This is a genomic window from Azospirillum sp. A29, assembly GCF_042604625.1.
Taxonomy (GTDB): domain Bacteria; phylum Pseudomonadota; class Alphaproteobacteria; order Azospirillales; family Azospirillaceae; genus Azospirillum; species Azospirillum palustre.
This window is the reverse complement of record NZ_CP170466.1, coordinates 1,177,549-1,220,000: the sequence shown is the minus strand read 5'-3', so window position 1 is coordinate 1,220,000 and position 42,452 is coordinate 1,177,549. Positions and strand designations below refer to the sequence as shown.

General features: G+C 66.3%; 50 protein-coding genes (2 of these 50 only partly in view). 39 read left to right on the top strand and 11 right to left on the bottom strand.

Annotated features, from left to right (window positions below; genetic code table 11):
- The 28 genes from rpoC to ABNQ38_RS20500 form a co-directional block, all read left to right on the top strand.
- Positions 1-3,043: the 3' portion of a DNA-directed RNA polymerase subunit beta' gene (rpoC, locus tag ABNQ38_RS20635; protein WP_377809973.1), read on the top strand. The gene continues 1,130 nt to the left of window position 1, outside the view; only the last 3,043 of its 4,173 coding nucleotides appear in the window; its start codon lies beyond the left edge, outside the window; its stop codon occupies positions 3,041-3,043.
- A gap of 325 nt (positions 3,044-3,368) precedes the next feature.
- On the top strand, positions 3,369-3,740 hold the full coding sequence (gene rpsL, locus ABNQ38_RS20630) for a 30S ribosomal protein S12 (protein WP_012973201.1): 372 nt from the start codon (positions 3,369-3,371) through the stop codon (positions 3,738-3,740).
- A gap of 12 nt (positions 3,741-3,752) precedes the next feature.
- Positions 3,753-4,223 (top strand): 30S ribosomal protein S7, encoded by a 471-nt coding sequence (gene rpsG / locus ABNQ38_RS20625; protein WP_098740496.1) that lies wholly within the window; start codon positions 3,753-3,755, stop codon positions 4,221-4,223.
- 27 nt (positions 4,224-4,250) lie between these two features.
- Positions 4,251-6,323, top strand: a complete 2,073-nt coding sequence (fusA, locus tag ABNQ38_RS20620) for an elongation factor G (protein ID WP_377809972.1) — start codon at positions 4,251-4,253, stop codon at positions 6,321-6,323.
- Positions 6,324-6,361: 38 nt separating this feature from the next.
- Complete coding sequence (tuf, locus tag ABNQ38_RS20615; RefSeq protein WP_109051341.1) at positions 6,362-7,552, top strand: elongation factor Tu; 1,191 nt, start codon at positions 6,362-6,364, stop codon at positions 7,550-7,552.
- Between the two features lie 542 nt (positions 7,553-8,094).
- Positions 8,095-8,403, top strand: coding sequence for a 30S ribosomal protein S10 (gene rpsJ, locus ABNQ38_RS20610; RefSeq protein ID WP_012973204.1), 309 nt, complete (start codon positions 8,095-8,097; stop codon positions 8,401-8,403).
- Between the two features lie 60 nt (positions 8,404-8,463).
- Positions 8,464-9,174: a 50S ribosomal protein L3 gene (gene rplC, locus ABNQ38_RS20605; protein ID WP_098740494.1), complete on the top strand. Its 711-nt coding sequence runs from the start codon at positions 8,464-8,466 to the stop codon at positions 9,172-9,174.
- A 5-nt stretch (positions 9,175-9,179) separates the two neighbouring features.
- The gene (gene rplD / locus ABNQ38_RS20600; protein ID WP_109051340.1) at positions 9,180-9,800 is read left to right on the top strand and encodes a 50S ribosomal protein L4; all 621 of its coding nucleotides are present in this window, start codon (positions 9,180-9,182) and stop codon (positions 9,798-9,800) included.
- On the top strand, positions 9,797-10,114 hold the full coding sequence (locus ABNQ38_RS20595) for a 50S ribosomal protein L23 (RefSeq protein ID WP_012973207.1): 318 nt from the start codon (positions 9,797-9,799) through the stop codon (positions 10,112-10,114). The genes rplD and ABNQ38_RS20595 overlap by 4 nt, the downstream gene beginning before the upstream one ends.
- 16 nt (positions 10,115-10,130) lie before the next feature.
- The gene (gene rplB / locus ABNQ38_RS20590; RefSeq protein ID WP_098740492.1) at positions 10,131-10,958 is read left to right on the top strand and encodes a 50S ribosomal protein L2; all 828 of its coding nucleotides are present in this window, start codon (positions 10,131-10,133) and stop codon (positions 10,956-10,958) included.
- Between the two features lie 12 nt (positions 10,959-10,970).
- On the top strand, positions 10,971-11,249 hold the full coding sequence (gene rpsS / locus ABNQ38_RS20585; RefSeq protein ID WP_012973209.1) for a 30S ribosomal protein S19: 279 nt from the start codon (positions 10,971-10,973) through the stop codon (positions 11,247-11,249).
- A gap of 3 nt (positions 11,250-11,252) precedes the next feature.
- The gene (gene rplV, locus ABNQ38_RS20580; protein WP_014246892.1) at positions 11,253-11,648 is read left to right on the top strand and encodes a 50S ribosomal protein L22; all 396 of its coding nucleotides are present in this window, start codon (positions 11,253-11,255) and stop codon (positions 11,646-11,648) included.
- Complete coding sequence (gene rpsC / locus ABNQ38_RS20575) at positions 11,648-12,397, top strand: 30S ribosomal protein S3 (RefSeq protein ID WP_098740491.1); 750 nt, start codon at positions 11,648-11,650, stop codon at positions 12,395-12,397. The genes rplV and rpsC overlap by 1 nt, the downstream gene beginning before the upstream one ends.
- Before the next feature lie 12 nt (positions 12,398-12,409).
- Entirely contained in the window at positions 12,410-12,841 is a 432-nt protein-coding gene (rplP, locus tag ABNQ38_RS20570) for a 50S ribosomal protein L16 (RefSeq protein WP_014246894.1), read from the top strand.
- Positions 12,838-13,044: a 50S ribosomal protein L29 gene (gene rpmC / locus ABNQ38_RS20565; protein ID WP_098740490.1), complete on the top strand. Its 207-nt coding sequence runs from the start codon at positions 12,838-12,840 to the stop codon at positions 13,042-13,044. Before rplP ends, rpmC begins: the two co-directional genes overlap by 4 nt.
- 12 nt (positions 13,045-13,056) lie before the next feature.
- On the top strand, positions 13,057-13,311 hold the full coding sequence (gene rpsQ, locus ABNQ38_RS20560; protein WP_042694099.1) for a 30S ribosomal protein S17: 255 nt from the start codon (positions 13,057-13,059) through the stop codon (positions 13,309-13,311).
- 19 nt (positions 13,312-13,330) lie between these two features.
- Complete coding sequence (gene rplN / locus ABNQ38_RS20555; protein ID WP_012973215.1) at positions 13,331-13,699, top strand: 50S ribosomal protein L14; 369 nt, start codon at positions 13,331-13,333, stop codon at positions 13,697-13,699.
- Positions 13,699-14,016, top strand: a complete 318-nt coding sequence (gene rplX / locus ABNQ38_RS20550; protein WP_014246896.1) for a 50S ribosomal protein L24 — start codon at positions 13,699-13,701, stop codon at positions 14,014-14,016. Before rplN ends, rplX begins: the two co-directional genes overlap by 1 nt.
- A 10-nt stretch (positions 14,017-14,026) precedes the next feature.
- On the top strand, positions 14,027-14,569 hold the full coding sequence (rplE, locus tag ABNQ38_RS20545; RefSeq protein WP_377809971.1) for a 50S ribosomal protein L5: 543 nt from the start codon (positions 14,027-14,029) through the stop codon (positions 14,567-14,569).
- A 15-nt stretch (positions 14,570-14,584) separates the two neighbouring features.
- Positions 14,585-14,890, top strand: coding sequence for a 30S ribosomal protein S14 (gene rpsN, locus ABNQ38_RS20540; protein WP_200197752.1), 306 nt, complete (start codon positions 14,585-14,587; stop codon positions 14,888-14,890).
- A gap of 13 nt (positions 14,891-14,903) precedes the next feature.
- Positions 14,904-15,302 (top strand): 30S ribosomal protein S8, encoded by a 399-nt coding sequence (gene rpsH, locus ABNQ38_RS20535; protein WP_045581817.1) that lies wholly within the window; start codon positions 14,904-14,906, stop codon positions 15,300-15,302.
- A 13-nt stretch (positions 15,303-15,315) separates the two neighbouring features.
- Positions 15,316-15,849, top strand: a complete 534-nt coding sequence (gene rplF, locus ABNQ38_RS20530; RefSeq protein ID WP_377809970.1) for a 50S ribosomal protein L6 — start codon at positions 15,316-15,318, stop codon at positions 15,847-15,849.
- A gap of 5 nt (positions 15,850-15,854) precedes the next feature.
- The gene (gene rplR / locus ABNQ38_RS20525; RefSeq protein WP_377809969.1) at positions 15,855-16,217 is read left to right on the top strand and encodes a 50S ribosomal protein L18; all 363 of its coding nucleotides are present in this window, start codon (positions 15,855-15,857) and stop codon (positions 16,215-16,217) included.
- A 12-nt stretch (positions 16,218-16,229) separates the two neighbouring features.
- Complete coding sequence (rpsE, locus tag ABNQ38_RS20520) at positions 16,230-16,799, top strand: 30S ribosomal protein S5 (RefSeq protein ID WP_014246902.1); 570 nt, start codon at positions 16,230-16,232, stop codon at positions 16,797-16,799.
- 2 nt (positions 16,800-16,801) lie between these two features.
- Positions 16,802-16,993 (top strand): 50S ribosomal protein L30, encoded by a 192-nt coding sequence (gene rpmD, locus ABNQ38_RS20515; protein WP_042694084.1) that lies wholly within the window; start codon positions 16,802-16,804, stop codon positions 16,991-16,993.
- A gap of 4 nt (positions 16,994-16,997) precedes the next feature.
- Entirely contained in the window at positions 16,998-17,483 is a 486-nt protein-coding gene (gene rplO, locus ABNQ38_RS20510) for a 50S ribosomal protein L15 (RefSeq protein ID WP_109051337.1), read from the top strand.
- A 123-nt stretch (positions 17,484-17,606) separates the two neighbouring features.
- Positions 17,607-18,947: a preprotein translocase subunit SecY gene (secY, locus tag ABNQ38_RS20505; protein WP_098740484.1), complete on the top strand. Its 1,341-nt coding sequence runs from the start codon at positions 17,607-17,609 to the stop codon at positions 18,945-18,947.
- Positions 18,947-19,594 (top strand): adenylate kinase, encoded by a 648-nt coding sequence (locus ABNQ38_RS20500; protein ID WP_098740483.1) that lies wholly within the window; start codon positions 18,947-18,949, stop codon positions 19,592-19,594. Before secY ends, ABNQ38_RS20500 begins: the two co-directional genes overlap by 1 nt.
- Before the next feature lie 91 nt (positions 19,595-19,685).
- Here ABNQ38_RS20500 and ABNQ38_RS20495 read toward each other — a convergent pair whose 3' ends face one another.
- The 3 genes from ABNQ38_RS20495 to ABNQ38_RS20485 form a co-directional block, all read right to left on the bottom strand.
- The gene (locus ABNQ38_RS20495; RefSeq protein WP_377809968.1) at positions 19,686-20,459 is read right to left on the bottom strand and encodes a FadR/GntR family transcriptional regulator; all 774 of its coding nucleotides are present in this window, start codon (positions 20,457-20,459) and stop codon (positions 19,686-19,688) included.
- 163 nt (positions 20,460-20,622) lie between these two features.
- On the bottom strand, positions 20,623-21,540 hold the full coding sequence (locus ABNQ38_RS20490; protein WP_377809967.1) for a DMT family transporter: 918 nt from the start codon (positions 21,538-21,540) through the stop codon (positions 20,623-20,625).
- A 113-nt stretch (positions 21,541-21,653) separates the two neighbouring features.
- Positions 21,654-22,358: a hypothetical protein gene (locus ABNQ38_RS20485; RefSeq protein ID WP_377809966.1), complete on the bottom strand. Its 705-nt coding sequence runs from the start codon at positions 22,356-22,358 to the stop codon at positions 21,654-21,656.
- A gap of 119 nt (positions 22,359-22,477) precedes the next feature.
- On the opposite strand from ABNQ38_RS20485, the gene ABNQ38_RS20480 reads away from it, so the two are divergent.
- Entirely contained in the window at positions 22,478-23,335 is an 858-nt protein-coding gene (locus tag ABNQ38_RS20480) for an N-formylglutamate amidohydrolase (protein ID WP_377809965.1), read from the top strand.
- A gap of 18 nt (positions 23,336-23,353) precedes the next feature.
- Positions 23,354-24,517: a carboxylate-amine ligase gene (locus tag ABNQ38_RS20475; RefSeq protein ID WP_377809964.1), complete on the top strand. Its 1,164-nt coding sequence runs from the start codon at positions 23,354-23,356 to the stop codon at positions 24,515-24,517.
- A 28-nt stretch (positions 24,518-24,545) separates the two neighbouring features.
- Here the strand turns inward: ABNQ38_RS20475 and ABNQ38_RS20470 are convergent, their stop codons facing one another.
- The 3 genes from ABNQ38_RS20470 to ABNQ38_RS20460 all read right to left on the bottom strand — a co-directional run bounded on the left by ABNQ38_RS20470 (position 24,546) and on the right by ABNQ38_RS20460 (position 28,377).
- Entirely contained in the window at positions 24,546-25,628 is a 1,083-nt protein-coding gene (locus ABNQ38_RS20470) for an ABC transporter ATP-binding protein (protein WP_377809963.1), read from the bottom strand.
- Positions 25,625-27,085: an ABC transporter permease gene (locus ABNQ38_RS20465; protein WP_377809962.1), complete on the bottom strand. Its 1,461-nt coding sequence runs from the start codon at positions 27,083-27,085 to the stop codon at positions 25,625-25,627. The genes ABNQ38_RS20470 and ABNQ38_RS20465 overlap by 4 nt, the downstream gene beginning before the upstream one ends.
- 248 nt (positions 27,086-27,333) lie before the next feature.
- Positions 27,334-28,377, bottom strand: coding sequence for an iron ABC transporter substrate-binding protein (locus ABNQ38_RS20460; RefSeq protein WP_377809961.1), 1,044 nt, complete (start codon positions 28,375-28,377; stop codon positions 27,334-27,336).
- Positions 28,378-28,692: 315 nt separating this feature from the next.
- Here ABNQ38_RS20460 and ABNQ38_RS20455 point away from each other — a divergent pair, with 315 nt between their 5' ends.
- The 4 genes from ABNQ38_RS20455 to queC all read left to right on the top strand — a co-directional run bounded on the left by ABNQ38_RS20455 (position 28,693) and on the right by queC (position 33,709).
- A complete protein-coding gene (locus ABNQ38_RS20455) occupies positions 28,693-30,018 on the top strand; it encodes an O-acetylhomoserine aminocarboxypropyltransferase (protein ID WP_377809960.1) in 1,326 nt (441 codons plus the stop codon).
- A 10-nt stretch (positions 30,019-30,028) separates the two neighbouring features.
- A complete protein-coding gene (locus tag ABNQ38_RS20450; protein ID WP_377809959.1) occupies positions 30,029-30,844 on the top strand; it encodes an alpha/beta fold hydrolase in 816 nt (271 codons plus the stop codon).
- A gap of 133 nt (positions 30,845-30,977) precedes the next feature.
- Positions 30,978-32,894 (top strand): PAS domain S-box protein, encoded by a 1,917-nt coding sequence (locus ABNQ38_RS20445; RefSeq protein WP_377809958.1) that lies wholly within the window; start codon positions 30,978-30,980, stop codon positions 32,892-32,894.
- A gap of 86 nt (positions 32,895-32,980) precedes the next feature.
- Positions 32,981-33,709, top strand: coding sequence for a 7-cyano-7-deazaguanine synthase QueC (gene queC / locus ABNQ38_RS20440; RefSeq protein ID WP_377809957.1), 729 nt, complete (start codon positions 32,981-32,983; stop codon positions 33,707-33,709).
- Between the two features lie 41 nt (positions 33,710-33,750).
- Here queC and ABNQ38_RS20435 read toward each other — a convergent pair whose 3' ends face one another.
- Positions 33,751-34,755, bottom strand: a complete 1,005-nt coding sequence (locus ABNQ38_RS20435; protein WP_377809956.1) for a tripartite tricarboxylate transporter substrate binding protein — start codon at positions 34,753-34,755, stop codon at positions 33,751-33,753.
- A 404-nt stretch (positions 34,756-35,159) separates the two neighbouring features.
- Here ABNQ38_RS20435 and ABNQ38_RS20430 point away from each other — a divergent pair, with 404 nt between their 5' ends.
- The 3 genes from ABNQ38_RS20430 (at position 35,160) to ABNQ38_RS20420 (ending at position 37,487) form a co-directional block, all read left to right on the top strand.
- Entirely contained in the window at positions 35,160-35,636 is a 477-nt protein-coding gene (locus ABNQ38_RS20430) for a tripartite tricarboxylate transporter TctB family protein (RefSeq protein WP_098740472.1), read from the top strand.
- Positions 35,633-37,135, top strand: a complete 1,503-nt coding sequence (locus tag ABNQ38_RS20425) for a tripartite tricarboxylate transporter permease (protein ID WP_377809955.1) — start codon at positions 35,633-35,635, stop codon at positions 37,133-37,135. Before ABNQ38_RS20430 ends, ABNQ38_RS20425 begins: the two co-directional genes overlap by 4 nt.
- Positions 37,136-37,235: 100 nt before the next feature.
- On the top strand, positions 37,236-37,487 hold the full coding sequence (locus ABNQ38_RS20420) for a hypothetical protein (RefSeq protein ID WP_377809954.1): 252 nt from the start codon (positions 37,236-37,238) through the stop codon (positions 37,485-37,487).
- Positions 37,488-37,601: 114 nt separating this feature from the next.
- On the opposite strand, the gene ABNQ38_RS20415 is transcribed toward ABNQ38_RS20420, so the two are convergent.
- Together ABNQ38_RS20415 and ABNQ38_RS20410 are read right to left on the bottom strand one after the other, a co-directional pair.
- The gene (locus ABNQ38_RS20415; protein ID WP_377809953.1) at positions 37,602-37,964 is read right to left on the bottom strand and encodes a cupin domain-containing protein; all 363 of its coding nucleotides are present in this window, start codon (positions 37,962-37,964) and stop codon (positions 37,602-37,604) included.
- 12 nt (positions 37,965-37,976) lie between these two features.
- On the bottom strand, positions 37,977-38,702 hold the full coding sequence (locus tag ABNQ38_RS20410) for an HAD family hydrolase (protein WP_377809952.1): 726 nt from the start codon (positions 38,700-38,702) through the stop codon (positions 37,977-37,979).
- A 313-nt stretch (positions 38,703-39,015) separates the two neighbouring features.
- On the opposite strand from ABNQ38_RS20410, the gene ABNQ38_RS20405 reads away from it, so the two are divergent.
- The gene (locus ABNQ38_RS20405; protein ID WP_098740467.1) at positions 39,016-39,228 is read left to right on the top strand and encodes a DUF1127 domain-containing protein; all 213 of its coding nucleotides are present in this window, start codon (positions 39,016-39,018) and stop codon (positions 39,226-39,228) included.
- A 215-nt stretch (positions 39,229-39,443) separates the two neighbouring features.
- On the opposite strand, the gene ABNQ38_RS20400 is transcribed toward ABNQ38_RS20405, so the two are convergent.
- Positions 39,444-40,580, bottom strand: a complete 1,137-nt coding sequence (locus tag ABNQ38_RS20400) for a type III PLP-dependent enzyme (protein ID WP_377809951.1) — start codon at positions 40,578-40,580, stop codon at positions 39,444-39,446.
- 439 nt (positions 40,581-41,019) lie between these two features.
- Here ABNQ38_RS20400 and ABNQ38_RS20395 point away from each other — a divergent pair, with 439 nt between their 5' ends.
- The gene (locus ABNQ38_RS20395) at positions 41,020-41,586 is read left to right on the top strand and encodes an MgtC/SapB family protein (RefSeq protein ID WP_377809950.1); all 567 of its coding nucleotides are present in this window, start codon (positions 41,020-41,022) and stop codon (positions 41,584-41,586) included.
- Here the strand turns inward: ABNQ38_RS20395 and ABNQ38_RS20390 are convergent.
- Positions 41,552-42,452 carry the 3' portion of a multidrug effflux MFS transporter gene (locus ABNQ38_RS20390; RefSeq protein ID WP_377809949.1) on the bottom strand. It continues 302 nt past the right edge of the window, so the window shows 901 of its 1,203 coding nt (coding positions 303-1,203); its start codon lies off the right edge, out of view — the gene reads right to left on this strand; the stop codon is at positions 41,552-41,554. The two genes, ABNQ38_RS20395 and ABNQ38_RS20390, sit on opposite strands and share 35 nt — an antisense overlap.

Below are 42,452 nucleotides of genomic sequence, written 5' to 3'. Positions count from 1 at the left end.
ATTCAAGCCCTTCATCTACGCCAAGCTGGAGCTGTACGGCCTCGCCTCCACCATCAAGGCCGCGAAGCGGATGGTCGAGAAGGAGCGTCCCGAGGTGTGGGACATCCTGGAAGAGGTCATCCGCGAGCATCCGGTGATGCTGAACCGTGCGCCGACGCTGCACCGTCTCGGCATCCAGGCGTTCGAGCCGACGCTGATCGAAGGCAAGGCGATCCAGCTGCACCCGCTGGTCTGCACCGCCTTCAACGCCGACTTCGACGGCGACCAGATGGCCGTGCACGTCCCGCTGAGCCTTGAGGCCCAGTTGGAAGCGCGCGTCCTGATGATGTCGACCAACAACATCCTGTCGCCCGCCAACGGCAAGCCGATCATCGTGCCGTCTCAGGACATCGTGCTCGGCATCTATTACATCTCGATGGATCGCCCGAGCGAGAAGGGCGAGAACATGGTGTTCGCTAACGTCTCGGAAATCGAGCAGGCGCTGAACGCCAAGGTTCTGTCGATCCATGCGAAGATCAAGGCGCGCTATGTCGGTGTGGACGACGAGGGCAACGAGCTGATCAGCATCGTCGAGACGACGCCGGGCCGCATGCTCCTGTCGGAGCTGCTGCCGCGCCACCCGAAGGTGCCGTTCTCGCTGATCAACCGCGTCCTGACCAAGAAGGACGTCGGCAACGTCATCGATGCCGTCTATCGCCACTGCGGTCAGAAGGAGACGGTGATCTTCGCCGATCGCCTGATGAAGCTCGGCTTCGGCCACGCCTGCCGCGCCGGCATCTCCTTCGGCAAGGACGACATGGTCATCCCCGTCGCCAAGGAAAAGCTGGTCAACGAGTCGAAGGAGCGGGTGAAGGAGTTCGAGCAGCAGTATCTCGACGGCCTGATCACCCAGGGCGAGAAGTACAACAAGGTCGTCGACGTCTGGTCGGAATGCACCGAGAAGGTCGCCTCCGAGATGATGAAGGCGATCTCGACCACCGAAGCCGGCAAGCCGGTCAACTCGGTGTACATGATGGCCCACTCCGGTGCGCGTGGTTCCGCCGCGCAGATCCGTCAGCTGGCCGGCATGCGCGGCCTGATGGCCAAGCCGTCGGGCGAGATCATCGAGACGCCGATCATCTCGAACTTCAAGGAAGGCCTGACCGTGCTGGAGTACTTCAACTCCACCCACGGTGCCCGCAAGGGTCTGGCCGATACCGCCTTGAAGACGGCGAACTCCGGTTACCTCACCCGCCGTCTGGTCGACGTCGCGCAGGACGCGATCATCGTCGAGCATGATTGCGGCACCGAGCGCGGCATCACCGTCAAGGCGGTGATCGACGGCGGCGAGGTCATCAGCCCGCTGGGCGACCGCATCCTCGGCCGCACCGTGGTCGGGGCGGTGATCGACCCGCTGAACGGCGAGCTGATCGTCGAGGACGCCGGCCTGATCGACGAGCCGACGGTCGACCGCATCGAGCGGTCGGGCATCGACTCGGTCAAGATCCGCTCGGTCCTGACCTGCGAGACCCGCGACGGCGTCTGCGCCAAGTGCTACGGCCGTGACCTGGCCCGCGGCACGCTGGTCAACACCGGTGAAGCGGTCGGCGTCATCGCGGCGCAGTCGATCGGCGAGCCGGGCACCCAGCTGACGATGCGTACCTTCCACATCGGTGGTGCGGCGCAGCGCGGTGCCGAGCAGAGCCAGATCGAGGCGGCGTTCGAAGCGACGGTGCGGATCAACAACCGCAACGTCGTCATGAACTCCTCGGGCATTCCGGTCGTCATGGGCCGCAGCACCGAAGTGATCCTGCTCGATGAGCAGGGCCGCGAGCGGGCGCGTCACCGCGTGCCGTACGGTGCCAAGCTGCTGGCCGACGAGGGCGTGAAGGTCGAGCGGGGCGCCAAGCTGGCCGAGTGGGACCCCTACACCCTGCCGATCATCACCGAGCGCGCCGGTACCGCCCGCTACATCGACCTCGTGGAAGGTATCTCCATGCGCGAGGTGATGGACGAGGCCACCGGCATCAGCTCCAAGGTGGTGGTCGACTGGCGTCAGCAGCCGCGCGGTGCCGATCTGAAGCCGCGCATCGCGCTGGTGGACGACCGCGGCGAGCTGATCACCCTGCCGAACGGACTGGAAGCCCGCTACTTCATGTCGGTGGACGCCATCCTGTCGGTGGAGAACGGTGCCGAGGTCCGGGCCGGCGACGTGCTGGCGCGTATCCCCCGCGAGTCGTCCAAGACCCGCGACATCACCGGCGGTCTGCCGCGCGTGGCCGAGCTGTTCGAGGCGCGTCGTCCGAAGGACTTCGCCATCATCTCGGAGATGAGCGGCCGCGTTGAATTCGGTAAGGATTACAAGACCAAGCGCCGCATCGTCGTCCGCAACGACGAGAGCGGTGACGAGAAGGAGTATCTGATCCCGAAGGGCAAGCACATCTCCGTGCAGGAGGGTGACTATGTCGAACGCGGCGATCTGCTGATGGACGGCAACCCGGTGCCGCACGACATCTTGGCGGTGATGGGTGTGGAGGCCTTGGCCGACTACCTGATCAACGAAATCCAGGACGTCTATCGACTGCAGGGCGTGAAGATCAACGACAAGCACATCGAGGTGATCGTTCGCCAGATGCTGCAGAAGGTCGAGATCACCGACGCCGGCGAGACCACCTTCCTGGTGGGCGAGCAGGTCGATCGCCAGGAGTTCGACGAGGAGAACGAGAAGACCGTCGCCGAAGGCTTGCAGCCGGCGCACGGCCACCCGGTTCTTCAGGGCATCACCAAGGCCAGCCTGCAGACGCGCTCCTTCATCTCGGCCGCGTCGTTCCAGGAAACCACCCGCGTCCTCACGGAAGCGGCCGTCGGCGGCAAGGTCGACAATCTGGAAGGCCTCAAGGAGAACGTCATCGTCGGCCGCCTGATCCCGGCCGGCACGGGCTCGGTGGTGAACCGTCTGAAGCTGATCGCCGCCGAGCGTGACCGTGAGGCGGCCCTGGAGGCCGGCGCGCCGGAGGAAACTCCGGCCCTGCCGACCCCGGGCGAGGAAAGCTCCGCGGCCTGATCGGTCGGAGCGATCGAGTAGGGAAGGGGGCGCGTTCCGCAGGGGACGTGCCCCTTTTTCTTTGGGCCTTGCGGATTGCGAGTCGGGGCGCCTGCAAGCTTTAATACCGTCCTTGACTCTCTTCCGGCCTTTCCCTAAAGTCCGCGAACTTCAAAGGCCGCCGGGGCTCTCCGTGCGTCCGCTTGAATCCACCGATCCCGCCGATCGGAGTCCTCCGGTCGGCTTTCGCTCATTCAGCCCGCTCGGAACGGCAACGTTTCGCAGGCGGGCTTTTGCTTCGTCCGGCTCGTCCGGCCGAGTGATCTTGAAGGGATGAAGGGCAGATATGCCGACGATCAACCAGTTGATCCGTAAGCCGCGTGAGCCGTTGGCCGCGCGCAACAAGGTTCCCGCGATGGAGGCCTGCCCGCAGAAGCGTGGCGTCTGCACTCGCGTTTACACCACCACCCCGAAGAAGCCGAACTCGGCGCTCCGTAAGGTCGCCCGCGTTCGTCTGACGAACGGCTTCGAGGTGACGAGCTACATCCCTGGTGAGGGCCACAACCTCCAGGAACACTCGGTGGTCATGATCCGCGGCGGTCGTGTGAAGGATCTTCCCGGCGTTCGCTACCACATCATTCGCGGCACGCTGGATACCCAGGGCGTCAAGGATCGTAAGCAGCGTCGTTCGAAGTACGGCGCGAAGCGTCCGAAGTAAGGAGAACTCACGATGTCCCGTCGTCATCGCGCCGAGAAGCGTGAAGTCCTGCCGGACGCCAAGTATGGCGACCGCGTCCTGACGAAGTTCATGAACTGCCTGATGTTTGACGGCAAGAAGTCGTCGGCTGAAAGCATCGTCTATGGTGCGCTCGGCCGTATCGAGGTCAAGACCAAGAACGATCCCGTTCAGGTCTTCCACGATGCCCTCGCCAACGTGAAGCCGCACCTCGAAGTGCGTTCGCGTCGCGTCGGTGGTGCGACTTATCAGGTTCCGGTCGAGGTCCGTTCGGACCGCGCCCAGGCCCTGGCCATCCGTTGGCTGATCAGCGCCGCCCGCGCCCGCTCGGAAAACACCATGACCGAGCGTCTGTCGGGTGAGCTGCTCGACGCCGCCAGCCAGCGCGGCACTGCCGTGAAGAAGCGCGAAGATACGCACCGTATGGCGGAAGCCAACAAGGCGTTCTCGCACTACCGCTGGTAAGGTTAACGCCTGTCCTGGTGATTTTGCATGCCCCGCTCGCACGCCCTCGACCGTTATCGCAACATCGGCATCATGGCTCACATCGATGCCGGCAAGACGACGACGACCGAGCGCATCCTGTTCTATACCGGCAAGTCCTATCGCATGGGCGAGGTCAATGACGGCACAGCCGTCATGGACTGGATGGAGCAGGAGCAGGAGCGGGGCATCACCATCACCTCGGCGGCAACGACCTGTTTCTGGCGCGACCACCGCATTAACATCATCGATACGCCCGGCCACGTGGATTTCACCATCGAGGTCGAGCGGTCGTTGCGCGTTCTGGATGGCGCCGTTGCCATCTTCGACGCGGTTGCGGGGGTCGAACCCCAGACCGAGACCGTGTGGCGGCAGGCCGACAAGTACGGCGTGCCGCGCATGGCCTTCGTCAACAAGATGGACCGCGTCGGCGCGGACTTCGACGGCTGTGTCGCCATGATGGCCGACCGCCTGGGCGTCAAGCCGCTGATCGTTCAACTCCCTATCGGCAGCGAGGCTGGCTTCTCCGGCATCGTCGATCTGGTTGCGATGCGCGCCACGATCTGGAAGGCCGAAACGCTCGGCGCCGAATTCCAACACACCGAAATTCCCGAGGATCTGGCCGGACCGGCTGCAAACGCCCACCAGGCGCTGCTGGACGCCGTGCTCGACCTCGACGAGGCGGCGATGGCCGCCTATCTCGAGCGCGGCGAGGAGCCGACGCCCGACGCGCTGCGCGCGTTGGTCCGCAAGGGCACGATTGCCGGTGTCATGGTTCCTGTGCTGTGCGGGTCCGCCTTCCGCAACAAGGGCATCCAGCCGATGCTGGACGCCGTGGTCGACTATCTGCCGGCACCCAACGACATCGGTGCGGTGACGGGCCATGCGGTGGGTGGCGACCGGGCGGAAGAGCGGGCTGCCAACGACAGCGCGCCCTTCTCGGGTCTCGCCTTCAAGGTGATGAACGACCCCTATGTCGGGACCCTCACCTTCTGCCGCATCTATTCCGGTACCGTCAGCGTCGGCGATTCGCTGCTGAACCCGGTCAAGGGTGAGCGCGAAAAGATCGGCCGCATGCTGTTGATGCACGCCAACAGCCGTGAAGAGATCGAGCGCGCCCACACCGGCGACATTGTGGCCTTCGCCGGTCTGGAGCACACGGCGACCGGCGATACGCTGTGCGATCCTACCAAGCCCATCGTGCTGGAGCGTCTGGACGTTCCCGAGCCCGTAATCGAGATCGTGGTCGAACCGCGCACTGAGGCCGATCACGACAAGATGGCGGCGGCATTGAACCGCCTCGGCCACGAGGATCCCTCGTTGCAGGTCACCGTCGACCGCGAAAGCGGCCAGACCGTGATCCGCGGCATGGGCGAACTGCATCTCGACATCATTGTCGACCGCATGAGGCGTGAGTTCCGCGTCGATGCGGCCGTCGGCGCGCCCAAGGTCGCCTATCGGGAGACCGTGCTGCGCTCGGCCGAGGTCGACCATATCCACGCCCGGCAGACCGGCGACCGCGCCCAGTTCGCGCGCGTGACGCTGAAGCTGGAGGCGCTTGACCGCGGTGCCGGCTTCGTCTTCGAGAACCGGGCGGCTGGCCTGCCGCGCGAGTTCGTCGCCGGCGTGCAGAAGGGCCTGGAGGCCGCGAAGGACAGCGGCGTCGTCGCCGGCTACCCGGTGGTGGACGTCAAGGCGACCTTGACCGGCGGCGAGGCGCACGATGTCGACTCCTCGCCGCTCGCCTTTGAACTCGCGGCACGGACCGCCTTCCGCGAGGCTATGACAAAAGCCGCTCCGGCGCTGTTGGAACCGCTGATGCGGGTCGAAATCATCACGCCGGACGACTATATGGGCGACGTCATCGGTGACCTGAACGGTCGCCGGGGACAGATCACCGGCATGGACCAGCGCGGCAACGCACGAATCGTCACGGGACTGGTTCCCTTGGCGGCCATGTTCGGCTATGTGAACTCCCTGCGCTCCATGAGTCAGGGCCGCGCGCAGTACAGCATGCAGTTCGACCATTATGAGCCGGTGCCACAGGCCATCGCGGACGGCGTCCGCGCCAAGGTGGCCTGAAGACCGCTGGAACGATTGAGAAACGGAGAGACCACCCCATGGCGAAGGCAAAGTTCGAGCGGAACAAGCCGCACTGCAACGTTGGCACGATCGGCCACGTCGACCACGGCAAGACGTCGCTGACGGCGGCGATCACGAAGGTGCTGGCGGAGTCCGGCGGCGCGACCTTCACCGCTTACGACCAGATCGACAAGGCGCCGGAAGAGAAGGCGCGCGGCATCACGATCTCGACGGCGCACGTCGAGTACGAGACGTCGAACCGCCACTACGCGCACGTCGACTGCCCGGGCCACGCCGACTACGTGAAGAACATGATCACGGGCGCCGCCCAGATGGACGGCGCGATCCTGGTCGTGTCGGCCGCCGACGGCCCGATGCCGCAGACCCGCGAGCACATCCTGCTGGCGCGCCAGGTCGGCGTTCCGGCGCTGGTGGTGTTCATGAACAAGGTCGACATGGTCGACGATCCGGAGCTGCTTGAGCTGGTCGAGCTGGAAGTTCGCGAGCTTCTGTCGTCCTACCAGTTCCCGGGCGACGACATTCCGATCACCAAGGGTTCGGCGCTGTGCGCTCTGGAAGACCGTCAGCCGGAGATCGGCCGTGACGCCGTCCTGGCGCTGATGAAGACGGTCGACGAGTACATCCCGCAACCGGAGCGTCCGGTCGACCGTCCGTTCCTGATGCCGATCGAAGACGTGTTCTCGATCTCGGGCCGCGGCACGGTTGTGACCGGCCGTGTCGAGCGTGGCATCGTGAAGGTCGGCGAGGAAGTCGAGATCGTCGGTCTGAAGGCAACGGTCAAGACGACGGTGACCGGCGTTGAAATGTTCCGCAAGCTGCTCGACTCCGGGCAAGCCGGCGACAACATCGGCGCTCTGCTGCGCGGCACGAAGCGCGAGGACGTCGAGCGCGGCCAGGTTCTGGCCAAGCCGGGTTCGATCACCCCGCACACCAAGTTCAAGGCCGAAGCCTACATCCTGACGAAGGAAGAGGGCGGCCGCCACACCCCGTTCTTCACGAACTACCGTCCGCAGTTCTACTTCCGGACGACGGATGTGACGGGCATGGTTGCGCTGCCGGAAGGCGTCGAGATGGTGATGCCGGGCGACAATGTCGCCATGGAAGTGACGCTGATCGCCCCGATCGCCATGGACGAAGGCCTGCGTTTCGCCATCCGCGAGGGTGGCCGCACCGTCGGCGCCGGCGTCGTTGCCAAGATCGTCGAGTGATGACCCATCCGGCGGCCGCCGCCAAGCGGTCGCCGGAGGTGGACGGGTAGGGCGTCGGGAGCGATCCCGCCGTCGGATGTAAGAGACGGACCGTCTTCCCCGCGCGAGCAGGAAGGGCGGCCCGCCCGGTTCTAGCCATCGGGCGTCGGTGTTCGGAGCCGTCCGCCTGTCAACCCAGCTTCCTCCGATCCGGGGGGAGATTCAGGATTGACACGCGGGCGCTGAACGCCTAGAGATTACGCCCTCTGGATTTTGGGTTGGTGGTAGGCAGCTTCGGCCTAGACGCAGCCCGAGACGAACGGCACGGCGCGCCTCCACGGGAGGCGCGCCGTCTGCTGATCGGAACATCCCCTCAGCGCTTCTCGCGCAGGGGATGTTCTTTTTCGTATCGGCCCGTCACATCGGTCACAGCGTCGCCCGTCGGCCCCCGTTTCGGTGGTTCGGCGCGCGGCCTTGCGCTGTCGGCGATGCCCCGAAGCTAGCTCGTGGAGTTCCGGTGACGCGTCCGCGTCATCGCTAGAAGGTGCAAGGGACGTTTGGACATGGACAGCCAGAACATCCGCATCCGTCTGAAGGCGTTCGATCATCGCGTGCTCGACCAGTCGACCAGCGAGATCGTCAACACCGCCAAGCGGACCGGCGCGCGCGTGCGGGGCCCGATCCCCCTGCCGACGCACATCGAAAAGTTCACCGTGAACCGTTCGCCGCACATCGACAAGAAGTCGCGCGAGCAGTTCGAGATCCGCACCCACAAGCGCCTGCTCGACATCGTCGATCCGACGCCGCAGACCGTGGATGCGCTCATGAAGCTCGACCTCGCCGCCGGCGTCGACGTCGAGATCAAGCTCTGATTTTGGTTGGTAAGGGACCTCTCCGGTAATCGGATGTCCCTGGTCAGGAGATAAAGAACAATGCGATCCGGTTTGATCGCGCAGAAGGTCGGCATGACCCGCGTCTTCACGGACGACGGCCAGCATGTTCCGGTCACTGTGCTGAAAGTCGACAGCTGCCAGGTCGTCGCCGTTCGCACCGAGGAAAAGGATGGCTACACCGCCGTCCAGCTCGGCGCGGGCGCCATCAAGGTCAAGAACGTCAACAAGCCTGAGCGCGGGCATTTCGCCAAGGCGCGTGTGGAGCCCAAGCGCAAGCTTGTCGAGTTCCGCGTCGATGCCGATGCCCTGATCGAGGTCGGTGCCGAGCTGTCGGTGTCGCACTTCGTCGCCGGCCAGTTCGTCGACGTCACCGGCACCTCCATCGGCAAGGGCTTTGCCGGTGCGATGAAGCGCTGGAACTTCGGTGGTCTGCGCGCCACGCACGGCGTGTCGGTGTCGCACCGCTCGCACGGTTCGACGGGTAACCGTCAGGATCCCGGCAAGGTCTTCAAGAACAAGAAGATGGCCGGTCATCTCGGCGACGAGCGGGTCACGGTCCTGAACCTTCAGGTCGTGTCCGTCGACGAAGCCCGTGGTCTGATCCTGCTCAAGGGTGCCGTCCCCGGCGCCGAGGGCGGTTGGCTGCGCATCCGTGACGCCGTCAAGAAGAAGGCTCCGGAAGGCCTGCCCTTCCCGGCCGGCATCAAGACTGCTCCGGCGGCGGAAGCCCCGGCCGAGACGCAGGAGTGAGCGCCATGAAGGCCACGATCAAGAATCTGAACAACGAAGCCGTCGGCGAGATCGAGCTGTCGGACGCCGTGTTCGGTCTGCCGGCCCGCACCGACCTGCTGGCCCGCATGGTGAACTGGCAGCTGGCCAAGCGCCGCTCCGGCAACCACAAGACCAAGGGCATCAGCGAGATCAGCGGCACGACCAAGAAGCCCTATGGGCAGAAGGGCACCGGCCGCGCTCGTCAGGGCTCCATCCGTTCGCCGCAGTTCCGCGGCGGTGCGACCATCTTCGGGCCGGTGGTGCGTTCGCACGCCCACGACCTGACCAAGAAGGTCCGCAAGCTGGCGCTCAAGACCGCCCTGTCGGCCAAGGCCGCCGAGGGCAAGCTGATCGTCCTGGAGGCCGCGGCCGCCGAGACGCACAAGACCAAGGAACTGGCGGCCCGTCTCGCCACCCTCGGCCTGACTTCGGCGCTGATCATCGATGGCTCGAACCTGGACGACAACTTCGCCAAGGCTTCGCGCAACATCCCGCTGATCGACGTGCTGCCGGAGCAGGGTGCGAACGTCTACGACATTCTCCGCCGCGACACGCTGGTCCTGACCCGCAACGCGGTCGAGCAACTGGAGGCTCGCCTGAAATGAGCAAGCAGTCGAAACCTGCGGTGAGCCAGGAGCGGATGTACGACCTGATCCTCGCTCCCGTCATCACCGAGAAGTCGACGTTGGTGTCGGAGCATAACCAGGTCACGTTCCGCGTGCCGCTCACGGCCTCCAAGCCGGAGATCAAGGCCGCCGTTGAAGGTCTCTTCAACGTCAAGGTGACCGCGGTCAACACCCTGGTTTCCAAGGGCAAGACCAAGCGGTTCCGCGGCACCATCGGCCGTCGCTCGGACTTCAAGAAGGCCGTCGTCACCCTCGCCGAGGGTAACAAGATCGACGTGACCACGGGCATCTGAGCGGGAGTGTGATCCGATGGCTCTGAAGCAATACCGCCCGATTACTCCCTCGCTCCGCCAGCTGGTCATTGTCGACCGCTCGGAGCTGTGGAAGGGCAAGCCGGTCAAGACCCTCACCGAGGGCCTGACCAAGTCTGGTGGCCGCAACAACACCGGCCGCATCACTGCGCGCCGCATGGGTGGCGGTCACAAGCGTACCTACCGTCTGGTGGACTTCAAGCGTCGCAAGTTCGACGTTCCGGCCACCGTCGAGCGGCTGGAATACGATCCGAACCGCACGGCCTTCATTGCGCTGATCAAGTACCAAGATGGGACCCTGTCCTACATCCTGGCGCCGCAGCGCCTGAAGGTCGGCGACACCGTGATCTCCGGCGAGCGCACCGACGTGAAGCCCGGCAACGCGATGCCGCTGAAGAACATCCCGGTCGGTTCGATCGTGCACAACGTCGAGCTGAAGGCCGGCAAGGGTGGTCAGGTGGCTCGTTCCGCCGGTACCTACCTGCAGCTGGTCGGCCGCGACGGCGGCTACGCCCAGCTGAAGCTGCCGTCCGGCGAGCTGCGCATGGTTCGTGGCGAGTGCATGGCCACCCTGGGTGCCGTGTCCAACCCGGACCAGATGAACACCAACCTTGGCAAGGCCGGTCGCAACCGCTGGCTGGGCAAGCGTCCGTCGGTCCGTGGCGTCGCCATGAACCCGATCGACCACCCGCACGGTGGTGGTGAGGGTCGCACCTCGGGCGGCCGTCATCCGGTCACGCCGTGGGGCAAGCCGACCAAGGGCAAGAAGACTCGTCACAACAAGAAGACGGATGGCCTGATCCTGCGCCGCCGTCATTCGAAGTAAGGAGGTCGAACGATGGCACGCTCCGTTTGGAAGGGCCCGTTCGTCGACGGCTATCTGCTGAAGAAGGCGGACAAGAGCCGGGCTTCGGGCCGCAACGAGATCATCAAGATCTGGTCGCGTCGTTCGACCATCCTGCCGCAGTTCGTCGGTCTGACGTTCGGCGTCTACAACGGCCACAAGTTCCTGCCGGTTCTGGTTACCGAGCACATGATCGGTCACAAGTTCGGCGAGTTCGCTCCGACGCGGACCTTCTATGGCCACGCGGCGGACAAGAAGGCGAAGAGGAAGTAAGCCATGGGCAAGTCTGCCAATCCCAGCCGGATCGCGGAGAACGAGGCTCTGGCCCGCAATCCGATGATCCGCACCAGCCCGCGGAAGCTCAACCTCGTCGCCCAGCTCATCCGGAACATGGATGCCAGCCGTGCCGTGGCCGAGCTGACCTTCTCCAAGCGCCGCATCGCCGGCGAAGTGAAGAAGGTCCTGCAGGCCGCGATCGCGAACGCCGAGAACAACCACCAGCTCGACGTCGACCGCCTGTACGTGTCGTCGGCGACGGTCGGTCGCGCTCTGGTGATGAAGCGCTTCCACGCCCGTGCCCGCGGTCGTGGCGCCCGGGTCGAGAAGCTGTTCAGCAACCTGACGATCATCGTCCGCGAGCGTGACGCCGCCGTTGCCGAGGGGGCCGAGTAATGGGTCAGAAAATCAATCCGATCGGGCTGCGCCTCGGCATCAACCGGACCTGGGACAGCCGTTGGTTCGCCAAGCGCGACTACGCCAATCTGCTGCACCAGGACCTGAAGCTGCGTGGCTATCTGCAGGGTCGCCTGCAGCAGGCCGGTTGCTCGCGCGTCGTCATCGAACGTCCGGCCAAGAAGGCCCGCATCACCATTCACTCGGCTCGTCCGGGCGTGGTGATCGGCAAGAAGGGCGCGGACATCGAGAAGCTGCGTCTTGAGTTGTCGAAGATGACCGGCAGCGAGGTGAGCCTGAACATCGTCGAAATCCGCAAGCCGGAAATCGACGCTCGCCTCATCGCCGAGAACATCGCCAGCCAACTCGAGCGCCGTGTGGCATTTCGTCGCGCCATGAAGCGCGCCGTGCAGTCCGCCATGCGTCTGGGCGCCCAGGGCATCCGGATCAACTGCTCGGGCCGTCTCGGCGGTGCGGAAATCGCCCGCATGGAGTGGTACCGCGAAGGCCGCGTTCCGCTGCACACCCTGCGCGCCGACATCGATTACGGTGTTGGCACCGCCAAGACCACCTACGGCACCTGCGGTGTCAAGGTGTGGGTGTTCAAGGGCGAGGTCATGGCTCACGACCCGATGGCGCAGGACAAGCGCATGGGTACCGAGCCGGTGTCGACCGACGGCGAGCCGCGCCGTGATCGGCACGATCGCCGCGACCGTCGCGAGCGCTCCGAGCGCTCCGAACGCGAGTAAAGGGGCCGAGCGATGCTTTCTCCCAAGCGCACGAAATTCCGTAAGGCCCACAAGGGCCGCATCCACGGCAACGCCAAGGGCGGCACCGCCCTGAATTTCGGCTCCTTCGGCCTCAAGGCTCTGGAGCCGGAGCGCATCACCGCGCGTCAGATCGAGGCGGCCCGCCGCGCGATCACCCGTGCGATGAAGCGTCAGGGCCGCGTCTGGATCCGCATTTTCCCGGACCTCCCCGTCTCCACCAAGCCTGCCGAAGTCCGCATGGGCTCCGGTAAGGGTTCGCCGGAGTACTGGGCGGCTCGCGTGAAGCCGGGCCGCATCCTGTTTGAGCTGGACGGCGTGCCGGCAGATGTGGCAAAAACCGCCTTCGCTCTGGCGGCCGCGAAGCTGCCGATCAAGGTGAAGCTGGTGACCCGCCTGGGCGGTGTCGAGGAGACCGCGGCATGAAGGCCGTAGACATTCGTACGAAGAGCGCGGACGAGCTGAACGATCAGCTCATCCAGCTCAAGAAGGAACAGTTCAACCTGCGTTTCCAGAGGGCCTCCGGCCAGCTGGAGAACACCGCGCGGGTGAACACGGTGCGCCGCGACATCGCCCGCATCAAGACCATCCTCGGCGAGCGTGCCCGCTCCGCCGACGCCGGCAAGTAAGGGGGATCATCCATGCCTCGCCGCGTTCTGCAGGGCACGGTGGTCAGCGACAAGTGCGACAAGACCGTTACGGTTCTTGTCGAGCGCCGTGTCATGCACCCCGTGTACAAGAAGTTCATTCGTCAGTCGAAGAAGTACGCCGCCCACGACGAGGGCAACCAGTTCAAGGTCGGCGATACCGTTTCGATCATCGAATGCCGCCCGATCTCGAAGTCCAAGCGTTGGACGGTCGTGACGGAGTCCGCCGCCGACAGCGGCGCCGCGTGATAACGAAAGGTCATAAACAATGATCCAGATGCAAACCAACCTGGAAGTCGCCGATAACAGCGGGGCGCGCCGGGTGCAGTGCATCAAGGTGCTTGGCGGGTCCAAGCGGAAGGTCGCGACCGTGGGCGACGTCATCGTCGTCTCGGTCAAGGAGGCCATTCCGAAGGGCCGCGTCAAGAAGGGTGACGTGCATCGCGCCGTCATCGTCCGCACCGCGAAGGAACTGCGTCGGGAGGACGGGTCGGCGATCCGTTTCGACCGGAACGCCGCCGTGCTCATCAACAAGCAGGGTGAGCCGATCGGCACCCGTATTTTCGGGCCGGTCACTCGTGAACTTCGCGGCAAGAAGTTCATGAAGATCATCTCGCTGGCGCCGGAGGTGCTGTAATGGCCGCCAAGATCAAGACCAAGGACAAGGTCGTTGTCCTGACCGGCCGCGACAAAGGCAAGACCGGCGAGGTGTTGAAGGTTTTCCCGAAGGAGAACCGTGCCGTTGTGCAGGGCGTGAACGTGGTGAAGAAGCACCAGCGTGCCAGCGCCCGTTCGCAGGGTGGCATCATCGAGATGGAGGCGCCGATCAACGTCTCCAACCTCGCTCACGTCGACCCCAAGGATGGCAAGCCGACCCGCGTCGGCTTCAAGATCCTTGAGGATGGCCGCAAGGTGCGTGTCGCCAAGCGGTCCGGCGAAGTCATTGACCTGTGAGGGCCCGGGCATGACCGCACGTCTGAAAGAAGTTTACGATTCCAAGATCCGCGCCGCTCTGAAGTCGGAATTCGGCTACAAGAACGACCTGGAAGTTCCGCGGATCGAGAAGATCGTGGTCAACATGGGCGTCGGCGAGGCTGTCGCCGACTCCAAGAAGATCCAGCTCGCCGTGGCCGAGATGGCCGCCATCACCGGCCAGCGTCCGGTGGTGACGAAGTCGCGCAAGTCGATCGCCCAGTTCAAGCTGCGCGAAGGCATGTCGATCGGCTGCAAGGTCACGCTGCGCCGCGACCGCATGTACGAGTTCCTGGACCGTCTGGTGACGATCGCGTTGCCGCGCGTCCGTGACTTCCGCGGTATCCCGGGGAACAGCTTCGATGGCCGTGGCAACTATGCCATGGGCGTCAAGGAGCAGATCATTTTCCCGGAGATCGATTACGACAAGATCGATCAGATCCGCGGCATGGACATCATCATCGTCACCTCGGCGAAGACCGACCAGGAAGCCAAGGCTCTCCTGAAGGCCTTCGACATGCCGTTCGTGAGCTGAGGCTGGAGCACGACCATGGCTAAGACCAGTGCCATCGAAAAGAACAAGCGTCGCGCCAAGCTGGCCAAGCAGTACGCCAACAAGCGTGCGCGCCTGAAGGCCATCGCGAACGACAAGGCCCTCCCCCCGGAAGAGCAATTCGCCGCCCGCCTCAAGCTGGCCGAACTGCCGCGCAACTCCTCGAAGGTGCGTGTCCGGAACCGTTGCGAAATGACCGGGCGTCCGCGCGCGTTCTATCGCAAGTTCAAGCTGTCCCGCGTCACCCTCCGCGAACTGGCCTCGACCGGCCAGATTCCGGGGATGACGAAGTCGAGCTGGTAAGGAGGGTCCGAGAATGTCTTTGAGCGATCCGCTCGGCGATATGCTGACCCGCATCCGCAACGGTCAGCACGCCCGCATGTCTGTTGTGGTTTCCCCGGCGTCCAAGCTGCGTGTCAACGTCCTGGACGTGCTGAAGCGTGAAGGCTTCATCCGCGGCTGGTCCGAGGAAGAGCTGCGCCCCGGCGTCAAGAACCTGAAGATCGAGCTGAAGTATCACGAAGGCGAGCCTGTCATTAAGCAGATCGCCCGTGTTTCGAAGCCCGGCCGTCGCGTCTATTCGAAGATCGCCGACCTGCCCCGCGTCTACAACGGGCTTGGTCTGTCGATCCTGTCGACCCCGCGCGGCGTGATGTCGGACAACGAGGCCCGCGCTGCCAACGTCGGCGGCGAAGTCCTCTGCCGCGTGTTCTAAGGGGGATTGGCAGATGTCGCGAATTGGCAAGCATCCCGTGCCGGTTCCGGCTGGCGTCGACGTAAAGGTCGACGGTCAGCAGGTGACGGCAAAGGGCAAGCTGGGGCAACTCAGCCTGACCCTGATCGACGACATCACCGCTGCGCTGGAAGACGGCAAGGTGGTGGTGAAGCCGGCAAATGACAGCAAGCGCGCCCGCGTCATGTGGGCGACCTCGCGCACCCTGATCAACAACATGGTCACCGGTGTCAGCCAGGGCTACACGATCAATCTGGAAATCAACGGCGTCGGTTACCGCGCGGCCGTGCAGGGCAAGGAGTTGGTTCTCCAGCTCGGCTTCTCGCACGACGTGAAGTACCCGATCCCGGAAGGCATCACGATCAAGTGCGACAAGCCGACGGCCATCTCGGTCAGCGGCTACGACAAGCACAAGGTCGGCCAGGTTGCCGCTGAGATCCGCGGCTGGAAGAAGCCGGAGCCCTACAAGGGCAAGGGCATCAAGTACGAGACCGAAACCGTCCTGCGCAAGGAAGGTAAGAAGAAGTAACCGCCATGCTGAAGCCAAAGCAACTCCACGAGCGCCGCAAGCAGCGCGTGCGCGCGCAGATTGCCAAGAAGGCCGGCGGGCGCGTTCGCCTCTCGGTTTTCCGGTCCAATCTGCACATCTACGCCCAGATCATCGACGACGAAAACGGCAAGACGCTCGCGTCCGCCTCGTCGCTCGAGAAGGAGCTGCGCGAGCAGCTCAAGCACGGCGGCAACGTCGATGCTGCCAAGCGCATCGGCGAACTGATCGCCGTGCGCGCCAAGGCCGCTGGGGTCACCGAGGTTGTCTTCGACCGCGGTGGGTATATTTACCATGGCCGGGTCAAGGCCCTGGCCGACGCCGCCCGTGAGGGCGGGCTGTCGTTCTAAGGAGGCCCGGATATGGCACGTGAACGTGGGGAGCGGGACAACCGCGACCGGCAGCCGCGCGAGCGGGAAGAAAGCGAGCTGATCGAAAAGCTCGTCGGCATCAACCGCGTTGCCAAGGTGGTCAAGGGTGGTCGTCGCTTCGGCTTCGCCGCTCTGGTCGTCGTTGGCGACGGCAAGGGTCGTGTCGGCGTCGGCTCGGGCAAGGCCCGCGAGGTCCCGGAAGCCATTCGCAAGGCGACCGATCAGGCCAAGCGCGGCATGATCCGCGTCCCGCTGCGCGAAGGCCGTACGCTGCATCATGACACCAACGGCCACTTCGGTGCCGGCAAGGTCGTGCTGCGGGCCGCTCCGGCCGGTACCGGCATCATCGCCGGTGGTCCGATGCGCGCGATCTTCGAGGCTCTCGGCGTCGCTGACGTCGTGACCAAGTCGATCGGCACGTCGAACCCGCACAACATGATCAAGGCGACCTTCGACGCCCTGACCCAGGTCACCAGCCCGCGGTCCGTCGCGGCGCGCCGTGGTCGTCGCGTGAGCGACATCCTCGGTCGTCGCGAGGCCGGCGCCGGTCAGGAGGCCTGATCATGAGCGAGAAGAAGACCGTCGTCGTGACCCAGATCGGCAGCCCGATCGGCCGCAAGCACGACCAGCGCGAAACGCTGGTCGGTCTGGGTCTCAACAAGCTGCACCGGACCCGCGAGCTGGAGGACACTCCGGCCGTGCGGGGCATGATCGCCAAGGTCGCGCACCTGGTCCGCGTCGAGAACGAGGGCTGAGATCATGACCAAGCTTAATGACCTGCGTGACAACGCCGGTGCCCGCAAGGCGCGCATGCGCGTCGGTCGCGGTATCGGTTCGGGCAAGGGCAAGACCGCTGGCCGCGGCGTGAAGGGTCAGACCTCGCGCACCGGCGTGGCGATCAACGGCTTCGAAGGCGGGCAAATGCCTCTGCACCGCCGCCTGCCGAAGCGCGGTTTCCGGAACATCTTCGCCAAGGAATACTCGGTGGTTAACCTGGGCATGGTCCAAAAGGCCATCGACCTGGGCAAGCTGAACGCCGCCGAGACCATCGATGCCGCGGCGCTCAACGCCGCCGGCGTCACCGGCAAGGTGAAGAAGGACGGTGTCCGTCTGCTGGGCAAGGGCGAGCTGACCGCGAAGGTTTCCTTCACGGTTGCCGGCGCGTCCAAGTCGGCGATCGAAGCCGTCGAGAAGGCGGGTGGCAGCGTCACGCTGACCGCTCCCGCCGCCGAAGCCGCCGAGTAAAGTTCCGCGACAAGCCCGTGCTTGCGCGCGGGCTTTCGGGGCACTACAAAAAGCGAAGTCGCGAGGGGCGGCCTGCGTCATGCAGTGCCGCCCCGTTCGCGCTTACGGGACAGGGATTGGACCATGGCATCAGCGGCCGAGCAGCTTGCCGCCAACATCAATTTCGGGGCTTTCTCCAAGGCGACCGAGCTGAAAAAGCGGATTTGGTTCACCTTGGCGGCCCTGATCGTCTATCGGCTGGGCACCTACATCCCGATTCCGGGCATCGATCCGCACATCCTGCAGGACGTTTTCAAGCAGCAGGGCAGCGGCATCCTCGGGATGTTCGACATGCTGGCCGGCGGTGCGCTCCACCGCATGACCATCTTCGCGCTCAACATCATGCCGTACATCTCGGCGTCCATCATCGTGCAGTTGCTGACCGCCGTGTCGCCGCAGATGGAAGCCATGAAGAAGGAAGGCGAGGCCGGGCGCAAGAAGCTGAACCAGTACACCCGATTCGGCACCGTCGTTCTCGCCACCGTCCAGGCCTACGGTCTCGCGGTCGGGCTTGAGTCGATGCGCGGTTCCACCGGCGCGGCGGTCATTGACCCCGGCCTGTTCTTCCGCATTGCCACGGTCATCACGCTGGTCGGCGGCACCATGTTCCTGATGTGGCTGGGCGAGCAGATCACCGCCCGTGGCATCGGCAACGGCACTTCGCTGATCATCTTTGCCGGCATCGTCGCGGAACTGCCGCGCGCGCTGGTCAACACGCTGGAACTCGGCCGCCAGGGCGCGCTGTCCACCGTCTTCATCATCCTGATGCTGGTGATGGCGGTCGGCGTGGTGTTCTTCATCGTCTTCATGGAACGCGCCCAGCGCCGCCTGCTGGTGCAGTACCCGAAGCGTCAGGTCGGCAACCGGGTTTTCGGCGGCGAAGCGTCGCACCTGCCGCTGAAGATGAACACGGCCGGCGTCATTCCGCCGATCTTCGCGTCGTCGCTGCTGCTGCTGCCGCTGACCGCGGTCGGCTTCGCCGGCGGCGAAGGGCCGGAGTGGCTGCAGGCGGTGTCGCGCTATGTCGCGCACGGGACGCCGCTCTATATGCTGCTGTACGCCTCGCTGATCGTGTTTTTCTGCTTCTTCTACACCGCCATCGTCTTCAACCCGACGGAGACGGCCGACAACCTGCGTAAGTATGGCGGCTTCATCCCCGGCATCCGTCCGGGCAAGAACACTGCCGACCACATTGACTATGTGCTGACGCGGCTGACGGTCATCGGCTCCGCCTACCTTGTGGCGGTTTGTCTCCTCCCCGAAATCCTGATATCCCAGCACTCGGTTCCGTTTTATTTTGGCGGCACCAGCCTGCTGATCGTGGTCACCGTCACGATGGACACGGTTGCGCAGATTCATTCCCACCTGCTGGCCCACCAGTATGAGGGATTGATCAAGAAATCGAAGCTTCGGGGGAGAAAGTAATGAACCTCATACTGCTCGGTCCGCCGGGCGCCGGGAAGGGGACCCAGGCGCGCCGTCTGGAAGACACTCGTGGTCTGGTGCAGTTGTCGACCGGCGACATGCTCCGCGCCATGGTGGCGGAAGGCGGGCCGCTCGGGCAGCAGGCGAAGGAGATCATGGCCGCCGGCAAGCTGATGCCGGACGAGCTGATGGTCAGCATGATCGCCGAACGCATTTCGAAGCCCGACGTGAAGAACGGCTTCATCCTCGACGGGTTCCCGCGCACGGTCGCTCAGGCCGAGGCGCTGGATCGGATGCTGGACGAAAAGGGCCTGAAGCTCGATCACGTGATCGAGATGCGGGTTGTCGACGACGTGCTGGTGGACCGCATCACCGGCCGTTACACCTGCGCCAAGTGCGGCAAGGGCTATCACGACAGCTTCGAGAAGCCGAAGGTCGAGGGCGTCTGCGATGTCTGCGGCAGCACCGAGTTCAAGCGGCGCGCCGACGACAATGCGGAGACGGTGACCACCCGCCTGGGCCAGTACCACCAACAGACCGCGCCGATCCTGCCCTATTACCAGGGCCGCGGCGTTCTGAAGGTGGTGGACGGCATGGCCGACATCGATGAGGTTACCAAACAGATCGGGACGATCCTCGCCAGTTGAGGATCGTTACCGTTCGAATAGGACAAGGCCGCAGCCTCTCTCGGGAGGGCTGCGGCCTTTTCTTTTTGCCGGCTTTGTCGGGTCGCCGGCTTCAGCCGGCGCTGGGGGAAGGCGAGGCGTCGGCCGCGCTGTCGGCGGCGCCGGTGGAATGGTCGGACATCGTGCGGTAGCGCGCCAGGATCCAGCCGAGATGGGCGGTGACGGCGCTCGCGGCGCCGTCCGGGTCACGGCGGGCGAGGGCCTGATGGATGGCGCGGTGATGCTCGATCATCAGGGCCTCATGGTTTTCCATGAAGGGCTCGGTGTGCTTCATCTCGACCATGTTGCCGAGGATGTCGCGGATGGTCGACAGCAGATGGAGGTAGACCGGGCTGCCGGATGCCTGGGCGACCGCGACATGGAAGTCCATGTCATCCGCCGCACGTCCGCCGTCGCGATTCGTCTCGCTCATCGCCGCCAGGATGCGGCCGATGGTGTCGATCTGCTCCGGTGTCGCGCGTTCCGCGGCGCGGCGGGCGGCCCAGCTCTCCAGCGCCATGCGGATTTCGACGAGGTCGCACAGATTCTGGTGGGTGCTGCGCACCATCGCCGTCAGCGCGCCGTCCATCATGCCGGCCGATGACACGACACGGGTGCCGCCGCCCTGGACTGCGGTCAGGAAGCCCTGCGTCTTCAGCTTCTGCAGCGCAGCGCGAACGGAAACCCGGCTGACATGCAGCTGTTCCGCCAGCTGACGCTCGCCCGGTAGACGTTCCCCCGGCACCAGCTCGCCACGCGCAATGCGGTCGAGGAGCTGTTGGGCCACCCATTCCGAAATGCGCTGGGAAGAGGAGGGGACGTGAGCGCTGTCGTCGGTGCCGGGCACGGGTTGTTCCCCTTTGGTCGGAAGGCGGTTCATTGCTGAATGGTCATACCGGTAGCGGTCCCGGCGGGTGCGGTCAATGCCCGACCGCCGTACTGCGGCGCCTTGCCCACGGGATGGAAAACTATGGCGGCAATGGCGATGGACAACTGTCCGGACCTGGGCGTCAGCGGCCGCCGGGACGGGCGAGCAGAATGCCCATCAGGATCACCGCGGCACCCAGTGCCTGCAAGGGGCCCAGCGGCTCGCTCAGGAGAATCCAGGCGAGGATGGCCGCCGCCGCCGGTTGAAGCAGCAGGCTGACCGACGAGAAGGACGCCGGCAGATGCGCAAGGGCGTAGGCGATCAGGCTCTGGCCGCAGGCATGGCTGAACAGGGCGAGGCCGGCCAGCACGGCCCAGCCGGACGCGCTCGCCGGCAGCATCGCCTCGCCGTCATACAGGCCGATCGGCAACAGCACCAAGGCGGATATCGCGCCGCTCCAGGTCATGATGGTGGCGGTGGAGAATTCCGCGCGCAGCCGTCCGACCGACAGGATGTAGCCGGCATAGAAGGCGGCGGTGAGCAGGGCCAGCCCATCGCCGAACAGATGGTCGGCGTCGAGTTGGAAGCTCTCGCCCATCAGCACGATGGCGCCGGCCAGCGCCAGCAGCATGCCCATGACGAAGCGGCGGGTGATCCGCTCCTTGAACAGGAACCAGGCGGCCGGCGCCACGTAGAGCGGTGCGAAGTTCGCCAGCAGCGTGGAGTTGGCGACCGAGGTGTAGCGAATCGAGGTGTGCCAGATCGCGAGGTCGCCGGCGAAGAACAGGCCGGCCAGTGACAGGCGGGCATAGTCGGAGACGGAGGAGGGACGGCGGCTGGAGCGCCCGTCCCGTTGCCGCGACTCGGCGGCCATCCACAGCCCCAGTGCCGGCATCGCCAGTGCGGTTCGCCAGAAGCCGGTGGCGACCGGCCCGACCTCCGACAGCCGGACGAAGATGGGGGCGAAGGCGATGCCCAGGGCGCCGATCAGCAGCGCGATCAGGGCGATGCGCTGGGTCCGGTACGCATGATCGGCTGGGAAGGTACTGGCGTCTGGCATGGACCGCTTATAACGGCCGCCCGGTTGCCGGGCCAGCGGGACGCAAGTCATGGCTGCCGTGCGCCTCCGGGACTCTCCCGGAGGCTGCCGGCGGATGTCTGGGAGGCGGCGGGTCAGCGCGGACGGATGCGGCGCAGCGTGACCGACTCGTCGTCTTCCGAGCCGAAATCGTCATAGTGGACCGGGCAGCGGCCGTCCTTGCGGGGATGATCCTTGACGGTGGCCGGATACCAGTCGCCCTTCCATTCCACCGACACCCGCATGCCGGGCTGACACAGCGACGAACCGGCGGCATAGCCACCGTTGTTGGACATCGGAGCGGCCCCCGTCGGTGCCTGCATCATCGGCGCCTGGACGCCGCCCGGCGGCACCGGGCTCAGCATCGGTGCGGCGGGCGCCGGCTTTTCCTGGTCGCAGAAGGCGGTGCAGACGCGCTTGGCGACCACCTGTCCGCCGCAGCTTCCGCCGAAGCAGTCGCGATAGTCGGACTCGCAGCGCGCTTCGCAGCTGCTGTTGCCGCAGGAGTAGGAGCGGTCGAAATCGCCGACCGACTTCTTGATCGGCTTCTTCTCCGCCTGCTGGCGGTTGACGTAGGCCTGATATTCGTAGAGGGCGCGCGACCGCGCCTCGTTCACGCAGGCCTGCTGCGACATGCCGCAATTCTGGCGGCAATAGTTGCGGTTCTGCTGGCACTGGTTGACGCAGAGCCGACCTTCGGCCGAGCTTGGCGGGACGAGGCTGTACTGCGTCTCGTAAACGGGTCCGCAAGCGCTGAGCAGCGCCATCACGGCAAGGCAAAGGGTGAGCAGGCGAAGCATGCGGCGGGTCTTCCGGGTGGTGTCGCGCGGAGATGGAAAGGAAGCCTAGCAGTTTGCCGTTCGGACTACCACCATTGGCCGCGCTTCCTCCCGGCGCGGCCGCTGCGTTAGTGTGGGGCATGGCTTCCTCACCCTCCGAACACCGTCAGCCCGTCACCGCGCCAGCGCCGGCACCGCGTACGGCAACTCCGCTGCTGGGGCCGGACGATCCGCCGCCGGCGACCACGCTGAATCCGGATGCCGGCGGGCCGCTGCTGCTGGTGTGCGACCATGCATCGCGCGCGGTTCCGCGGTCGCTGGCCGACCTCGGCCTGCCGGAGGAGCAGCTCTGCCGCCACATCGCCTACGACATCGGCGCGGCGGAGGTGACGCGGCGGCTGGCGGAGCGGTTCGGCGCCACCGCGGTGCTTTCCGGATTCTCCCGGCTGGTGATCGATCCGAACCGGGCGCTTGAGGATCCGACCGCGATCCCGGTGGTCAGCGACGACGTGGTGATCCCCGGCAACCGTGCGCTTGATGCCGAGGCCCAGGCGCAGCGGGTGGAGGCGCTGTTCAAGCCCTACCACGCCGCGGTCGCGGCTGCGGTGGCCTCGATCCGTGCCCGCGGGCAGGTGCCGGTGCTGGTTTCGGTGCACAGCTTCACCCCGGCGATGCGCGGGGTGGCGCGGCCCTGGCACATCGGCGTGCTGTGGGACAACGATCCGCGCCTGCCGGTGCCGCTGATCGACGCGCTGAAGGCAGACGGCCGCTGGTGCGTCGGCGACAACCAGCCCTATTCCGGCCGCGGCACGCTGGGCGGCACGGTGGAGACTCATGCGACCCCCGCTGGCTATCCCAACGTCCTGCTGGAGGTGCGGCAGGATCTGATCGCCACGCCGGAGGGCGCCGATCTCTGGGCGCAGGTGATCGGCGATGCGCTGGAACCTCTGCTCTCCCTGCCGTCGCTGACGGTCGTCCACCATTTTCCCCGGGCCTGACACCGCATGGAAAGCACCGTGACCGAACCGTCCTTCACCCTCGGCCTGGAAGAGGAATATCTGCTGGTCGACCGCGGCACGCGCGACATCGTGACCAGCCCGCCGGACGAGATGCTGGAAGCCTGCCAGGAACAGGCGCCCGGCCGCATCCATCCGGAATTCCTGCGCTGCCAGATCGAGGTGGGAACGCCGGTCTGCAAGACGCTGGACGAGGCGCGGGCCGAGCTGGCTGCACTGCGCGGCACGGTAGCCGGGGTGGCCGACCGCTACGGGCTGGCGCCGATCGCCGCCTCGACTCATCCCTTCGCCGCATGGGAGCCACAGAAGCACACCAACCGCGACCGCTACAACATGCTGGCCCGCGACCTCGGTGCGCCGGCCCGCCGGCTGATGATCTGCGGCATGCATGTCCATGTCGGAATCGAGGATGACGATCTGCGCATCGACCTGATGAATCAGGTCCGCTATTTCCTGCCGCACCTGCTGGCGCTGTCGACCTCCTCGCCCTTCTGGCGCGGGCGTGACATGGAGCGCCGCTCCTACAGGCTCAGCGTCTGGCACGAGCTGCCGCGCACCGGCATGCCCGCCGGCTTCCAGAGCTATGGCGAGTATCAGAGCCATGTCGCGGTGCTGGTGAATGCCGGGGTGATCGAGGATGCCAGCAAGCTGTGGTGGGACATCCGTCCGTCCTCGCGCTTCCCGACGCTGGAGATGCGCATCACCGACATTTGCACCCGGCTGGACGATGCGGTGACGGTGGCGGCGCTGTATCGCTGCCTGCTGCGCATGCTGTGGCGGCTGAAGCTGCGCAATGTGACGTGGAGGCCCTATAAGAACCTGCTGATCGAGGAAAACCGCTGGCGCGCCCAGCGCTACGGCCTGGACAGCGGGCTGGTCGATTTCGGGCAGGGCCGCATCGTGCCCTATGCCGACCTGCTGGACGAGATCATCGACCTGACCCGCGAGGATGCCGAGCATTTCGGCTGCACCGCCGAGGTCGGGCGGGCCCGCGATATCCTCAGGCGCGGCACCAGCGCGCACCGGCAGATCGAGATCTTCCAGGCGGCGCTCGCCGACGGCGCCAGCGAGGACGAGGCGCTGCGCCGGGTGGTGGACTGGCTGGCGGAAGAGACGATGGTGGGGGTGCGGGACGAGCCGTCACCGGCGGGCGTCACCGCCTGATCCGCCCCCCCCTGCGTCCACAGACTTGTCAGCGCAGGGGCGTGTCGAAGAGATGCGCCTCGCCCTCGACATGGATGCGGACGCGGCTGCCGATCCTCGGCAGATCCAGGCTGGAATGGCGCAGGAGCAGCGGGTTGCGCTGCCCCGGCACATTGCCCAGCGCCACCGCGACCTTGCAGACGGAGCCGCCGAACTCGACGTCGATGACCCGGCCCCAGCTCTCCGCAGTGCTTTCTCTGGTGTCTGGCGGGGCGTCGCGGTCGTCGATCACCAGCCGGAGCTGCTCGGGGCGCAGCATGATCTCACCCGTGCCGCGCCGGGGGCCGGCGGTCACCGGCAGCCGGCCGAGACTGCAGCTCGCCCAGCCGTTTTCGACATCCGCCGGCAGAATGATCGCATCGCCAAGGAACGCCGCCGTCTCGCGGTCGCGCGGCCGTCGATACAGCTCCTGGGGTGAGCCGACCTGCGTCAGGCGGCCTTCGCGCATCACCGCCACCTGATCGGCGAAGGACAGCGCTTCGGCCTGATCGTGGGTGACGAGGATCGTCGCAATTCCGGCTTCGCAGAGCACCCGGGCGACGGTGCGGCGCAGGGAGTCGCGCAAGCCGGTGTCGAGCGCCGAGAAAGGCTCGTCGAGCAGCATCAGGGCCGGTTTGCGGGCGAGCGCGCGGGCGAGCGCCACGCGCTGCTGCTGGCCGCCGGACAGCTCGTGCGGCCGGCGCTCCAGCATCTGCGGATCGAGTTCCACCGCATCCAGCAGTTCCAGGATGCGGCTCCGCCGGCCGGCATCGCCGCGCTCCAGCCCGAAGCCGATGTTGTCGGCAATGCTGAGATGCGGGAACAGCGCGCCGTCCTGCGGCACATAGCCGATGCCGCGGCGGTGGGCCGGCACGACGCCAGCGCCATCCACCAGCGGGTGCCCGTCGAGCAGGATACGGCCGCTGTCGGCGGATTCGAAGCCGGCGACGATGCGCAGAAGCGTGGTCTTCCCCGACCCGGAGCGGCCGACGATGGCGGTGCGGCTGCCGGCATGCACCGAGAGGTCGACATCCTCCAGCGCCACCGCGTCGCCATACCGTTTTCCCAGTCCCTGAACCTGAAGGAAGCTCATCGTCCGGCGGCCCGTTTCGATTGGATGTGGAGAAGGATCGTCATCGGCAGCGATGCGGCGACCATCATCACCGCATAGGGGGCGGCCCCCGCATAGTCGATCTCGCTGGTCATCGACCAAAATTCGGTGGCGAGCGTGCGCGTCCCGCTGGGGGCGAGCATCAGGGTCGCCGTCAGCTCGTTGGTGATGCCGAGCGCCACCATCGCCATGCTGGCCGCCGCGCCGGGGGCGGCGAGCCGGAAGGTGATCTGGCGCACTGCCTGCAACGGCGTCCGGCCCAGCGCCATGGCCGCCCGCTCCAGCTCGACCGGCGCCTGGGCGAGGCTGGCCCGCAGTCCGACCAAGGCCCGCGGCAGGAACAGCAGCATGTAGGCCAGCAGCACCGTGCCGACGGTCTGATAGAGCGGCAGCGCGACCCGCACGGTGATCGTCACCAGCGACAGGGCGACGACGACCCCCGGCAGCGAGCCGACATAGTAATGGCAGGCTTCCAGAACCCGCTGGAGCCGGCCGGGGGCACGCACCGACAGCCAGGCCATCGGCGCGGCGGCGAGCGTGGTCAGCAGCGCGCCGGCCAGCGCCAGGGCGACGGTCTGGACGATGGCGCCGCCGATGTCGGCGCCCTGCCAGATGCGCGAGCCGCCGATGGCCAGCCAGCGGCCGAGCGTCAGCAGCGGGACGCCGAGCGAGAGTGCGGCGAACAGCAGCGGGATCAGCATGCAAAGCAGGGTCGCGTGGCCGAGTTCGGCCGGGGCGGCCCGTCTTGCGGCGCCGCTGCCGACGCGCGCGTAGCGTTCCTGCCCGCGCAGCAGCACCTCGCCGCCCATCAACCCCATGCAGAGCAGCACCAGCACGCCGGCCAGCATGTTCGCCGCCGGGCCGTTGTAGGCCGACTGGAACTGGTCGACGATGGCGGTGGTGAAGGTGTCGAACTGGATCATGACGTAGAGGCCGTATTCGGCCAGCAGATGCAGGCCGATCAGCAGCGAGCCGCCGCAGACCGCCAGACGCAGCTGGGGCAGCACCACCGTCAGGAAAACCCGCCACGGTCCGTGGCCGAGCGATGCGGCGACATCCTCCATGGTCGGATCGAGCCGGCGGAGCTGGGCGGCCACCGGCAAATAGAGGAAGGGGGAGTAGGCGAGCACCGAGACCAGCACCGCCGCCGCCAGCCCATGCAGGCCAGGCGCGACGGTGACCCAGGCATAGCTGTGGACGAAGGCGGGCACCGCCAGCGGCGCCACCGCCAGCCAGGCCCAGAACCGCCGTCCCGGCAGGTCCGAGCGCTCGGTCAGCCAGGCCAGCGTGACCGCCACCAGGATGGAAAGCGGCAGGGTCAGCAGGACCAGCAGCAGCGTGTTCACCAGCAGTTCGCCGACCCGGCGGCGGAACACCAGTTCGACCACCGTGTCCCATCCGGTCTGGATGGTGATCCAGACGACGAAGGCGAGCGGCATCAGTGCAAGCGCCGCGACCACCGAGGTGACGGCGAGGACAGACAGCCCCGCCCGCTGCGGACGGCGCGCGACGACGAGGGAGGCCGCGGCGTGGAGCGTGGGGTGGTCGCGGTCCGCCTGCGGCTGGGAAGAGTGCGGGTAAAGAGCGATGACGGTGAACTCCGGAACCGGCTCCGGGTCCGTCCGGATGGACGGGCCTGAACTGCCGCCGCCCGCGGGTTCGATGCCGCGGGCGACGGCAGATTGGATTACAGCAGGCCGGCCGCAGTCATCAAGTCGGTGACGGCCTTATTGTTGAGGGCCTCCGGCTTGACCTTCGGCGCCTGCAGCTTGTCGAGCGGCTCCAGCTTCGCATTGGAGGCGATGCCACCGGCAACGGCATATTCATAGGAATCGCCATCGCGCAGCACTTCCTGCCCGCCCTTTCCGGTCAGGAACTTCACGAAGGCCTCTGCCTCGCGCTTGTTCTTGCTGGAGCCCAGGACGCCGGCGCCGGAGATACTGACGAACGCGCCGGGATCGCCGTTGCGGAAATAGTGCAGGGCGACGTTCTTGCTGTTCTCGCCGCCGGTGCGGGCCTGATCGCCGATGTAATAATAATGGTAGATCACCGCGCCTTCGACTTCGCCGGCATTCACCGCCTTCATGGCGACGCTGTTGCCCCGGTAGGGCTTGGCGTTCTCTTTCATCGCCTTCAGCCAGGAGGCGGTGGTCGCTTCGCCCTTCAGCTGGAGGAGCGCGCCGACGATGGCCTGGAAGTCGGCACCGGCGGGCGAGGCGGCCCAGCGGCCCTTCCACTCCGGATTGGCGAGGTCGAGCAGCGACTTCGGCAGCTTGTCCTGCGTCAGCTTGCCGGTGTTGTAGGCGAAGACGGTGGAGCGGGCGGCGATGCCGACCCAATGGCCGTTGGCCGGCCGGAAGCTCTCGGGCACCGGGGCTAGCGTCTCGGCGCCGAGCGGTGCGAACAGCCCGGCATTGTCGACCAGGGCCATCGCCGGCGAATTCTCCGTCAGGAAAACGTCGGCGGGGGAGGCGGCACCCTCCTGCACGATCTGGTTCCCCAGCTCCATGTCGCTGCCGTTGCGCACGGTCACCTTGATGCCGGTCTCGCGGGTGAAGCGCTCCACCCACTCCTTGGTCAGGCTGGCGTGCTGGGCGTTGTAAACCGTGATGCCGTCGGCACTCGGCGTCGCCTGGGCGAAGGCGGTGCCCGTGAGGGCCACGACCGGTAGGGCGGCGAGAGCGGAGGCGAGGGCGAGCGACCGGACGAACCGGGAGCGGGAGATCTTCATTCCAACCTCTTCTTCGGACAGGCCGGGCCTTGGGGGCCAAGCCCTGTGGGCAAGAGCCATCGCCGCCTTTTAGTCTCTCCCGGCACTTGTTGCAACTTGTTCTCATTCGCGTAAACTTGTCCATTGGCTGGCTTTTTCGTCGATCCAACCGCCTTGACGCGCGCGTCAGGTCTCCATACGCTTCCGCACCGTCGATGCCGCAGGAATGCGGGTTGAACAGGGCTGGCAAACAAGACGCTGAAAAGCAAAGAGGGCCGCTCCATAGCAGGCGGCCCTCTTTTAATTTTCGGTGCCAACTTCGAGGGGAGGGGGAGCATGGCTGGCGCCAAGTTCCTGAAGTTCGACACGCAGAGCCTGCATGCGGGGCAGAAGCCCGATCCGGCGACCGGGGCGCGGGCGGTTCCGATCCACCTGACCTCCTCCTACGTCTTCAGCGACGTCGATCAGGCGGCGGCCCTGTTCAACCTGGAGCGGCCCGGCCACATCTATTCGCGCATCTCCAATCCCACCGTCGCGGTGCTGGAGGAGCGGCTGGCGACGCTGGAAGGCGGGGTGGGCGCGGTCTGCACCGCCAGCGGACAGGCGGCGCTGACGCTTGCGATCATGACGCTGATGGGGGCGGGCGGGCACATCGTCGCCTCCTCCTCCATCTACGGCGGCAGCCGCAACCTGCTGGCCTATACCCTGCCGCGCTTCGGCATCACCACGACCTTCGTCCATCCGCGCGACTTCGACGGCATCCGCGCCGCGATCCGTCCGGAAACCCGGCTGGTCTTCGGCGAGGTGCTGGGCAATCCCGGGCTGGAGGTGCTGGACGTGGCGAAGGTCGCGGCCATCGCGCATGAGGCCGGCATCCCGCTGCTGATCGACTCGACCTTCACCACCCCCTATCTCTGCCGGCCGTTCGAGCATGGCGCCGATCTGGTCATGCATTCCTGCACCAAGTGGCTGAGCGGGCATGGCACCGCCATCGGCGGCGTGGTGATCGACGGCGGCCGCTTCGACTGGGAGGCGTCGGGCAAGTTCCCGACCCTGACCGAGCCCTATGCCGGCTATCACGGCATCGATTTCGCCGAGGAGTACGGCCCGGCCGCCTTCATCGCCCGCGCCCGTGCCGAGGGCCTGCGCGATTTCGGCGCCTGCATGAGCCCGATGAACGCCTTCCAGATCCTGCAGGGCGTGGAAACGCTGCCGCTGCGGATGAAGTGCCACATCCACAACGCCCGCAAGGTCGTCTGCTTCTTGGAAGGGGAGCTGAATTCGGAGAACGGTGCGGTCGCCTGGGTCTCCTATCCGGATCTTGTCGATCATCCCGACCATGCGTTGGCCGCCCGGCTGCTGCCGCATGGCGCCGGTTCGATCATCTCCTTCGGCATCCGGGCCGGCGCGCAGGGTGGCGGCCGCGAGGCCGGACGGCGCTTCATCGAGTCGCTGACGCTGTTCTCGCACCTCGCCAATGTCGGCGACGCCAAGTCGCTGGTGATCCATCCGGCCAGCACCACCCACGCCCAGCTCGACGCCGAGGCGCTCGCCGCCTCCGGGGTGGGGGAGGACATGATCCGCCTGTCCATCGGGCTGGAGGATTGCGAAGACCTGATCGACGATCTGAAGCAGGCGCTGCGCGCCGCCACCAAGGGCTGAGGGCCGCGCCATGCAGCTGACCGTCAATGGAAACCCCGTCTTCGTCCACACCGGCGGCCGGGACATCGACCCCGCCCGTCCGGCTGTCGTGCTGATCCATGGCGCCGGCATGGACCACAGCGTGTGGAGCCTGCAAAGCCGCTATCTCGCCCACCATGGTCGTTCGGTCCTGGCGGTCGATCTGCCCGGCCATGGCCGCTCCGGCGGCGAGCCGCTGGACAGCATCGCCGCCATCGCCGACTGGGTGATCGCCCTGCTGGACGCCGCCGGGCTGGAGCGGGCGGCGCTGGTCGGCCACTCCATGGGTGCGCTGGTGGCGCTGGACGCCGCCGCCCGCCATGAGGGGCGGGTGGAGGCGGTCGCGCTGTTGGGTGTAGCGGAGCGGATGCCGGTCCATCCAGACCTGCTGGCTGCGGCCCATGCCGGCGACCGGTCGGCCATCGAGATGGTGATCGGCTGGGGCTCCGGCCCGCGCGGCCATGGCGGCGCCCAGGGCGGCGGCTGCCCGACGCCGGGGCTGGCGCTGATCCCCGGCGGGCGCCGGCTGATGGCTTCGGTGCGTCCGGGCGTGCTGGGCGTCGATCTTGCCGCCTGCAACGACTATGGGCAGGGGGCCGATGCCGCTGCGATGGTCGCCTGTCCGGCGCTGTTCCTGCTGGGCGCGCTCGACAAGATGACCCCGGCGAAGGCTGGACGCTCGCTGGCCGCCCGCGTCAAGACATCGCAGGTCGTCGTCCTGCCGCAGACCGGGCATATGGTGATGACCGAGTCCCCCGATGCGGTGCTGGAAGCATTGACTTCCTTCCTGTCCCTGCGGCGGGGGTAGGGGTTTCAACGCGGAAATCATGCACTCGGAGTCGGGTTAATCCTGACATGAACCATTAACGCCCTCTGATTACCCTGCGGACGGCGGGATCGAGCGCAATCCCGCCGTCCGCATCAGGGTCGGGGGTGTCGTCTTGCAGGATGGCCTGTCCAGGGAACTCAGGATCGGCGGCCTGTTCCAGGATCGCCGCGAGCTGGTTGCCGTGCTGTCGCCGGACGGGTGCGTGCGCCATATCGGCGACTCCGCAGGCGACCTGCTGGGCTATGCGCCGGAGGCTCTGACCGGTGCGCCGCTCGGCGAGCACATCCATCCCGACGATGTGGAGGAGGCGCAGCACCGGCTGCAACTCCGCGTGAACGCTCCCGCGGGCAGCAGCGGCCGCGCCGTTTTCCGCTTCCGCCATGCCGATGGCGGCTGGCGCTGGCTGGAGGTCACCACCCGCAACGCGCTGGCCGACCCGGCCATCGGCGGGCTGGTGCTGAACATCCGCGACATCAGCGACCACATCGCCCTGTCGGAACGGCTGCGCGCCAGCGAGGCGCGCTACCGCACCCTGGCGGAGGCGGTGCCGGTCGGCATATTGCAGGCCGATTCCGCCGGGCAGGTGCAGTTCGCCAATGCCCGTCTGGCCGGGATCACCGGGCTGGAGCCCGACCGGCTGCTCGGCAGGGGCTGGCTCGATGCCGTGCATCCGGAGGACCGGGAGCGGGTGGCGGCGGATTGGCGGCTGGACCCGGGCTGCGATGCCGCGGCGACCGATTTCCGCTTCCACGATCCCGACGGCACGGGCGCCGACCGCCGGGTGCTGTGCCAGCGCATTCGCCTGGAGGATGGCGGCACCATCGCCACCATCACCGACGTCAGCGAATATGTGCTCACCGCCAACGCGCTCCGCCTGTCGGAGGCGCGCAACGAGGCGGTTCTCGACACCGCCGCCGACGCGATCCTGACCGTCGACGAGGCGGGCGTGCTGCTCAGTTTCAACCGTGCGGCGGAGGCGATGTTCGGCATTGCGGCGGGCGACCTGCTGTGGCGTCCGCTCGACCGCCTGATCCCGCTGGCCGATTTGCGGGAGGAGGGCGGTATCCGGCTGGAGTTCGCGCCCGGCCAGACCACCGCCCTGGTCGCCCGCGACCGTGCGGCGGAGGCGGAGCGTGCCGACGGTACCCGCTTTCCGGTCGAGCTGTCGGTCAGCGCCAGCGAGGTGGAGGGGCGGCGGCTCTACACCGCCATTCTTCGCGACGTGACCGACCGCCGGCGGGCCGAGGCCGAGCTTCTGGCCGCCAAAGAGGCGGCGGAGGCCGGCAACCAAGCGAAATCGACCTTCATCGCGACGATGAGCCACGAGTTGCGAACCCCGCTGAACGCGGTGATCGGCTTCTCCCAACTGCTGGAGACGCAAGCCGGGACTGCCGCGGCGGGTGGACGGCAAAATGACCTGGTGGCTGACTGCGTCGGGGCGATCCGGCAGGCCGGCGAACAGCTTCTGGCGATCATCGATGACATCCTCGACATGGCGCGCGTCGATGCCGGCGGGTTCTCGCTGGTCGAAGGATCGGTGAACCTGTCGGCGCTGATCGAACGCGTGGTGGCGGATCTGCGCTTCCACGCCACCCGTCAGGGCGTGACGGTCGAGGTGGTGGCCGACGGCGACCTGCCGCCGATCCGTGGCGATGAACGCCGCCTTGGGCAGGCTTTGGGGAAGTTGCTGTCGAACGCCATCAAGTTCAGCCATCCGGGTGGTCCGGTCAGCCTGACTGCCGGGCTCGCCGCCGACGGTTGGGTGGAACTGTCGGTGCGCGACCGCGGCGTCGGCATGCGGCAGGAGGACGTCGCGCAGGCGCTCACCCCCTTCGGCCAGATCGACCAGACTGCAACCCGCCGTCACGAAGGCATCGGTCTCGGCCTGCCGCTTGCGCTGCGTCTGGTTGAGGCGCATGGCGGCACGCTGACGTTGGACAGTGCGCCGGGGCAGGGCTGTACCGCCACCATCCGGCTGCCGCCGTCGCGCATCATGACCATCGCGGAGTTGCTGGCGTCGATGTCCTGAACTGGCCTGTGCCGCCCGGATGTGCCAGAAGCTGTCGCGGGATGTCCGCCCTGTCGGGCGGACGGTTTCGGAAAGGCAGGTGTGCGATGGCGGATCGGAACGGTGTCAGGGACGCGGTGGTGCTGGTCAGCGGCGGGCTCGACTCGACGACGGTGCTTGCCATCGCCAAGGCCGAGGGCTATCGGGTCAATGCGCTCAGCTTCCGCTACGGCCAGCGCCATTCGGTGGAGCTGGAAGCGGCGCGGCGGGTGGTGGCGGCGATGGGGGTGGAGCGGCATGTGATCGCCGACATCGACCTGCGCGCCTTCGGCGGCTCGGCCCTGACCGACTCCATCGCGGTGCCGAAGCACGACAGCGCCGCCGACCTGCAAGCCGGGCTGGACGAGGGCATCCCCGTCACCTATGTCCCGGCGCGCAACACCGTCTTCCTGTCCTTCGCGCTGGCCTGGGCGGAAACGCTGGGGGCGTCCGACCTGTTCATCGGCGTCAATGCGCTGGATTACTCCGGCTATCCCGACTGCCGCCCCGAATACATCGCGGCCTTCGAAACACTCGCCAACCTCGCCACCAAGGCCGGGGTCGAAGGCACCAGCCGCTTCAAGATCCATGCGCCGCTGATGACGCTGGACAAGGCCGCCATCGTCCGCCGCGGGCTGAAGCTGGGGGTGGACTACAGCCTCACCCACTCCTGCTATGACCCGACGCCGGAGGGGCTGTCCTGCGGCGCCTGCGACAGCTGCCTGCTGCGTCTCAAGGGCTTTTCCGAGGCCGGAATGACCGACCCGATCCGTTACGATACCGGAACGAAGACCTAACGGACCGGATCGTTTCCCAATCGGTTCTTATATCCGGGCCGTCACTTCCAGGGCATCTCGGCCCACAGGCTGCGGAACTCGCCGTCCAGCTGCTTCAGCTCGGCGGCGAAGGCGTCGGGGCCGACGATGCGCAACGGCTGGAAGGTCTCGCGCGCCTTGGCCTGGAATTCCGGATCCATGGCGGCCTTGGTGACCGCCTCGATCAGGGTGCGGCGGATCTCCGGCGGCAGGCCTTTCGGAGCACCGATGCCGCGCATCGACACCATGTCGATGGCATAGCCCTGCTCGCGGAAGGTCGGCAGGTCGGGCGCCATGTCCCAGCGCGAGCGGCTCATCACGCCCAGCATCCGCACCGGATCGCCACCGGCGATTCCGCGCAGCCCCTCGCCCAGATTCTGGTCGCAGATCTGGATGTGCTGGCCCAGCATCGCCCGGTAGTTCTCGGCGCTGCCAGGAAACGGCACATGGGTGAGGTGAACCGCGGCCTGCCGTTCCAGCAGAAGCATGGCGAGATGGTCGTCGGAGCCGATGCCGGTCGAACCGACGGTGAGAACGCGCGGATTGGCCTTGGCATTGGCGACGACGTCCGCGACCGAGCGGAAGGGGCTGTCGGCGCGGACGGTCATCACGCCGGGATCGTCGACGATGTTCACCAGCGGCTCCAGCCGGTCGAGGCCATAGCGCGCCTGCCGTTCGATCGGGATGGTGATGAGGTTCGGCGTGTTGATGAAGCCGATGGTGTAGCCGTCGGGCACGGCGTCGGCGATGGCGGCGAAGCCGATTTCCCCGCCGGCGCCTGGGCGGTTCAGGATGACGATCCGGGCGCCGCCCAGATACCGCTCGATATAGGGCGCCAGCATGCGGGCCGTCACGTCGGTCGATCCGCCGGCCCCATAGGCCACGATCATGGTGATCGGCTTCTCCGGATAGGCGGCCTGCGCCACCGGGCCGGCCGCGGCGCACAGAACCAGCGCCGCCAGCACCGTGCCGAGAAGGAATGCGGCACGGCCACCGGCCTTGCGCAGTAATCGGGTCGTTGCTGTCATCGTTCCATCCCTTGCTTTCGTGCCGATGCGTCCGGCGCCGGCCCCGCTCGCTTCGGCAGCCGCATCCACATCGTCGCTTATACGTGTATTGAATAAATTTATTGATATAGAAAAGGGTGTCCTGGCGCAAAATGCCGCGGATAAAGTTTGAAAATTCCCTTATGTCGCGAATTAAAGCGCGCAATGACATGCATATGACACTCGACGGAGATGCGGCGTGGGGCAATAATGCAACCCGCGGATTCGGGTGCCGAGGGTTCGGAGCGGCCAGTGTGGACTGCGCCCGGTTGGGGGCGGACCCGCTCCCTCACGTGCCCCTCGTCCGATGAACTCGTTCCACGAAGCGAGAGCGCTGCACCCGGCCTACTCGCCGTCGCGTGCCTGAGAGAGCGGACATCCATCCAATGACACATACCCTGAGATCGCCACGGCCGGCTGCCTTCCGGCTGAGATCGCCCCAGGACCTTGCGGCCGGGCTGCTGCTCGCGGCCATCGCACTCGGCGGGCTGTGGCTGGCGCGCAATTGGGAGGCCGGGTCGCTGGCCATGATGCAGGCCGGCTTCTTCCCGCGGCTCGTCTGCTATTTCCTGCTGGCATCCGGGCTCGCGACGATGTTTCGCGCCCTGACCGCCGATGCGCCGGCGGCGCTGGCCTGGGCATGGCGGCCGTCGGTCGCCATCACCGTCGCTGTGGTGGCTTTCGCCGCTCTGCTCGACAAGCTGGGGCTGGTGCTCGCCATCCTGGCGCTGATCGGCATCGGCGGACTGGCCGGCCGGCCGCTGCGTCCGGGTCCCTTCACCGCGCTGTGGGCCACGCTGGCCTCCACTTGCGTCGCCATCTTCTCCTGGGGACTGGGCCTGCCGCTCCAGATCTGGCCATGATGGACGTGTTCGCCAATCTCTGGCTCGGGCTGGGCGTGTCGGTCGAGCCGATGAACCTGCTCTATTGCTTCCTCGGCGCCCTGATCGGCACGCTGATCGGCGTTCTGCCGGGGCTGGGGCCGACGGCGACGGTGGCGCTGCTGCTGCCGATCACCTTTTATCTGCCGCCGGTCGGCGCGCTGATCATGCTGGCCGGCATTTTCTACGGTGCCCAGTATGGCGGCTCGACCACCGCCATCCTGGTGAAGTTGCCGGGCGAATCCTCGTCCGTCATGACCTGTCTGGACGGCAACGCGATGGCGCGCCAGGGCCGCGGCGGCGTGGCGCTGGCGACCGCGGCGCTGGCCTCGCTGTTCGCCGGTGTCGCGACAACGCTGGTCATCGCCGTCGCCGGTCCGCCGCTGGCCGGGGTGGCGCTGGCCTTCGGGCCCTCGGAATATGTGGCGCTGATGCTGGTCGGCCTGATCGGCGCGGTGATCCTCGCCCATGGATCCGTCGTCAAGGCGGTGGCGATGATCCTGATCGGGCTGCTGCTCTCCATGGTCGGCACCGACGTCAATTCCGGCCAGATGCGCTTCACCTTCGACATCCCGCAGCTTTACGACGGGCTGGACTTCGTGCCGCTCGCCATGGGGCTGTTCGGTCTGGCCGACATCATCATCAATCTGGAGGAGACGGAGGGGCGCGGCATCGAACCGTCGCCGATCCACCGGCTGTGGCCGAGCTGGCAGGACTTCAAGGACGCCTGGCCGGCCGCCGTGCGCGGCACGGCTCTTGGCGCCTTCCTCGGCATCCTGCCGGGCGGCGGGGCGACGCTGAGCGCCTTTTCCTCCTACGCGCTGGAAAAGAAGGTGGCGCGCGATCCGTCCGCCTTCGGCAAGGGCGCCATCCAGGGCGTCGCCGGGCCGGAGGCCGCCAACAACGCCGGCGCCCAGGCCAGCTTCATCCCGATGCTCAGCCTCGGCATCCCGTCCAACGCGGTGATGGCGCTGATGATCGGCGCGATGATGATCCACGGCATCACGCCGGGCCCGCAGATCATGATCAAGCAGCCCGACCTGTTCTGGGGCATGATCGCCAGCATGCTGGTCGGCAACATCATGCTGGTGGTGCTGAACCTGCCGCTGATCGGCATCTGGGTGCGGCTGCTGCGCGTTCCCTACGCCTACCTGTTCCCGGCTATCCTGGTCTTCTGCTGCATCGGCACCTACAGCCTGCGCAACGACGTGTTCGACGTGGTGATGATGGCCGGCTTCGGTCTGTTCGGCTATGTGCTGAAGAAGCTGGACTGCGAGCCGGCGCCGCTGCTGCTGGGCTTCGTCCTCGGCCCGCTGCTGGAGGAAAATCTGAGCCGGGCGATGCTGCTGTCGCATGGCGACCTGGGCATCTTCGTCTCCCGGCCGATCAGCGCCGGCCTGATGGCGGTGGCCGCCGGCCTACTGGCCCTGATCCTGCTGCCGGCCTTCCGCCGCCAGCGCGAGGTCGCCTTCAAGGAGTAAGCGTCGCCTCTGCTGAGCGCGTCCTGCGGCAATCCGCTGCGGGACGCGCTCCTTGCCAAACAAGATAAAATTTTATATAAAAGCATATCGATTGTTGGGGATGGTGAGGGAGCGCATCATGGCCGCCACCGCCTGGATGGGACAGCGTCTGCCCGGCCGCGCCGCGCGGGCCGTAGAGCGTGCACATCGCCGTGCCAATGCCCGCAAGCGCGGCTGGTCCCGCGACATCGCCCGCCTGATGCTGGTCGCCTCCGTCCTCGTCCTGGGCGTGCTGGCGGTGGAAATCGGGCGCAAGGCCGTCACCATTCTCAGCCACAACACCGCTCAGCAGTCTGTCGAGATCACCGGCTAAAGTGTGAGTCACGCTTCAAGCGGAATCGCTTGAAGCGTGACTCACACGGGAAACCAAAAGCTTAGCGTCTGTCTGATGCTTCAATAAGCACCAGACAGACTCTAGGCGTGCGGGTCAGGGCAGGATCACCACATAGCGCTTGGTGGTGGCCGCGACCACCGTCCAGCTTCCTTGGAATCCCGGTTCGATGACGAAGCGGTCCCCGGCCTTCAAGGTCCATGACCGGCCATCGTCATGGCCGACAATGCTTTCGCCTTCCAGAATCTCGCAATATTCCCACTCGTCATAGACGATGCGCCAGGAGCCGGGAGTCGAGCGCCACGTGCCGGCGAACCGCTTGCCGTCGGGCGACTCGTAGCCGTTCCAGCTGATGAAGACCGGCGCACCCGACAGGATGCGGTCGGCTGCCGGTGCGCCGGTTTCGGGCGTGATGCCGTCGAGGTCGGCCAAGAGCGACAGGGGAGTGGACAGGGTCATCGTCAGGGTTCCTTACCAGTCGGCCAGCAATGCCGGCAGGTCGCGGACCGACTCCAGCCGGCGGTAATGCTCGCCGGGCACCTCGGCCTCTTCATGGGCCCAGGTGATGGCATAGGGGATATGGACGGCATGGGCGCCGGTCGCCAGCACCGGCAGGATGTCGGAACGCACCGAGTTGCCAACCATCAGGAAGCGGGCCGGATCGATGCCGTGGCGGTCCATCACCCGGCGGTAGGTGGCCGGGTCCTTTTCGCTGACGATCTCCACCGCGTGGAAGTGGTCCGACAGGCCGGAGCGCGCGATCTTGCTTTCCTGGTCGAACAGGTCGCCCTTGGTGATCAGCACCAGCCGGTGACGGCCGGCCAGCGTCTCCACCACTTCCTTCACGCCGGGCAGAAGCTCCACCGGATGCTCCAGCATCGCCTTGCCGAAGTCGATCAGGCTTTGCAGGTCACGGGCGGGGACATGGCCGTCGGTGACGGCGATCGCCGTCTCGATCATCGACAGCACGAAGCCCTTGATGCCGTAGCCATAGACGCTGAGGTTCGCCCGTTCCGCCTCCAGCAGGCGGCGATCCAGGTCGGTCTGGTCGGCGGCGTGGGCCAGCAGGGTGCGGAAACGGTCCTGCGTCATCGAAAACAGCGATTCATTGTGCCAGAGCGTGTCGTCGCCATCGAAGCCGATGGTCTCGAACTGCTGGCCGGCTGGGATGCCGGCGGGGCTGGGGATGCTGCTCATGAGCCTGTCCACTGGTCTGCTGGATTGATCCGTAAGTAAAACAATACATCGCCCAAGTCGGTCTGCCTTGTCCAGGGGGTGCCGCTGTGGGGGTCCTTTATTGTCAGTCTGGCGAACGGTAAGTATCCGCAATGACGAATTTGCCACAGATCGGTGACATTCCATGGCGAGTTCTTCGCTGCCTGCAAAGCGGGCATGTTGCCGTCGGGGGTGGCAACATGGCTCAAAGAAGCATAATTATATTTCCACACGAGGAGGACGTGATCGCCGACCGGCGGACCCTCCAAAACAAGACATCTCAGGAATCTCCATCATGGCAACCCTTCTGCACTCGGCCGAGACCGGCCACGCCAACACCACCTTCGGCCATGTCGTCGAAATTGCTTCGAACCTGCTGGGCCTGTGGCGCCAGCGCGTCGTCACCCGCCGCGAGCTGGGCTATCTGGACGACCGTATGCTCCAGGACATCGGCTTCAGCCGCCTGGATGCCGAGCGCGAGATGTCGAAGCCGTTCTGGCGCGAATGAGCGCCTGTACGCCGGCCGGCGAACGCGCTGAAAAAGGCCGCTTCCGTTGATCGGAGGCGGCCTTTTTCTTTGTTCGATACTTGTGGCTGCTTAAGAAATAGGCTGCACAAAAAAACAGCCGGCCGAAAAAGAGAAAGCCCGCCGCCGGGTGAACCGGCTGGCGGGCTTTCTCTTGGCGGATTGAAGCCGGGCAGGGCAGCTCCCCGCCCGTATCCTCAGATGCAATAGTGCTTGAGCGGCTCGAAGCCATTGAAGCAGACGGCCGAATAGGTCGTGGTGTAGGCGCCGGTGGCGTGGATGCGCACGCGGTCGCCGCACTTCAGGTCCACCGGCATCTTGTAGTCGGCACGCTCATACAGCACGTCGGCGCTGTCGCAGGTCGGTCCGGCCAGGATCACCGCCTCGCGGTCGCTCTCCAGATCATCGCCCAACACCTCGATCGGATACTGGATCGCCTCGTCCATCGTCTCGGCCAGACCGCCGAACTTGCCGATGTCGAGATAGACCCAGCGCTTCGGATCTTCGGCCGACTTGCGCGACACCAGGACCACTTCGCTCTCGATGATGCCGGCGCTGCCGACCATGCCGCGGCCGGGCTCCACGATGGTCTCCGGCAGGTGGTTGCCGAAGTGGGTGCGCAGCGAGTCGAAGATCGCCTGGCCGTAGGCGGTGCATTCCGGCACGTCGGTGCGGTAGCGGGTGGGGAAGCCGCCGCCCAGGTTGATCATGCCGAGGTCGACGCCCAGCACCTCAAGCTCGCGGAACAGCTGCGCCACCTGGAAGATGGCGTGGTCCCACTGCATCAGGTCCTTCTGCTGCGAGCCGACATGGAACGACACGCCATAGGGCTGCACGTTCATGTCGCGGGCCTTCAGCAGCAGCTCGCGCGCCATCTTCAGGTCGCAGCCGAACTTGCGCGACAGCGGCCATTCGGCGCCCTCGCCCGAGGTCAGGATGCGGCAGAACACGCGGGCGCCGGGGGCGGCGCGTTCGATCTTCTCCAGTTCCGGCTCGCTGTCGAAGGCGAACAGGCGCACGCCCAGCTCGAAGGCGCGGCGGACGTCGCTTTCCTTCTTGATGGTGTTGCCGAAGGAGATGCGGTCCGGGGTGGCGCCGGCGGCCAGGGCCATCTGGATTTCCGGGACCGAGGCGCAGTCGAAGGCCGAGCCGAGACGGGCCAGCAGGCTGAGGATTTCCGCGGCCGGGTTCGCCTTCACCGCATAGAAGATGCGGGCGTCGGGCAGGGCGTCGTGCAGATCGTTGTAGTTCTGCTCGACGACATCCAGATCGATGACGAGGCAAGGGGTCTGCGGGCGCTGCTCTTCGAAAAAGCGCGCAATCTTCTGGGTCATCTCAGTCTCCTGGGACGCAAGATGATGGAACGGAACGGGCGAAGTCGGGGGGAACGGAGCGGCCGAGCGGGCCGATCAGCAACTGAGAAAGCTGATCAGGCGCTCAAGCCGCCAATACTGGATTTCCCCGTACAGAACCCTGTTCTGTCCGTATGGTCCAAGAGCGGCAAATTTCGGAGACGGGTGAGCACGCGCCCACCCACAACAACATCAACCATCGTAACCTCCAAGTCGCCGCCTTGTTTAAGGGACGGTCGGGGATCACGCGTTACGTCGTTGCATAACCACATCTCGGAGACGCCGAGGGGCGGGCCAGCGGCACGTGCGCTTGCGAGTTCGCGTTACATAGATCCAACGCGAACAATTGCAAAGTGAAAAATGCCATCTGCCCCAAAAAAGTGGCAGACCGTTTGGGGGGCGGAAAAACCGGAGCAATTTCATGGGCTTGACCAGTGTTCTGACTGCCGGGGAAATTGGGCTGCGGCTGCTGGCGGCGGCCCTGTGCGGCGCTTTGCTTGGACTCGACCGCGAGATGCGGGGCAAAGCGGCGGGCTTGCGCACGCATACGCTGATATCCATCAGCTGTGCGCTGACCACGCTGGTTGCATTAGAATTTTATGCCGGGCTGCAGGCTACGGGAGACGAGCGGCCGAGCGATCCCGTCCGCGTCATCCAGGGTGTCGCCCAGGCGGTCGGCTTCATCAGCGCCGGCGTGATGTTCCGCTCGGGCGACAGCGTGCGCGGAGCGACCACCGCGGCGGTGATCTGGGTGGCCGGTGCGCTGGGGATCGCCTGCGGCGCCGGATACTACATGCTGGCGGGCATGACGCTGGGCTTGTGCCTGTGCGTGACGATCCTGTTCACCTTTCTGCTGGATCATTTCCCGCAGTTGGGAAAGGAGGACGGCGACGATGCCGGGAAAACCCGGAAGCGCTGCGGTACTTCCCGTCACGCCTCCCGTCAGGGCCGGATCAGGCGGATCGCCCGCTCGTCGCCGCGGGGATGACCAGCAGCCGGTGCGCCAGCAGGGCACCCAGGGCGACCAGCCCGATGGCCCCCATCATCGGCAGGGCGGTGCCGTCGTTCATGTGGCCGACGACGATGCCGATGATCGCGGCGATGGCCATCTGCGCGAAGCCCAGCAGCGAGGAGGCCAGCCCGGCCATGGTGGCGTAGGGACCGACGGCGTTGGCGCTGGCGTTCGGCAGGGTCAGGCCGGTGCCCAGGATGAACAGGAAGACCGGCACCACGATGGCCAGCAGGTGCAGCACCCCGGCCAGCGCCAACGCCCCGCCGACCAGCCCGCCGCCCATCGACAGCAGCGTGCCGATCCGGATCATCCGCGCCCCACCCAGCCGCGGCGTCAGCCGCCCGGCCAGGAAGGTGCCGAGCATGTAGCCCAGCACCACCGCGCCGAAGCTGGCGCCATACTGGGCCGGCGTCAGGTGCATCTGCTCGATCAGCACGAAGGAGGAGCCGGAGATGAAGGAGAAGATGCCGCTGTAGGAGAAGGCGACAACCAGCACATAGCCGAGGAAGCCGCGGTTGCGCAGCAAAAGCAGGTAGTTGGCCGCCAGCCGGCTTGGCCTCAGGGCGTCTTCGTCGCGATGCGCGTTGGTCTCGCCCAGCAACGACCAGACGGCGGCCAGGATGCCGCAGGCGAAGACGGTCAGCAGCACGAAGTTGGCGCGCCAGCCGAGCCATTCCGTCAGCACGCCGCCCAGCATCGGCCCCACCGCCGGGGCCAGCGCCATCGCCATCGACATATAGGCCAGCACCGTCGCCGCCCGGTCGCGCCCGAACACGTCGCGCACCACCGCGCGCGCCACCACCGGGCCGCAGCAGGCGCCCAGTGCCTGGAAGAAGCGGGCG

Coding starts and splice junctions, on each gene's coding strand:
- ABNQ38_RS20395 (WP_377809950.1), top strand. CDS start 41,020: ATGGGCTTGACCAGTGTTCTGACTGCCGGGGAAATTGGGCTGCGGCTG.
- rpsN (WP_200197752.1), top strand. CDS start 14,585: ATGGCTAAGACCAGTGCCATCGAAAAGAACAAGCGTCGCGCCAAGCTG.
- rplO (WP_109051337.1), top strand. CDS start 16,998: ATGACCAAGCTTAATGACCTGCGTGACAACGCCGGTGCCCGCAAGGCG.
- ABNQ38_RS20460 (WP_377809961.1), bottom strand. CDS start 28,377: ATGAAGATCTCCCGCTCCCGGTTCGTCCGGTCGCTCGCCCTCGCCTCC.
- ABNQ38_RS20455 (WP_377809960.1), top strand. CDS start 28,693: ATGGCTGGCGCCAAGTTCCTGAAGTTCGACACGCAGAGCCTGCATGCG.
- ABNQ38_RS20405 (WP_098740467.1), top strand. CDS start 39,016: ATGGCAACCCTTCTGCACTCGGCCGAGACCGGCCACGCCAACACCACC.
- ABNQ38_RS20425 (WP_377809955.1), top strand. CDS start 35,633: ATGATGGACGTGTTCGCCAATCTCTGGCTCGGGCTGGGCGTGTCGGTC.
- ABNQ38_RS20500 (WP_098740483.1), top strand. CDS start 18,947: ATGAACCTCATACTGCTCGGTCCGCCGGGCGCCGGGAAGGGGACCCAG.
- rpsE (WP_014246902.1), top strand. CDS start 16,230: ATGGCACGTGAACGTGGGGAGCGGGACAACCGCGACCGGCAGCCGCGC.
- ABNQ38_RS20430 (WP_098740472.1), top strand. CDS start 35,160: ATGACACATACCCTGAGATCGCCACGGCCGGCTGCCTTCCGGCTGAGA.
- tuf (WP_109051341.1), top strand. CDS start 6,362: ATGGCGAAGGCAAAGTTCGAGCGGAACAAGCCGCACTGCAACGTTGGC.
- rpsL (WP_012973201.1), top strand. CDS start 3,369: ATGCCGACGATCAACCAGTTGATCCGTAAGCCGCGTGAGCCGTTGGCC.
- rplP (WP_014246894.1), top strand. CDS start 12,410: ATGCTTTCTCCCAAGCGCACGAAATTCCGTAAGGCCCACAAGGGCCGC.
- rpmD (WP_042694084.1), top strand. CDS start 16,802: ATGAGCGAGAAGAAGACCGTCGTCGTGACCCAGATCGGCAGCCCGATC.
- rplN (WP_012973215.1), top strand. CDS start 13,331: ATGATCCAGATGCAAACCAACCTGGAAGTCGCCGATAACAGCGGGGCG.
- rplR (WP_377809969.1), top strand. CDS start 15,855: ATGCTGAAGCCAAAGCAACTCCACGAGCGCCGCAAGCAGCGCGTGCGC.
- ABNQ38_RS20410 (WP_377809952.1), bottom strand. CDS start 38,702: ATGAGCAGCATCCCCAGCCCCGCCGGCATCCCAGCCGGCCAGCAGTTC.
- rplV (WP_014246892.1), top strand. CDS start 11,253: ATGGGCAAGTCTGCCAATCCCAGCCGGATCGCGGAGAACGAGGCTCTG.
- rplX (WP_014246896.1), top strand. CDS start 13,699: ATGGCCGCCAAGATCAAGACCAAGGACAAGGTCGTTGTCCTGACCGGC.
- rpmC (WP_098740490.1), top strand. CDS start 12,838: ATGAAGGCCGTAGACATTCGTACGAAGAGCGCGGACGAGCTGAACGAT.
- rplD (WP_109051340.1), top strand. CDS start 9,180: ATGAAGGCCACGATCAAGAATCTGAACAACGAAGCCGTCGGCGAGATC.
- ABNQ38_RS20420 (WP_377809954.1), top strand. CDS start 37,236: ATGGTGAGGGAGCGCATCATGGCCGCCACCGCCTGGATGGGACAGCGT.
- ABNQ38_RS20435 (WP_377809956.1), bottom strand. CDS start 34,755: ATGACAGCAACGACCCGATTACTGCGCAAGGCCGGTGGCCGTGCCGCA.
- rplE (WP_377809971.1), top strand. CDS start 14,027: ATGACCGCACGTCTGAAAGAAGTTTACGATTCCAAGATCCGCGCCGCT.
- rpsH (WP_045581817.1), top strand. CDS start 14,904: ATGTCTTTGAGCGATCCGCTCGGCGATATGCTGACCCGCATCCGCAAC.
- rpsG (WP_098740496.1), top strand. CDS start 3,753: ATGTCCCGTCGTCATCGCGCCGAGAAGCGTGAAGTCCTGCCGGACGCC.
- rpsS (WP_012973209.1), top strand. CDS start 10,971: ATGGCACGCTCCGTTTGGAAGGGCCCGTTCGTCGACGGCTATCTGCTG.
- ABNQ38_RS20400 (WP_377809951.1), bottom strand. CDS start 40,580: ATGACCCAGAAGATTGCGCGCTTTTTCGAAGAGCAGCGCCCGCAGACC.
- ABNQ38_RS20595 (WP_012973207.1), top strand. CDS start 9,797: ATGAGCAAGCAGTCGAAACCTGCGGTGAGCCAGGAGCGGATGTACGAC.
- rplF (WP_377809970.1), top strand. CDS start 15,316: ATGTCGCGAATTGGCAAGCATCCCGTGCCGGTTCCGGCTGGCGTCGAC.
- ABNQ38_RS20490 (WP_377809967.1), bottom strand. CDS start 21,540: ATGCCAGACGCCAGTACCTTCCCAGCCGATCATGCGTACCGGACCCAG.
- ABNQ38_RS20450 (WP_377809959.1), top strand. CDS start 30,029: ATGCAGCTGACCGTCAATGGAAACCCCGTCTTCGTCCACACCGGCGGC.
- rpsC (WP_098740491.1), top strand. CDS start 11,648: ATGGGTCAGAAAATCAATCCGATCGGGCTGCGCCTCGGCATCAACCGG.
- rplB (WP_098740492.1), top strand. CDS start 10,131: ATGGCTCTGAAGCAATACCGCCCGATTACTCCCTCGCTCCGCCAGCTG.
- ABNQ38_RS20470 (WP_377809963.1), bottom strand. CDS start 25,628: ATGAGCTTCCTTCAGGTTCAGGGACTGGGAAAACGGTATGGCGACGCG.
- ABNQ38_RS20415 (WP_377809953.1), bottom strand. CDS start 37,964: ATGACCCTGTCCACTCCCCTGTCGCTCTTGGCCGACCTCGACGGCATC.
- rpsJ (WP_012973204.1), top strand. CDS start 8,095: ATGGACAGCCAGAACATCCGCATCCGTCTGAAGGCGTTCGATCATCGC.
- ABNQ38_RS20480 (WP_377809965.1), top strand. CDS start 22,478: ATGGCTTCCTCACCCTCCGAACACCGTCAGCCCGTCACCGCGCCAGCG.
- fusA (WP_377809972.1), top strand. CDS start 4,251: ATGCCCCGCTCGCACGCCCTCGACCGTTATCGCAACATCGGCATCATG.
- rpsQ (WP_042694099.1), top strand. CDS start 13,057: ATGCCTCGCCGCGTTCTGCAGGGCACGGTGGTCAGCGACAAGTGCGAC.
- queC (WP_377809957.1), top strand. CDS start 32,981: ATGGCGGATCGGAACGGTGTCAGGGACGCGGTGGTGCTGGTCAGCGGC.
- secY (WP_098740484.1), top strand. CDS start 17,607: ATGGCATCAGCGGCCGAGCAGCTTGCCGCCAACATCAATTTCGGGGCT.
- ABNQ38_RS20465 (WP_377809962.1), bottom strand. CDS start 27,085: ATGCCGCTCGCCTTCGTCGTCTGGATCACCATCCAGACCGGATGGGAC.
- rplC (WP_098740494.1), top strand. CDS start 8,464: ATGCGATCCGGTTTGATCGCGCAGAAGGTCGGCATGACCCGCGTCTTC.
- ABNQ38_RS20485 (WP_377809966.1), bottom strand. CDS start 22,358: ATGCTTCGCCTGCTCACCCTTTGCCTTGCCGTGATGGCGCTGCTCAGC.